The sequence below is a fragment of the Sorangium sp. So ce394 genome, assembly GCF_051474665.1.
Lineage (GTDB): Bacteria > Myxococcota_A > Polyangia > Polyangiales > Polyangiaceae > Sorangium > Sorangium cellulosum_D.
This window is the reverse complement of sequence record NZ_CP150339.1, coordinates 12643302-12700972: the sequence shown is the minus strand read 5'-3', so window position 1 is coordinate 12700972 and position 57671 is coordinate 12643302. Positions and strand designations below refer to the sequence as shown.

The window sequence follows — 57671 nt, the reverse complement described above, 5'->3', positions numbered from 1 at the left end:
CGCTGGTTCGGCGAGGATCGCGTCTCCCTCGCCGGCCGGCACGTGCGCGAGGTGATCGGCGACTCCGCCTACGCCGCCGTGAAGCCGCGCATCGACGCGGTGCTCGGCGGGCAACCGCAAGACTTCGAGTCGCGGCTCGTGTACCGCAGGAGCGGCAGGCGCCACGTCCGCATCCAGTACATTCCTCATTTCGGCGCGAGCGGCGAGGTGGCCGGATTCTTCACGCTCGTCGCGGACATCAGCGAGCAGAAGCGCGCCGAGGAGGCGCGCCGCTTCCTGGCCGACGCGACCGCCCTGCTCGATCCGGTGCTCGACCGCGACACGAGCTACCGGCGCGTCGCGGAGCTCGCGGTCACCTCCGTGGCGGACTGGTGCTCCGTCCACACGATCGAGCCGGACGGCGCCCTGCGCGCCCGGGTCATCGCGCACGCGGACCCGGCCAAGGCAGAGCTCGTGTCCAGGCTGGCCGAGCGCAGCCGGATCCCGCCGGAGGCCGAGACGCCGCTGCACGAGGTGCTCCACGGCGGCCCCGGCCGGCTCCTGTCCGAGATCCCCGACAGCGTGTTCGCCGGCGTGGCGCGCGACGCCGAGCACTTCGCCGCCCTGCGCGCGCTCGGCTGCCGCTCGGCGGTGATCGTGCCGATCCGCGGCGAGGAGTGCGTCCTCGCGGCGCTCACGCTCGCCTCCGCCGAGTCGGGCCGCACCTACACCGCGGCCGATCTCGCCTTCGCCGAGGAGCTCGCGCAGTGCATCCAGGTGGCCCTGCAGCGCATGCGCCTCTACGACATGGCCCGCGACGCCGAGGCCGAGGCGCGGCGGCGCTTCCTGGCCGAGCAGGAGGCGCGCCGGGCCGCCGAGCGCGCCGCGCAGCGCATGGCCGGCCTCCAGCGCATCACCGCGGCGCTCGCCGACGCGCTCACCTGCGAGGCGGTCGCGGAGGTCGCCGTCGACCAGGGCGCCGCCGCCGCGGGCGCGTACGCCGGGTCGATCGTCATCACGGCGGGCGACGCGATCGAGTGCCTCAAGGCGGTCGGCTACCAGCCCGAGATCGTCGAGCGCTTCCGGAGGATGGCCGCCTCCGACGGCCTCCCCCTCGTCGACCCCCTGCGGACCGGCGCGCCCGTCTGGCTGCGCACGCGCAAGGAGTGCGCCGCCCGGTACCCGGACTTCGCCGCCACCGCGCTGACCTCCACGACCTCCTCGCTCTGCTGTCTCCCGCTCCTCGTCCAGGAGCGGCCGATCGGCGCGCTCGGGCTGAGCTTCGCGGAGCCCCGCCCGTTCGATCACGAGGAGCAGGAGTTCCTGCTCGCGCTGTCGCGCCAGTGCGCGCAGGCCCTCGAGCGCGCCCGCCTGCACGAGGAGCGCGCCGCCATCATCGAGCGCGAGCGGCGCGTCGCCCTCGAGAACGCCCGGCTGTACCGCGAGGCCCACGAGGCGGACCGGCGCAAGGACGAGTTCATCGCGATGCTCTCGCACGAGCTCCGCAACCCGCTCGCGCCCATCACCACCGGCCTCGAGCTCCTGCGCATGAGCACCGGCGACCGCGGCGACCGCGGCGACCGCGACGACAGCCAGATCCTCGCGACCCTCGAGCGGCAGGTGAAGACGATCGTGCGGCTCGTCGACGACCTGCTCGACGTCTCCCGGATCACGCGCGGCAAGATCGAGCTGAAGCGGGAGCGGTTCGACGTCGGCGCCGTGGTCGAGACCGCGGTCGAGTCGGTGCGCACGCTCCTCGCGCAGCGCCGGCACGAGCTCGCCCTGTCGGTCGAGCCGGGCGTGCTCGTGCACGGCGACCGGGTGCGGATCGAGCAGATCGTCGTGAACCTGCTCACCAACGCCATCAAGTACACGAACCCGGGCGGCCGCGTGTCGCTCTCCTGCGCGGCGAGCGGCGGCGACGCGTGGATCCGGGTGACGGACACCGGCGTCGGCATCTCCGCCGAGCTCTTGCCGCGCGTCTTCGAGCCGTTCATGCAGGCGCGGCGCACGCTGGATCGCTCGCAGGGGGGCCTCGGGGTCGGGCTCACGCTCGTGAAGCGGCTGGCCGAGCTGCACGGCGGGCGCGTCGAGGCCATGAGCGCCGGCCCCGGCGAGGGCACCGCCATCAGCGTCTGGCTCCCGCTCGCGGGCGCGTCGGCGGACAGCGCCGCGGCGCCTTCGACCGAGATCCCGCGCTCCGGCGCGGGCGCCCTCCGCGTCCTCCTCGTCGACGACAACGTCGACGCCGCCGAGGGCCTGCGGCGCATCCTCCAGCTCCACGGCCACACCGTCGCGATGGCGCACGACGGCCCGGCGGCGCTCGAGGCCGCGCGCGCGTCGAAGCCCGAGCTCGTCCTGCTCGACATCGGCCTGCCCGGGATGGACGGCTACGAGGTCGTCCGGCGCCTGCGCGCCGAGCCCGAGCTCCGGGGCTCCTACATCGCCGCCGTCTCCGGCTACGGGCAGGATCAGGACCGCCGCCGCTCGCGCGAGGCCGGCTTCGACGCGCACCTGACCAAGCCGGTGGCCACGGCGCAGCTGCTCGCCCTCGTCGCCGAGGCCGCCCCGCGCGGGTGACCGGCCCGCCGCCGCCTTTCAGAGCTGCAATGCAGTCGCCCCGGCGGCGCGACACACGCACGAAACAAACTCCTCCCGATCCGCGATAATCGCGCATTTCCTTTCACCGACGCTGTCGAGATCGCCCTCGCGCGCAGCCTCGTTGCGCTCGCCGGGCGCCGCGAAACACGCAGGAAACAGAGGGGATGTCCGCGCTCGAGCGCGCCATCGGACACACAATTTATTCCAGCGAAACAGTTGTGAAACAGAGCCCACAGTAGACAAGATCCTGTCCGAGACTACGGCCTGCGCCGCGCTCGGACGGCAGTACGGCAGTGACGGTGAGGGTGACTCACCGGGTCCAAAGGTGGGTTTGCATGAGCAAGAAGAAGGACCTCCTCGTCATCGGCAACGGCATGGTCGGGCACAAGCTCATCGAGAACATGGTCCTCGGTGGCTCCCTGCGCGAATGGAACATCACGACCTTCTGCGAGGAGCCTCGGCTCGCCTATGACCGGGTGAACCTGTCCGCCTTCTTCAGCGGGAAATCGGCCGACGACCTCTCGATGGTGAAGCCCGGCCTCTACGAGGAGGCGGGGATTCAGGTCCACCTGGGCGACAAGGCCGTATCGATCGACCGCCGCAAGAAGGCCGTGACCTCCGCGAAGGGGAAGACGGTCTATTACGACAAGCTCATCCTCGCCACGGGCTCGTACCCGTTCGTGCCGCCCATCAAGGGCAAGGACACGAAGGGCTGCTTCGTCTACCGCACGATCGAGGACCTCGAGGCCATGGCGGCCCACGCGAAGGGCGCGAAGGTCGGCACGGTCATCGGCGGCGGCCTGCTCGGGCTGGAGGCGGCCAACGCGCTCAAGAACATGGGGCTCGAGGTCCACGTCGTGGAGTTCGCCCCGCGCCTGATGGCCCTCCAGGTCGACGACGCCGGCGGGGCGATCCTCCGCCGGAAGATCGAGTCGCTCGGCGTCCACGTGCACACGAACACCTCGACCACGGAGATCGTCGCGGAGCACGGCCGCGTGGCGCGGATGCTCTTCGCCGACCAGACCGACCTCGCGACCGACATGATCGTCTTCTCCGCCGGCATCCGGCCGCGGGACGAGCTCGCCAGGGCGTGCGACCTCGCGATCGGCAGCCGCGGCGGCGTGGTCATCAACGAGCGCTGTCAGACGTCCGATCCGGACATCTACGCGATCGGCGAGTGCGCGAGCTATCAAGGCCAGCTCTACGGCCTGGTGGCGCCCGGCTACCACATGGCCAAGGTCGCGGCCGACGCCCTCACCGGAGGGAAGGAGACCTTCGCCGGCTTCGACATGAGCACCAAGCTCAAGCTGATGGGCGTGGACGTCGCGAGCTTCGGCGACGCGTTCGCGGCGCAGGCGGGCGCGCGCGTGGTCAGCTTCATGAACGCGACGTCGAACGTCTACAAGAAGCTCGTCGTCAGCTCGGACGGCAAGCACCTGCTCGGCGGCATCCTGGTCGGCGACGCCTCGAACTACGGGCAGCTGCTCCAGCTCGTGCAGAACAAGATCGTCCTGCCGCCGAACCCCGAGGACCTCATCGTCACGGCGCGCGAGGGCGCGAAGCCGGCGGGCTTCGGGGTCGAGGCGCTGCCCGACACCGCGACGATCTGCTCGTGCCTCAACGTCACGAAGAAGGCCATCTGCTCGGCCATCTGCGACGACAAGCAGGTCACGCTCGCCGCCATCAAGGGGCACACCAAGGCGGGCACCGGCTGCGGCTCGTGCACCACGCTGATCACCGACATCCTGAAGAAGGAGCTCAAGAAGGCCGGCGTCGCGGTCACCAACTACATCTGCGAGCACTTCAACTACTCGCGGCAGGAGCTCTATCACCTCGTCCGGGTCCACGCGATCAAGACCTTCGACGACCTCATCGAGCGCCACGGCAAGGGCAAGGGGTGCGAGATCTGCAAGCCGGCGGTGGCCTCGATCCTCGCCTCGACGTGGAACGAGCACATCCTGAACAAGAAGCACCTCCCGCTCCAGGACACGAACGATCGCTACATGGCCAACGTCCAGCGGGACGGCACCTACTCGGTGGTGCCGCGCGTGGCGGCCGGCGAGATCACGCCCGATCAGCTCATCGCCCTCGGGCAGGTCGCGAAGAAGTACAACCTGTACTCGAAGATCACGGGCGGCCAGCGCGTCGACCTGTTCGGGGCGCGGCTGGAGCAGCTGCCCGACATCTGGAGCGAGCTCATCGCGGCCGGCTTCGAGTCGGGGCACGCCTACGGCAAGGCGCTCCGCACCGTGAAGTCGTGCGTGGGCAGCACCTGGTGCCGCTACGGCGTGCAGGACTCGGTGGGCTTCGCGGTCGCGGTCGAGAACCGCTACAAGGGGCTGCGCAGCCCGCACAAGCTGAAGTCCGCGGTGTCCGGCTGCGCGCGCGAGTGCGCCGAGGCGCAGAGCAAGGACTTCGGGATCATCGCGACGGAGAAGGGCTACAACCTCTACCTCTGCGGCAACGGCGGGATGAAGCCGCAGCACGCGCAGCTCTTCGCCGCGGATCTCGACGAGGCGACGCTCATCAAGTACCTCGACCGGTTCTTGATGTTCTACATCCGCACGGCGGACCGGCTCCAGCGCACGGCCACGTGGTTCAACAACCTCGAGGGCGGCATGGATTACCTCCGCCAGGTGATCATCGAGGACTCGCTCGGGATCTGCGAGGAGCTCGAGAAGGAGATGGCCCACCTCATCGCGACCTACGAGTGCGAGTGGAAGGCCGCGGTCTCCGATCCCGAGAAGCTCAAGCAGTTCCGCCCGTTCGTGAACGCCGGCGAGCCCGACCGGAGCATCGTCTTCGTCAGCGAGCGGGCGCAGCACCGCCCCGCGGCCTGGAAGGAAAAGTCGACGCTCGTCGAGGAGATGATCTGACCGCGGGCCGAGGGGCCTCTTCCGAGGGAAATCGCCATGAACGAGCTGCACATGTCGGAATCGCCGAGAAGCGAGGGCGCGGGCCAGGGCTGGGTCGAGGTCTGCGGGGTCGAGGACATCATCCCGAACACGGGGGTCTGCGCGCTCGTGGGGAAGCGCCAGGTCGCCGTCGTCCGGGTCGGCGAGGGCGAGGAGATCTACGCCATCAGCAACTTCGACCCGTTCAGCAAGGCGTTCGTCCTCTCCCGCGGGATCGTCGGCGACAAGGGGGGCGTCCCCAAGATCGCGTCGCCCATCTACAAGCAGAGCTTCGACCTGCGCACGGGCCAGTGCCTCGACGACCCGACCGTGCGCGTCCCCGTGTATCCCACCCGGATCCGGGGCGGGCGCGTCGAGGTCCTGGACGCGGCGCAGCCGCGCGGCGTGGCGAGCTGACCCGATGGGCTTCTTGGGCAGCGCCGCGCTCCGCTTCGCGACGGGCACGCCGCCGCTGTCTCTGTGTCTCTTGGAATTCTCCGGGCTGGGCTTCCGCGCCGGGTAGACAGGGAATCTCGATGAGCGTTGCAAAGGTGTCGGACACTCACTTTCGTTTGCCCATCGTCAACTCGCCGCCGAAGATCCAGGACAGCAACAAGAACCTGCTCCAGGCGCTGCTCGCCGACCAGCAGAAGCTCACGGCGGTCGAGCGGTTCTCCAAGCTGCACGAGGAGCACGCGCTCCCGGCCCAGTCGAAGTACTACCGCGACCTCATCCCGTTCGAGAAGCCGAAGCCCGGGCAGCAGTACGCCTTCGAGGTCGATCTGGACGCCTGCACCGCGTGCAAGGCGTGCGTCACCGCCTGCCACAGCCTGAACGGCCTCGACGAGGACGAGGTGTGGCGCTCGGTCGGGCTCCTCCACGGCGGCACGCCCCAGGCGCCGGCGCAGCAGAGCGTGACCACGGCGTGCCACCACTGCCTGGACCCGGCGTGCATGTCGGGGTGTCCGGTCAAGGCCTACGAGAAGGACCCGATCACCGGCATCGTCAAGCACCTCGATGATCAGTGCATCGGCTGCCAGTACTGCATCCTGATGTGCCCCTACGACGCTCCGAAGTTCAACGCGGAGCGGGGGATCGTGCGCAAGTGCGACATGTGCAGCGACCGGCTGGCCAACGACGAGGCCCCGGCGTGCGTGCAGTCGTGCCCGAACGGCGCCATCCGCATCACGGTGGTCGATCAGGCGCAGGCCGTGCAGGAGAGCCAGACCAACGTCTTCCTGCCGGGGGCGGCGGCGCCGGAGATCACGATCCCGACGACCAGCTACAAGACGAAGAAGTCGCTCCCGCGCAACATGCTCCCCGCGGACTTCTACCAGGTGAGCCGGGAGCACTCCCACCCTCCGCTCGTCGCGATGCTCGTGCTCACGCAGCTCTCGGTCGGCGCGTTCTGCGTGAGCCTCGCCCTGAACGAGCTCCTCGGCGCGCGGGCGACGCGGGGCTTCGGCGGCCACAGCGCCACCTTCGCGCTCGTCTTCGGGCTCGCCGCGCTGGGCGCGAGCCTCCTCCACCTGGGCCGGCCGCAGTTCGCGTTCCGGGCGTTCCTCGGGCTCAAGACGTCGTGGCTCAGCCGGGAGATCCTCGGCTTCTCGCTCTTCGCCGGCGCCGGGACGCTCTACGCCGCCTCGTTCTGGGTGCCCTCGATCCCGGCGCTCGCGCCGCTCTCGCCGCTCGGCCAGCTGCAGACGCCGCTGTCCTACGCGGTCGCGCTGAGCGGGATGCTCGGCGTGTTCTGCTCGGTGATGGTCTACGCGGCGACCCAGCGCGACCACTGGAGCGGCGGCCTCACGGGGTTCAAGTTCGCGAGCACGGCGGCCGTGCTCGGGAGCTCGACGGTCCTGATGGTGGCGCTGCTCCTCAGCGACGAGCACGCGGCGCTGCTCCTGACCGGCGGCTTCCGCGCGCTGAGCGGGTTCCTGTGCGTGGCGATGGGGCTCAAGCTGCTCGTGGAGCTCTCGATGTTCCGGCACCTCCGCAAGCGGAGCCACTCGACGCTCAAGCGGAGCGCGATCCTGATGACGGGGGAGCTGAAGGGCGCGACGGGCTGGCGGTTCGCCTGCGGCGCGCTCGGCGGCATCGTCCTGCCGGCGCTCAGCCTCTTCTCGGCGCCGAACAGCGGCGTCAGCTCCGAGGTCCTGATGGCCATGGCGGTCGTGGCCTTCCTGTTCTGCCTCGCGGGCGAGTTCCTCGAGCGGTACCTCTTCTTCGCCGCCGCGCCCGCGTCCAAGATGCCCGGAGGGCTCTCCTGATGACCACCCCCGACGCCAAGAAGACGGAAGCGGAGCCCAAGAAGGCGGACAACCTCCTCCTCCAGCGGAACGGGCCGCTCACGCGCGAGCTCTTGCTCACCCCCGGCGAGTTCGGCCTCGGGCGGGTGCCCGCGCGGCTGAAGCCCGATCAGACGACCACGGTCGTGTGCGGCTTCTGCTCGACCGGGTGCGGGCTGAACGTCCACCTCAAGGACGGCGAGGCGATCAACCTCTCTCCGAACACCGACTATCCGGTCAACCTCGGGATGGCGTGCCCGAAGGGCTGGGAGGCGCTCACGCCGCTCCGGGCGAGCGACCGCGCCACCGCGCCGCTCCTCAGGAACGCCCGCGGGAAGCTGGAGCGGGTGGAGTGGGACGTCGCGCTGCGCACGTTCGTCGACCGGTTCAAGGCGATCCAGGAGGCGCACGGCAAGGAGTCGGTCGCCTTCATCAGCACGGGGCAGATCGTCACCGAGGAGATGGCCTTCCTCGGGGCGCTGGCGAAGTTCGGGATGGGCATGCTGCACGGGGACGGCAACACCCGGCAGTGCATGGCGACGGCGGTGGTCGCCTACAAGGAGTCGTTCGGGTTCGACGCGCCGCCCTACACGTACCGCGATTTCGAGGAGTCCGACGTCGTGGTGCTCGTCGGCTCGAACCTCTGCATCGCCCACCCGATCATGTGGGAGCGGCTGTGCAAGAACAAGAACCGTCCGGCGATCCTCGTCGTGGATCCGCGCAAGACCGAGACGGCGATGGCGGCGACGGCGCATTATGCGCTGAAGCCGAAGTCGGATCTGACGCTGTTCTACGGCATCGCGCACATCCTCATCCAGCGCGGGTGGATCGACCGGGAGTTCATCGACGCGCACACGGTCGAGTTCGAGCAGTTCAAGGCGCACGTCGAGGAGTTCACGCCGGCGCGGGTCGCCGCGGCGACGGGGATCGGCGAGGAGCAGCTCGCGACGTTCGCGGAGACGATCCATAGCGGGAAGCGGGTGTCGTTCTGGTGGACCATGGGCGTCAACCAGAGCCACGAGGGCGTGCGGGTCGCGCAGTCGCTCATCAACCTCGCGCTGATGACGGGGAACATCGGGCGGCCCGGGACCGGGGCGAACTCCATCACGGGCCAGTGCAACGCGATGGGCTCGCGGATGTTCAGCAACACGACGGGCCTGTTCGCCGGCCACGACTTCACGAAGGAGGAGCACCGGAAGAAGATCGCCGGGATCCTCGGCGTCCCGGAGGAGGTCATCCCGACCCGGAACAGCCTGGCGTACGATCAGATCATCGAAGGCATCCTGAAGGGGAAGATCAAGGGCCTCTGGATCATCGCGACGAACCCGGCCCACTCGTGGATCAACCAGGAGGACCTGCACGAGCTGCTCGGCCGCCTGGAGTTCCTCGTGGTGCAGGACATGTACGCCACGACCGAGACGGCGGAGCGCGCCCACCTCGTGCTGCCGGCGGCCTCGTGGGCCGAGAAGGAGGGCACGTTCATCAACTCGGAGCGGCGCATCGGCCTCGTGAAGAAGGTCGCGCGGGCGCCGGGGCAGGCGCTGGCCGACTTCCACATCTTCCAGCTCGTCGCGCAGTACTGGGGGTGCGGCGATCTGTTCAAGGAGTGGAAGAGCCCGGAGGCGGTCTTCCAGATCCTGAAGCGGCTCTCGAAGGGGCAGCCGTGCGACATCACGGGGATCGAGGATTACGCGATGATCGACGAGCGGGGCGGCATCCAGTGGCCGTACCCCGAGGGGGCGTCGTTCGAGGCGAACGAGCGGCGGCTGTTCGAGGACGGCGCGTTCTACCGGCCGGACCAGAGGGCGAAGTTCGCGTTCCAGGCGCCGCGGCAGCTGCCGGAGCCGACCGACGAGCAGTATCCGTTCACGCTGCTCACCGGGCGAGGGAGCTCCAGCCAGTGGCACACGCAGACGCGGACGAAGAAGTCGGCGGTGCTGCAGCGGCTCTATCCGAAGGAGATCTACGCCGAGGTGAGCCCGGTCGACGCGAAGAAGCTCGGCGTCGAGATGAACGAGTGGGTGGTCATCGCGTCGCGCCGCGCCGAGATCAAGGCACGGGCGTTCGTCACGAACTCGGTGCAGCCGGGGGAGATCTTCATCCCGATGCACTACGAGATCACGAACAAGCTGACGTTTCCGGCGTTCGACCAGTACTCGAGGCAGCCGTCGTACAAGGCGTGCGCGGTGAAGGTGCGTCGCGAGGAGGATCGCGGGTAAGGGGAGTCGAGACGGCCCGCGGTCGCCGCCCGGGCGGGCGCGGGTCGTCGGCCGGGGCTGCCGAGGACCCGCGGCGCCGCCTCCACCGCCTAGCGGCGGCATGCTCCTCGCGGCCGCCCAAGGCGCTCGCCATTGCTGGGAATCCGGAGCGCGAGAGCCCGGAGGCTTCGCCTCGTCCGAGCGTGAGCGACCACGCCGTAGCCGGCCGCCGTGCCGCGCTCTCGACCCGGGGAGCCAGCCCGCCGGCGAGCCGCCTGGCGTAGCGAGTAACGTCCAAGCCGCAAGCCCGGCACACCGGCGAGCTGGTGGAGAAACGGCTTGACGGGCACGGCGATCGTTGCGTCTCCTGGTGTCCCTCACCAGGGCGTTCGAGCGCCCGTCCGATGCGCCCTTGATGGGAGCACCGGGCTTCGTCAAAGGCAGCAAAGCGGGAGATGGATGATGCGTATGTTCGCGCAGCAGCCGAATCAAAATCGGACATCCGTCCCCGCCAGCCTCGCGCGGACGCATACGGCGCTGCCGGGCTGGGGGCTCCAGCGAAAGCCGATCTGCGCCTGCGGCGCCACATGCGCGCGTTGCACCGCGAAAGCTGGATCCGCCGAACGGGCGGCGCGGCCGCCGCAGGATCCCTGGGCCGAGCCGCTCATCCCCGGCTTGCAGGCCGATCTCATGATCGGCGAGAGCGACGACCCGCTGGAGAAGGAGGCCGATCGGGTCGCGGATCAGGTACTGGCAGCGCCGGCCCATCTCGCCGCCGGCCGCGCGGCGCCGAGCATCCAGCGCCACGCGCAGCGTTTCGGTCACGACTTCTCGCGCATCCGCGTGCATTCCGGGCCCGCCGCAGAGCGACCGGCGCGAGACGCGAACGACGATGCGCATACGGTCGGACGCGACACGATCACCGCGCCGCCCAGCGTGCAGAGCGTGCTCGCAGGCGCTGGAAGGCCGCTCAACCCGGCATTACGACAGGACATGGAGCAGCGTTTTGGTCACGACTTCTCGCGCGTTCGCGTGCATTCCGGGCCCGCCGCCGAGCAATCGGCGCGAGACGTCAATGCCAACGCCTATACGGTCGGACGCCACATCGTTTTCGGCGCGAGCCAGTTCGCCCCGGGGACGCACGAGGGCCGGCGCCTGCTCGCCCACGAGCTGACGCACGTGGTGCAACAGTCGGGCTCGAGCGAGCTCGACCTCGCGCGAGGTGGCGGGAGCTCGGCCGCGCGCCTCCAGCGGCAGACCAAGAGCACCAAGTGCACGGACGAGGTCGTGACGGCCCTCCACACCAAGATGCACAGCTATTGCGACAAGCAACGAAGCTGTACCATGCAAGGCGACAGCTGCGCCACGGCGACCTCCAAGGTCGCGGCGGGGTACGGCTGTGTGGACGAGAGGACCAAGCTGCAGCAGAAGTGCTTCTCGCGCCGCGACCCGGGCTACCACGAGCACATGCAGCAGATCGCCGAGGCCAACGCCGCCCTGCGGAACTGCATCGCTGTAATGATGGCCAGATGCGCCGCCCAGACGGGCGCGATCGTCGCGCTCAGCGCGGCGGCGGCCGCGGCGGCTGCTGCGAAGAAGCGCCTGAAGAGCGCAGCCGGCAGGGCCGTGATCCACGCCCAGGTCGCCGCCGCCGTGATCCTGCTGATCTCCGGCAAGGCCGAGGCCAAGATCTCGCTGGAAGGCGACAGCCCGCTCGAGGCTCTCTTCAAGGCCATGGAGCAGGATGGAGTCGCCGTGCCCGAGGAGATGAAGAAGCTGATCGACAGCGACCCCGAGCTGAAGAAGATGCTGGAGGAGTCGGCGAAGAAGGGCGGAACCCTGAGCGACGTGCAAAAGCAGGTCGCTCAGGAGTACGCCGAATATGTCTCTAAGCACATGGACGAGTTCAGCAAGGAAGAGCTGCAGACGATCCTGGCGAGCACCGACCAGGTGGCGGACAAGGTGCCCGCCACCATGAAGGTGGAGGACATCAAGAGGGCGTTGAAAGAAAGGGTGGCCCGGGAGGCCGGTCAAGCCCAGAAGGACGGCGAGGGCACGGGGACGAGCGCACCGAAGCCGCCCGTGGCCGACGGCGCCGCCAACGCCGGCGGCAAGGATGAGCCGGCGCAAACCACGGGCACGCCGGTCGGCGCTACCGGCACGCAGTCAACCAAGCTCAAGGACCTGAGCGTGGAGAACAAGAAGAGGATCAAGGGCGCGCCGCCCCCCGTCTCGAGGCTGTTCCAGGAGTTCGCGGCAGGCCAGAAGGAAGACATCGGGCTCGACGACGCCGCCGTCAAGGAGTTCTTCGAGATCGTGCCCACCGACCTGACGGACAAGCAAGCCGAAGCATTGGTCAGCCGCCTCGCGTCCTCGCAAGGAAAGACCACTGGCGCCGTCCTGAAAGCGCTGAAGCAAGGGGTGGCAGAGGTCAGCAAGGACGCGACGCCGACCGGCGACACCACCACGAACGGCGCGGCGAGCGATCGGCCCGGCAAATCGCAGCAGCAGGTGGTCGAGGAGCTGATGGAGATGGCGAAGAAGGCCGACTTCAGCAAGGTGCCCGAGGGCAAATACGTCATCCGAAATCTCTCGGACACGATCGTGAAGGGCGAGATATCGGCTCATTTTTATGGCAAGCTGAACGGCGTCGGCGTAGTGGGGCGCATCCGCGGGACCGTCCCCGCCGATCTCGATGTCGCCAAGCTCAAGGCTGGGAGCACCTTCGTCGTTACGATCACCTCGAATTCTCCGTTCGTGGACAAGGACGGCAACATCCGCAAGATCCAGCTTGGCAACACGGTGACTGTCAAAAAGTGACGCCATGGAGACGATCCGGACAGCGCGGGACGCGGTGAAGGGAAAGATCCTCGAAGGATTCAGCGCCACGCCCTATCCAGGCGACGAGCACCTCGTGGCCGTACAGGACGGCACCGATCCCGAATGTCGGGAGATCGAGGGCGCCTTCAAAGGCAAGGACTGGAGGGACGTTTCCGTCGAGATGGTGCGCGATCACAAGGATGCCTTGCCCCTCTTCACGCCCGCCGCTTTTCGCTATTACCTGCCAGCCTACATGACGGGCTGTGTGGAGTCGCCCCGCGAGGTGGACGTCGCGCTCGACTCCGTGCTATTCAACCTGACTCCGCCGAAGAAGCGCAGCGGGGCGCAATGGGACCTCTTCTGGGCGAGGGCACAACGGTTCGACGAGCGCGAGAGGAAGGCCATCCGGTCGTTCCTCGAGCTCATGGAGCAGGACGAGATCGAAGACTGGGCGAGCGCAGGGATGAAGCCGCCGAAGAGCAGGGTGAAATCGGCGCTCGCGTACTGGAAAGGGCTGTAGTCGACGGGTCGGCTCGCGGCGCTCCTCGACGTGCCGGCGAGCCCGGCGCTCGCACGCTGCCTCTACCCGCGATCCTCCTCGCGACGCACCTTCACCGCGCACGCCTTGTACGACGGCTGCCTCGAGTGCTGGTCGAACGCCGGGAACGTCAGCTTTCCCCCGATCCGTCCTTGTCGATCAGGGTCGGGCGATCCTGCCGATGCCCGCAGGATTGCCTCACCGCTGAGCTCAGCACCCTCGAGCCCAACGGCACCGTCGAGCTCACCTGGGACAGGCGGGTCTTCGAGCGGCGCGATCTGCCCGCCGAGTGCCGGGGAGGCCCCGACTCGCCCGCGTCGTGCGACCAGCTCGTCGCGATCGAGGAAGGCACGCTGACCGTGCACCTCCGATTCTGGAACGGACAGGATTGCTCCGATGTCGATTGCATCCCGACCGGTGAGGAGACCAAGGAGGAGACATTCTCCTCCCCCGTCGCGGGGCCGGGCGACATCACCATCGACTGATCCGTCGTCTCGAGTCCAGGGGCCGGGATATCCTCCCGGCGCTCCCGACGCGAGACCGTATCAGCGCGGCGTCAACCGCGGTCCAGGAAGTCCATCAGCCACTGCATGGCCGGACGCAGCCTGCCGTCCGGGTGCTGGAGGCCGGTGTTGTCCCGCCAGGTGGCGCCGACGATGTAGCCCCACAGGGTGATGCCCGGGACCGAGGGGTGATTCCAGAACATCGTGAACTGCTCCTCCATCACCCGCTTCTGCTGGTTGTCGTCCCCGAGGCCGATGTCGTACTCGGTGATGTACACGGGCTTGCCCAGAGAGGCCATCTTGTCGATGTAGCCCTTCACCGTGTTGGTGTTGATCTTGTACGCGTCGTGGGCCTGCGCGCCGAGCGCGTCGACCGGGGCGCCAGCGCCGATGACGGCCCTCGCGATCCGCATGAAGTTGTTGTGGTCGTTCTCGTATTCGATGTTGTTGTAGTCGTTGAGGATCAGGACCGCGTCCGGACAGAACTCGCGCGCCCACTTGAAGGAGTTCACGATCCAGTCCCAGCCGCTGGCGCCGTCGCCGCCGATGCCGTTCTTGTACGAGGGCGTGGTGTGGGGCGGCGGCTCGTTGACGACGTCGATGTACTTCGTCTTGGGGTAGCGCTCGCAGAACGCCTTCATCCAGTCCCGCACGGCCGCCTGCTGCTCCCCCCCGGAGAGGCGACCCACCCAGTCGGGCTGCTGGGCGCCCCACACGAAGACGTGGTGCTTGAAGATGATGTTGTTGTCCTGGGCGTACTTGTAGATCCGATCGAGCGCGCTCCAGTCCCTGTTCCCGCGGGACCTCTCGACGGAGCCCCACTTGCCCTCGTTCTCGGGCGTGATCTGGTTCCAGTACTTGGCGAAGCCGTCGCGCACGTTGCCGTTGGTCGTGATGTTGCCGACGAACTTCCCCATGGGCTCGGGGACGCCCGTCCCGGTGGACGTGGTGCTCGAGGCGTCCGAACCGCCGCCGCCCTCGTTCGACCCGCCGGTGCCGGCGCTGGTCGTGCTGGCGCTGGTCGTGCTCGCGCCGGAGGTCGTGCTCGCGCTGGTCGTGCTCGCGCCGGAGGTCGTGCTCGCGCTGGTGGTGGTGCCGGTGCTGCCCGCCGCCCCCGCGCCGCCGCCGCCGCCGTCGCCCCCGTCGCCTCCATCACCGCAGGCGGCGAGCGCCGCGATGCCGAGCGCGATCCAGGCCGAGTTGCAAAGCCATCGAGAAGAGCGGTTCTTGTTCACGTTGGACTTCCCCTTCAGTGATTGGGTAAGTTTTTGATAGGCGCAGTATTTCAGGGCAGTCGGATTGGAACCGTGCCAGTGCGCGTGCCAATCGCACCAGCGCTCGTGTGCCCGGCGCGGGTAGGGCCTGACCGCTGCGTCGGCGAGCGAGGTGTCGCGCGTCCGCGGCGGCCGAACGAACGGAGTCGACGCCGCGACCGATCCAGAAAATTCCCGGTTCGCATAACGGCCCTGCTGAGAAAGCCTTAAGGACGATTTGAGATGTTAACGATCACAAAGGCTAAGTCAACACTATTTACTTAGTCGGTGCGCTCGGACACCGACGGCTGGCGGGGCTCCTCCGGAGCGGCGCGTCACGAGGGGGCTGCTCGGGGGGCGCGTTCGAGCCGCGCGAGAGCGGCGCGGGTCAGCGGGTCATCCGAGCGCGGCGGCGCCCTCGGCGCGGCCGATCCATTTTGGTTGACATCAGCCATGTTAACGTTCACAACGGTTTCTGGTATCCTTTCGCTTCGCGCTGGGTAGACTCGCGTGCGCCCGGGCCCTTCGGCCCCGAGGGCTGCATCGACAGCGATGCATCGGCGCCCGCGCTGGGCCGGCCATCGAACCGCGTCCGAAGGGACAGCAGGAAGGGAGAATAGCATGCACCGCCAGAACCACGTGTCACGGAGGGCGCTCCTGGCCATCTTGGGCGCACTCTCCATCGGCGCCGGCTGCTCCCGCGGGGAGAGCGAGGCCGACAGCGCCGCGCCGAAGCCGGCATCCGGCACCGAGCCCGCGGGAAAGAAGCCGAAGAAGCTGTCCGAGATCGTCGTCGGCTTCTCGCAGACCGGCGCCGAGAGCTCGTGGAGGATCGCGCACAGCAAGTCGATCCAGGAGGAAGCCGAGAAGCGCGGCGTGCAGCTCCTCTTCGCCGACGGCCAGAACGTGCACAACAACCAGGTCAACGCCGTCAACGGGTTCATCACCAAGGGCGTCGACGTCATCGTCATCGCGCCGCAAGAGTCCGTGGGCTGGAAGCCGACGCTGAAGGAGGCCAAGCGCGCCGGGATCCCGGTGGTGCTCACGAGCCGGGGCGTGGACGCCGAAGAAGATCTGTACGCGACGGTGATGGTCGCGGACTTCGTCTGGGAGGGGCGCCAGGCGGGCGAGTGGCTGGCGAAGCAGACGAACGGCAAGGCGCGCATCATCGAGCTCGTCGGCACGCCGGCGGCGGACGTGGCGGTGATGCGCAAATCCGGCTTCGCCGAGGCCATCGCGAAGCACCCGGACATGAAGATCATCGCGAGCCAGAGCGGCGACTTCACGCGCACCAAGGGCAAAGCCGTGATGGAGACGCTGCTCTCGGCCCACAAGGGGGAGATCAACGCCGTCTACGCCCACAACGACGACATGGCGCTCGGCGCGATCCAGGCGATCCAGGCGGCGGGGTTGAAGCCCGGGCAGGACATCGTGGTGGTCTCGGTCGACGCCGTGAAGCCGGCCTTCGAGGCCATGATGGAGGGGAAGCTGAACGCGACGGTCGAGTGCAACCCGCTGCACGGCCCCCTGCTCTTCGACACCATCGAGAAGATCGTGCGCGGCGAGGCGGTGCCGAAGCGCACGGTCGTCCCTGGCCAGGTCTTCGAGCGCGAGCAGGCGGCGGCGACCATCGGCTCGCGGGCCTACTGAACCCACGGAAGAGGAGCCGGCGCCGGCGCCCTGAGGCGGCGGCGCGAGCACCCCCACGCACGTGAGCCCTCTGGTCGAGCGGCCCTCACCCACGGAGTAGCAGCCGCATGCCTGGTTCGAAAGCGTTGCTCTCCGTCGAGGGCCTCAGCAAATCCTTCCCCGGCGTTCGCGCGCTGCACGACGTTCACCTCGAGGCGCACGCGGGCGAGATCCAGGCGCTGATGGGGGAGAACGGCGCCGGCAAGTCGACGCTGATCAAGCTGCTCACCGGGGTGTATCTCCCGGACGCGGGGGCCTTGCGGCTCGACGGGACGTCGATCCGGCCGACCTCCCCCCGCCACGCAGAGTCGCTGGGGATCAGCGCGGTGCACCAGGAGATCAGCCTCATCCCGCACCTCTCCATCGCGGACAACATCATGCTGGGCCGGCAGCCCCGGCGCTTCGGCCTCATCGACCAGCGCGCCGTCCGCGCGAAGGCGCGTCAGGCCCTCGCGCGCCTCTCGCTGGACCTCGACGTGTCGCGATCGGTCGCGTCGCTCTCCACCGCGCTGCAGCAGATGGTCGCGATCGCCCGCGCGCTCGCCGTCGACGCCCGGCTCCTGATCCTCGATGAGCCCACCTCCAGCCTGGACGAAGCGGAGACGCAGCGGCTCTTCGACGTCATGCAGAGGCTGAAGGCGCAGGGGCTGGCGGTGCTCTTCGTGACCCACTTCCTGGATCAGGTCTACGCCGTCAGCGACACGATCACGGTGCTCCGGAACGGCTGCCTGGTCGGGCAATACGCGAGCAGCGCGCTGCCGCGCCTCTCGCTCGTCCAGGCGATGCTCGGCGTGGAGCTCGGCGACGAGGAGAAGCCCGCGAAGGGCAGCCCCGCCGGCGATGGAGAGGACGCGAGCGCCGCGGAGCCGGTGCTCGCCGCGCGCGGCCTCGAGCGGAAGGGGGTCGTCGGGCCGATCGATCTCGCGCTGCGGCCCGGCGAGGTGGTGGGGCTGGCGGGGCTGCTCGGCTCGGGCCGGAGCGAGACCGCGAGGATGCTCTTCGGCATCGAGCCGGCCGATCGCGGCGAGCTCGCGGTGGACCGCCGCGGGATCGAGATCAAGACGCCGCGGCGCGCGATCCGGGCGGGGCTCGCGTACTGCCCGGAAGACCGGAAGGTGGAGGGCATCGTCCCGAACCTCTCCGTGCGAGAGAACCTCGTGCTGGCCTTGCAGGCCTCCCGCGGGGCGCTGCGGGTGCTCCCGCGGAGCGAGCAGGATCGCCTGGTCCAGCACTACATCAAGGCGCTGAGCATCAAGACGCCGTCCCCGGAGACGCCCGTCAAGCTGCTCTCGGGCGGCAATCAGCAGAAGGTGCTGCTCGCGCGCTGGATGGCCATGCAGCCACGGGTCATGCTGCTCGACGAGCCCACGCGCGGCGTGGACATCGGCGCCAAGCTGGAGATCGAGGCGCTGGTGAGGTCGCTCGGCGAGAAGGGGGTCGCCACGCTCTTGATCTCGTCGGAGCTCGAGGAGATCGCGCGCAACTGCTCCAGGGTGGTGGTCCTGAGGGACCGCAAGCAGCAGGGCGAGCTCGCGGGAGCGTCGGTGACCCCTTCGTCGATCATCCAGGCCATTGCCCAGCACAAGGAGGCGCCGAGCGATGCTCGAGAAGATCGCTGAAGCCGCGCGCACGAACGCGAGCCCCACGGGCGTCGGGATCATCCTCTTCACCGCCGCCGCCGGCGCCCTGCTGCTCAGGCGCGGGCGCCGCGAAGCCTGGCCCTTGCTCGGCCTCCTGGCGCTCCTCCTGTTCAATTTCTTCCTGTCCAAGAACTTCTTCTCCATCGTCGAGCGGGACGGGGCGTATTACGGGACACCCATCAACCTGCTCAACCAGGGCGCGGAGGTGATGCTCCTCGCCATCGGCCTGACCTTGGTGATCGCCGTCCGGGGCATCGACCTGTCGGTCGGCTCGGTCATGGCGCTCTCCGGCGCCACCTGCGTCATCCTGATGAAGGACGCCGGCCACGGGCCGCTCGTCGCGGCGCTCTTGTCCCTGCTGGTCGCCGGCGGCGTCGGCTTGTTCAACGGCGCGCTGGTGACGTCGCTGAACATCCAGCCCATCGTCGTGACCTTGATCAGCATGGTCGGCGTTCGCGGCGTCGCCATGCTCATCACCCGCGCCGAGCCCGTGACGCACGTGGACGCGACGTTCGCGTTCATCGGCAACGGTCACGTCGGCGGCTTGCCGTTCTCCATGCTGCTGGTAGCGGCCGTGTTCGTCGTCGCCGCGCTGCTCTGCCGGAAGACGGCGCTCGGCCTGTTCATGGAGGCGATCGGCGACGGCGAGCGCGCGAGCCGGCTCGCGGGTGTCAGCGACCGCCGCATCAAGCTCTGGCTGTACGGGTTCTCCGGCCTGTGCGCCGGCATCGCCGGGCTCGTGGCCGCCTCGTACATCTCCACGGCCGACCCCGACCGCGTGGGGCGCCTGCGGGAGCTCGACGCCATCTTCGCCGCGGTGATCGGCGGTACGGCGCTCACCGGCGGGCGCTTCTACCTGGGCGGCACGCTGATCGGAGCATTGCTCATCCAGACGCTCTCCACCACGATGTACATCCAGCACGTCCCCTCGGAGATCGAGCCGATGCCCAAGGCCGGCGTGATGCTGGTGAGCTGCCTGCTCGTCTCGGAGGAGTCGCGCCGGCGGCTCATGGCGCTGCTCGGCCTCAAGCGGGGGCAATAGCGATGCGGAGCTTGGATCGGCGAGATGTGCCGCTCGTGGCGACTGCGGTCCTCCTGGTCGCGCTCTACGCGGGGGTGCTGGTCGGTTACGAGTCGGCGCGCAGCCTGCGCTTCCTGGTCGACCTGATCAAGGGGAACGCGGCGATGGGCATCTGCGCGGTGGGCATGACGTTCGTCATCCTGTCGGGGGGCATCGATCTCTCGGTCGGGTCCGTCGTCGCGCTGACGACGGTCGTCGTGGGCACGCTGATAACAGGCGGTTGTCATCCGCTGCTCGCGTTCTGTGTCGGCCTCGCGGTGGCGGTCTCGCTCGGCGCGGCCACGGGGTACCTGATCCACGAGTTCTCGTTGCCCCCATTCCTGGTGACGCTCGCGGGCATGTTCTTCGCGCGCGGCGCGGCGTTCCTCGTCAGCATGCAGCCCATCGCCGTCGATCATCCCGCGCTCGACTGGATCGTCGATGAGCTCGGCTTCACGGCGATGATCCCGGGCCTCGGCCGGACCTGGGTCCCGGCGACGGCGCTCCTGTTCTTGATCGTCCTCGCGCTCGGCGTTGTCCTTCACCGCAGCACGAGCTTCGGCCGGAACGTCCTGGCCATGGGCGGGGACAGGCAGGCCGCGCTGCTCATGGGGGTGCCGCTGGGCGCCACGACGGTGGCCCTGTACGCGCTCAGCGGTCTGTGCGCGGGCCTCGGCGGGGTCACCACGGCGCTGATCGACAGCGCGGGGAAGCCGAACATCGGCGCCGGGCTGGAGCTCGAGGCCATCGCCTCGGTGGTGATCGGCGGGACGCTGCTGACCGGGGGTGCTGGCAGCGTCGTCGGCACCGCGATGGGCGTGATGATCACGGGCATCGTGCGGGCGGTGATCAACCTGGATGGGCGGCTGCCGTCGCCGTGGCACCACATCAGCATCGGGCTGCTGCTGCTCGGCTTCATCGTCATGCAGCAGCTCCTGATCCGCTCGGCCCCCGCGGCCAGGGGTGGCGAAGCGCGGTCTCATCGATGATGCAGGAGAGCGAGGAGCGATAGAATGGGCGAGACGAAGCGAATCCTTGTCGCCGGGGCGACGGGCAAGGTCGGCCAGACGTTCATCCGCAGGTTCCTGTCCGACCCCGGGTTCGAGGGATGGAAGGTCCGCGCGCTGTGCCATAACCGCATGCTGCAGCCGACGGCGCGCATGGAGGTGGTGCGCGGGTCGATCGAGAGCAGGGCCGTGGTCGACGAGGCCGTGGAGGGCGTGACCCACGTGCTGCACCTGGCGACCTGCAAGGAGACCCCCGAGAGCATCATGGACGTGGCCATCAAGGGCATGTTCTGGCTGCTCGAGGCGTGCCGCGTCAGCCCCACGTTCGAGCAGTTCATCCTGATCGGGGGCGACGCCGGGATGGGCCACTTCTTTTACCCGCACCCCGTCCCGGTCACGGAGGCGCAGAAGCACAGCGCCTACCCGGGCTGTTACGCCCTGTCCAAGGTGCTCGAGGAGGTCATGCTCGAGCAGTATTACATCCAGTATGGTCTGAACGGATGCTGCCTGCGCGCGCCGTGGATCATGGAGAAGGACGACTTCAAGGCGCAGCTCTCCTTCGGTGACGACGTGTTCGGAGGGCCGAGGTGGCGCGATCTGGTCGGCGCCCAGGCGGCAGACGGCTACGTCCGCTCGGGCGCCGTCCCCGTGATGCTCGACCCCGACGGCGCGCCGGTGAAGCGCAACTTCGTGCATGTGGAGGATCTGGTCGCCGCGATCCTCAAGGCCATCGGCCACGAGAAGGCTCGCCAGCAGACCTTCAACATCTGCATGGATGAGCCGGTGGATTACGGTGAGCTGGCGCGTTACCTGGAGGCCACGCGGGGCCTGCCGAGCGTGAGGGTGAAGACGCCGTACCGCTCGACCTGGCTGGACAACACGAAGGCGAAGTTCCTGCTCGGCTGGCGGCCGCAGTACGACCTGGCGCGGCTCACGGACGCCGCCTTCGACCACGTGCGCGCGCCCGACGACCCGCGGATCACCTGGTATCCCGGTTGACGAGCCCCGCGGCCGGGCCGAGGCTTGGCGCCGTGGATTCGCCAGCGGCCGCGGCGCCGTAGCGCGCTGTCACGAGGCGGGCCCTCCCACCAGCACCGTCGCCTGGCGCCCCGGCGTGCGCGCGTAGGCCTCGACGACCGCCCGGCCCACCTGTGCCGCGCAGCCGCGCTTCACCAGGGCCACGATCGAGCCGCCGAAGCCGCCGCCGGTCAGCCGGGCGCCGAAGACGTCCGGCTGCGCCCGCGCGCTCTCCACCAGCGCGTCGACCGCCGGCACCGACACCTCGAAGTCGTCGCGCATCGACCGGTGCGACGCGTCGAAGAGCTCGCCCAAACGGCCGAGGTCCCCGGCGCGGAGCGCGGCCACGGCGGCGAGCACCCGGGCGTTCTCGGTGACGACGTGGCGCGCGCGCCGGTCGAGCGGCGCCGGCAGCGACGCGATGCGCTGCTCGGCGGCCGCGTCGACGTCCCGGAGCTGCGGCACGCCGAGCAGGGCCGCGGCGCGCTCGCACTCCGCGCGCCGCGTCTTGTAGTCGCCGCTCGCGTGCTGGTGCGCCACCCCCGAGTTCACGACGAGCAGCTCGGCCTCGGCGGGCAGCGGGATGCGCTCGAACGCGAGCGTCCTCGTGTCGATGAACAGCGCCGTGTGCTCGTCGGCGAGGCTCGCGGCCATCTGATCCATGTTCCCGACGGGCGCGCCCACGAAGTCGTGCTCCGCCGCGTGCGCGATGCGGGCGATCTCCACGTCGTCGATGGAGAGGTCGAGCATCTGCCGCAGGGCGCGGGCGAGCGCGACGAGCAGCGAGGCGCTCGACGACAGGCCGCTGCCGAGCGGCACCGACGACTCAATCCTCGCGTCGAAGCCCGAGATCGACACCCCCCGGCCGCGGAGGACGGCGGTGATGCCCTGCACGTAGTCGAGCCACAGGCCGCCGCGCGACTCCTCGCCGACGCGGAACCAGCGCTGGCCGCCGCGGTTCACGCTCGTGGTGGCGACCTGGACGAGCCCGTCGCCCCGCGGCGCCATCTCGATACGCGTCTTCTGCGGGATCGCCGTCGGCAGCACGTACCCGCCGCTGTAATCGGTGTGCTCGCCGATGAGGTTCACGCGCCCCGGCGCCTCGGCCACGACCTTCGCCGGGCGGCCGAAGGCGGCCTCGAAGCTTTGCTCCTTCATCGTCATCGCGGCGCTCCCGTGTTCACGTGGAGAAGGAAACCCAAACGTATCCGGGACGTCAAGCTTCGACCGCCAGACGTGCCCGGATCGATAGAACATTCTTATTCTACGCGATCTACCGATCTCCAGGCCCCCGCGGCCGCATTCGTGTGCTGACACCACCCTCGTGGGCTCACCTCATCGCTCATCGCCAGGGAGCCGCCCAGGCTTGTCGGGCGGACGAACGGATCGATGTTGACATCTTGAATGTTAACGTTAACATATAGCTCTCGTACTTCGGCTTTACCCTGAGGGGATTGTCATGCGTACCGGCATCATCGCCGTCGGGATCGGGTCCGCCGCCGGCTCCGAAAGGCTCCACCTGAGCGCGCTCACGAGCATCAGGACCACCGTCGCCAGGTTGTGCCTGATGACGGTGCTCTCGCCGCTCGCGGCGTGCGCGTCGTCCTCCTCGACCACCGCCCCGCCGCCCGAGAGCGCGGACGACACGAGCAAAGCGGCGGCCCCGCTCACCGCGCCGGCGCAGCAGCGCGGCCCGATCCTCGACACGCACATCCATCTCTACCAGGTCACGCGGCCAGGCGGCGTCGTTTGGCCGGAAGCCAAGCAGAAGCCGATCTACCGCGACGTGCTGCCCGACGAATACCAGGCCATCGCGATGCAGAACGGCATCGTCGGCACCGGCGTCGTCGAGGCCAGCCCCGTCGTCGAGGACAACTTCAAGGTCCTCGAGATGACGAAGGGCAACGGCTTCTTCAAGTTCCTCGTCGCGCAGCTCGAGATCGGCTCGCCGACCTTCAGCGCCGATCTGGCGCGCCTCGCCGCGGACCCGCGCGTGGTCGGCATTCGCGGCTTCCTCTGGAGCCCGAAGCTGACGCTCGACGAGAAGCAGCTCGCCTCGCTGGAGGAGCTCGCGGCCAAGGGCATGACGCTCGACATCATCAGCCGCGGCGCCTTGAACCCGAAGGAGAAGGTCGAGGCGCTCGCGACCGCGGTGCCCAAGCTCCGCATCATCATCGACCACCTGGCGGGCGCGAAGGGGGCGACGCCGGATCCGGCCTGGGTCGACGCGATGCAGCGGCTGGCCAAGCACCCGAACATCTACATCAAATTCTCGTCGTTCTTCGACATGTACAATCCGGCCGCCACCGAGGACGATCCCTGGAGCGCGCCGACCGACCTCGCGGCGTACAAGGCGCACTTCGACGTGCTGATGAACGCCTTCGGCGAAGACCGGCTGATCTGGGGCAGCAACTGGCCCGTGGTCGACATGGGCGGCAGCCTGGCCTCGGAGATCGCGATCGCCGAGGTGTACCTCAAGGAGCGCGGTCAGGGAGTGCGCGACAAGGTCATGTACACGAACGCGCAGAAGTTCTATGCGCGCCGGCCCTGAACGGCGGCGTCCCGAGCGCCACGCCGGAGGCGGCGGCCGCCGCCACCGTCACGGGTCGTAAAGCGACGCCGCGTCGCTGCGGATCCGGCCGTTCGACGCGGCCATGTACTTTTCTCGCCGAACGAAGCGGCCCGGCGTCGGAGCGCGCCGTGAGAGCCGCGGGTCAACGAGGTCGCTCCGCGAGGTGATGACAGCATGAAAGCCCTGACGATCACCGGCCCGTCGGTCGCACAGGTGACCCAGATCAGCGAGCCCAGGCCGGCGCACGATCAAGTGTTGGTCCGCGTGCAGCGGGTCGGCCTGTGCGGCTCCGACCTGAACACGTTCCTGGGCAAGAACCCGATGGTCACGTATCCCCGGGTGCTGGGTCACGAGGTGGCCGGCACGATCGTGGAGCTCGGCTCCGGCGTCGAGGCGGACTGGCGCGTGGGCGCCGACGTCACGTTCACGCCGTACACGGCGTGCGGCGTGTGTCCCTCGTGCTCCGCGGGGCGGCGCAACGCCTGCCGGAACAACAAGACCATGGGCGTTCAGCGCGACGGCGCGCTCACCGAGCTCGTGGCCGTGCCGTACCAGAAGCTGTTCACGTCACGGAGGCTGAGCCTCACCGAGCTCGCGCTCGTCGAGCCGTTCTCCGTCGGCTTTCACGCGGCGGCGCGGGGGCGGGTCGAGGCCGAGGAGACCGTCCTCGTGATGGGCTGCGGCGGCGTGGGGCTCGGCGCCATCGCCGGCGCGGTGAGCCGCGGCGCGCGCGTGATCGCGTTCGACACGCAGGAGGAGAAGCTCAGGCTCGCCAGGGCGCTCGGCGCGCGCGAGGCGGTGCAGGCGAACGCCGACGCGCGCGAGCGCGTCATGGACCTGACGAACGGCGACGGCCCGGACGTCGTGATCGAGGCCGTGGGCGCGGTCGCGACGTACCGCGACGCCGTGGAGTGGGTGAAGTTCTGCGGTCGCGTCGTGTACATCGGGTACGGCAAAGAGCCGGTGAGCTACGAGACCAAGCTGTTCGTGATGAAGGAGCTCGACATCCTCGGGTCGCGCAACTGCATGGGCGAGTTCTCGGACGTGATCGCCTTCTTCGAGCGGCGCACGTTCGACCCGAACCTGCTGATCTCGAAGACGATCCCCATCGAAGGCGTGCCCGAGGCGCTCGCCGACTGGGCTGCCTACCCCGGTCGAACGGCCAAGATCATGGTCGGCCTGTCGTGAGCGCGCGCGGCTCGGCGCGTTCCCCGAGCGGATTGCGGACGACGACGATCCGAACGCCTCCGCTCGAGGACGAGCAGCGACTTCCAACATCCCCTCATCGTGAGCCGCCGGAGGGCTGACATGGGCAATCCGATCCTTCAATTCGGCACGAGCCGGTTCCTCCAGGCTCACGCGGACCTCTTCATCTCGGAGGCGCTCGGCGCCGGCGACGCGCTCGGGACGGTCACCGTGGTGCAGACCACGTCGAACCCCGAGAGCCGCGCGCGCGTCGACGCGCTGCGCGCGCGGGCGCGCTACCCCGTGCGGATCCGCGGGCTGCGCCGCGATGAGGTCGTCGATACGACGATCGAGTGCAGCTCGATCACGGAGGCGCTCGACGCGAACACCGACTGGCCGCTCGTGCTCGAGCGCTTCGCGCGCGACGCGCGCGTCGTGCTCTCGAACACGAGCGACAGCGGATACGCCTGTTTCCACGAGGACACGGAGGCGTCGCTCGCGCCCGGCGCGCGCGCGCCGCGCGGGTTCGCCGCGAAGCTCGTCGTCCTGCTGCGCGCGCGCTTCGAGGCGGGCGCCGCGCCGCTCACGCTGCTGCCTTGCGAGCTCGTGTCGAACAACGGCGACACGCTGCGCGCGCTGGTCGTCGGCGTCGCGCGCCGGTGGGGCGCCGACGCCGCCTTCCTGCGCTATATCAAGCACACGTGCGTCTGGGTGAACTCGCTCGTCGACCGGATCGTCTCCGAGCCGATCCGCCCCGTCGGCGCGATCGCCGAGCCCTACGCGCTCTGGGCGATCGAGCGGCGCGAGGGCATGGTGCTGCCGTGCCGGCATGAGGCGATGATCGTGACGGACGACCTGCCCCATTACGAACGCCTGAAGCTTCTGCTCTTGAACCTCGGGCACACCTACCTCGCCGAGCGCTGGCAGACGGACGGGCGCCCCGCCGACGAGAACACGCGCAGCGCGATGCGCGATCGGGCCCTGCGCGCCGACCTCGAGGCGCTGTGGCGCGACGAGGTGGTGCCCGTCTTCGACGCGCTCGGCAAGGGCGCCGCCGCGCGCGCCTACCTCGACGAGGTGCGCGATCGCTTCGAGAACCCGTTCCTCGATCACCGGCTGTCCGAGATCTCGAAGAGCCACGGCGAGAAGAAGCGGCGGCGCTTCGCCCCCGTGGTCGAGCTCGCGCGCGAGCTCGACTTGAAGATCGAGCAGCCCAGGCTGCGCGCGTCGCTTCGCGCGACCGCGCCCGCATGAGCGCGTGAGGCCGCCGCGGGCGGCTGCGCGTCGTCAGCCGACCGCGCGCAGCCGCCGCAATCGAACCACCGATAAGCCCACGAGCCCGATGCCGTTGCCGTAGCGCCGCGCGCGCCCGACGTAACGCAAGTCAGCTCCGCCCGGCCGCAATCGCACGAGAGCTGCCGATCGCACGAACAGACACGCCGGCCAAGGAGACATTCAGATGAGAAAGATGCGTTGGGTCGTGCTTTTGCTGTGCTTTCTCGCCGTCGCCCTCAACTACATCGATCGCGCCAACCTGGCGGTCGCGGCGCCCGAGATCGAGAAGGCGCTCGGCGTCGGCCCTGCCCAGATGGGGCTCATCATGAGCGGCTTCTTCTGGACCTACGCGCTCATGCAGATGCCGTTCGGCTGGTTCATCGACCGTGTGGGGGCGCGCATGGCGCTGCCGTTCGCCGTCGGCTGGTGGTCGCTCTTCACCGCGGCGACGGCGGGCGCGTCGAGCGTCGCGGGGATGTTCGGCTGCCGATTGCTGCTCGGCGTCGGCGAGGCCGGCGCCTACCCGGCCTGCGCGAAGCTCGTGAGCCAGTGGTTCAAGCCGCGCGAGCGCGCCCTCGCGACGGGCATCTTCGACAGCGGCGCGCGCGTCGGCTCGGCGCTGTCGATTCCCCTCGTCGCCCTCATCGTCGACACGCTCGGATGGAAGGCGGCCTTCATCATCACGGGCTTGCTCGGCGCGGTGTGGATCCTCGGCTGGGTCGTCATCTACCGCGGCCCCGCGCACGGCGACATGACGGGCGAGACCGACGTCGTCCACGCGGCGCCCGCCAAGGACGCGCCAGGCGGCGTGACGTGGGCGTCGCTCTTCCGCCACCGCACGCTCTGGGGCATGATGCTCGGCTTCTTCTGCCTCAACTTCACCAACTACTTCTTCATCACGTGGTTCCCGAGCTACCTCGTGCAGACGCGCGGCTTCTCGCTCAAGGCGCTCGGCACGCTCGGCATGATCCCCGCGCTGATGGCGATTCCGGGCGGCTGGATCGGCGGCTTCGTCTCCGACGCGCTCTATCGCCGCGGCTTCAGCCTCACCGCCGCGCGCAAGACCTGCATGGTCGGCGGCATGCTGATGTCGTCGGCGATCACGCTGTCGGCGCTGACGTCCGACATCACGCTGATGCTCGTCCTCTTCGGCGTCTCGTACGCGAGCCTCGCGTTCGCCGGCGCCAGCATCTGGTCGCTCCCTGGCGACGTCGCGCCCACGCCGCGCCACGTGGCGACCATCGGCGGCATCCAGAACTTCGCGTCGAACCTGGCCGGCATCGTCATCACGACGTTCACCGGCGTGATGGTCTCGCTGACCCAGGGCTCGTTCACGATCCCGCTCGTCGTGGCGGGCGGCTTCTGCCTGCTCGGCGCGTTCAGCTACCTCGTCATCGTCGGCAAGATCGAGCCGCTCCGGCTCGACGTCGAGCGCCGCGAGGCGGCCTAGCCTCAGAGGGTGACGCCCCGCTTCCAGAGCGCGATCTCGCGCTCTTCGTTCTCCTCGGCGCGGGTACTCCGGCCCGAGGCGGTGGCCAGCACCAGGTCCATCAGCGCGCCGGCGGCCGCGTCCATCGATTCTCCCGAGGCGACGCGGCCGGCGTCGAAGTCGATCCAGCGCTGCTTGCGCTGGGCGAGGCTGGAGTTCGTGGCGAGCTTGAGGGTCGGCACGGGAAACCCGAGCGGCGTGCCCCGGCCGGTGGTGAAGAGGATCACCGTCGCGCCCGCGGCGGCGAGCGCCGTGGACGAGACAGCGTCATTGCCGGGGGCCTCCAGCAGCGCCACGCCCGGCGCCCCGCGGATCTGGCCGCCGTAGCGGACCACCTCGGACACCCGCGCGCGGCCGGCCTTCTGCACCGCGCCGAGAGACTTCTCCTCCAGCGTGGTGATGCCGCCGGCGACGTTGCCGGGCGAGGGGTTCTCCGACACCGGCTCGCCGTGAGCAATGAAGTAGCGCTTGAAGTCGTTCACCACGCCGACGACGTCGGCATAGACCCCCTCGCTCTCGGCGCGGGCCATGAGCAGGCGCTCGGCGCCGAAGATCTCGGGGATCTCGGTGAGGATGGCCGAGCCGCCGGCGGCGCACACCTTGTCGGCGATGCGGCCCACGAGCGGGTTGGCGGTCAGCCCCGAGAAGCCGTCCGAGCCGCCGCATTTGAGGCCGATCACCAGGTCGGAGACGGGGCAGGGCTCGCGGCGGTCCCGCTCGGCGACCCTGACCAGCGCTTCGACGGCCTCGAGGCCCGCTTCGAGCTCATCCTCGGCCGCCTGGGCGTCGAAGGACCGCAGGCGCTCGCGATCGAGCTGCGGGGCGCTCTCGAGGAGCACGCCGAGCTGGTTGTTCTCGCAGCCCAGGCCGATGATCAGCGCGCCGCCCGCGTTGGGGTGGCCAGCCAGGGCCGCGGTCATCCGGCGGGTCGCGTCGAGGTCGCCCCCGAGCTGCGAGCAGCCGTAAGGATGGGTCAAGGCGTAGACCCCGTCCACGCGGCCCTTGAAGCGCTTGTCCGCCGCGGCGGCCACCTTCTGCGCGGTGCGCGCGACGCAGCCCACCGTCGACAGGATCCAGATCTCGTTTCGGGTGCCCACCCGCCCGTTCTTCCGCCGGTAACCCAGGAAGGTGCGGTCTTCGGTCGCGGAGAGGGGCTCCGGGCTCGTGGGCTCGTAGGTGTAGGTGTCGAGGCCGGAGAGCGCGGTGGCCAGGTTGTGCGTGTGCACGTGGTCGCCCGGCTGGATATCCGCGGTCGCCCGCCCGATCGGCCAGCCGTACTTCCGCACCGGCTCGCCGGCGGCCACCGCGCGCAGCGCCACCTTGTGCCCGGCCGGGATGTCGGCGCGGGCGGTGATCGCCTCGGCCACCGGATCGCCGGCGGCCAGGCCGCGCACGGCGACGGCCACATCGTCTCGGGGATCGATCCGCAACAGGGAGGCTGCCAAGCTCATATCACCCCTGGTCATCGGTGTGTCATCGGCGCGCCAAGCCCGCGCGGCGCCGCACGCGCGAGCGCCGAGAGGGACGATGTGAAATCCGCGCTCAGAGACCCAGGACGCCGATCATCTTCTCGGCGTAGCGGGTGCCCAGGGTGACCAGCGCGTCGTGGCCGAAGTGGAGATTCCACGTGTCGGCAGGATCGATGGCGAGCCCTTCCGCCGAGACGACGTGGGCGTTGGCGACCAGCCCTGGGAGCTGGCCGACGAGCGAGTTGTGCCTCGCGCACGACCCCGAGTAGAGGAGCTCCCCCGCGAGGAACGGCACGTCGCCGAGGCCGAGGTCCGCGCGCAGGTCCGAGACGAGCGTCTTCACCTTGCCGGGCCACGCGGGGTCGCCGCAGTTCGACTCGCCTTGATGGAACAGAATGCCCTCGATCACGCCCCCGGCCTCCTGCGCCGCCTTCGCGCGCGACAGGATCCAGTTGTACTTGCTCCCCCCCGCCTTCATGAACGTCTCCACCTTCTCCCCGCTGAGGGCGGACGGGACGAGGCCAATGCTGTCCTGAGCGGGGTAGCGGTCGAGGATGGTCTTGGCGAAGTAGTCGCCGGGCCCGATCGCTCCGTTCCAGCACTCGTGGAGCGGCGGGGCAGCGATGTCCCACTCGCCTTCGACGCGCCCGGTCGCGGCGCAGTCGTCGAAGCCGAGGACCTTGATGCGGGGATTCTCCATCTTGTCCGCGTTCGAGGCCTTCGGGTACCCGGCCATGTTCGATTGCCCGAGGAGGAGGAAGACGTGAAACACGGGCTCGGCCGGCCCCGCGCTGCTGCTCGCGCCGCCCGCGCCGCCCGCGCCGCCAGTCCCGGAGGCCTCTCCGCCTCCCCCGCCTCCCCCGCCGCCCGCGGACGCCGAGGACGCGGCCTCGGAAGGCGCGCCGCCCGACCCTGTGCCCGCCGCCGAGGTGGACCCGGAGCCAGCGCCGACAGAGGCGCCGCTCGTCGCGCCAGCCCCGCCGGTGCCCGCGGCTCCGGTCGCTCCGGCCGAGACGTCCGCTTCATTGCAGGCAAGGGCCCCGATCAGCGAGAACGCGACGCACGAGGGGACGAGCCCGGGCGAACATCGAAGCATGCTTTTCATAAGAGAATTTTCCCGGCAGACCCGCGTCCTGGGCGAAGCCGAAGCAGCGGCCCGGCGTGTTATGTTAACGTTAACAATAACGATGTCAATTCCAAACGGCGCACCGGCGTCGAGCGGGCGCCTGGCCGCGCTGGAGGCGCTCCTCGGCGAGCCGAGATGCCCGCCGCGCGAGGGCGCTACCCCCCGAGCGCCCGCGCGAGCGCGCCTCTCAACACCGACGCTGCGTCCTGCTCTTCGCCCCGCGCCCGCCACGCCACCACGCCATCGGGTCGCACCAGCAGCGCCCCGCGCCGCCCGATCCCCGCGAGCCGCTGCCAGCGGTCGCGCTCGTCCTCGAAATCGATCCCCGCGCGCAGCACGCCGACGGTCGCCCCGATCGCGCGCGCCGCTTCGCCCCACGCCGCGGCCTCGCGCCCGGCGACCAGCGTGAAGCGCCCGTCGATCAGGTCCAGCGTCGACTCCCGCTCTCCGTCGCGCGCGATCCACGCGTGCGGCATTCGCGTGCCCGGGCGGCCGTCGAGCCGGAAGCGCGCCGCGCGCCCATCCGCCGTGATCGCCGCGGATCCATATCGATACCCGACGCCGAGGAGCTTGTGCCAGCGCCCCGGGCTCGGCGGCGTCCGGCCGGTCAGGCGCCCCCAGATCGAGCGGCGATCGAGGCCCAGCGTCTTCGAGAACGCGGCGCGCGCCATGAGGCCCTGCTCGTCGGCGTTGTTCGCCGAGTCCTCCGCCGCCACGACGGCGACGGGCCGGCGCTCCGCTTCGTACGTGTCGAGCAGGGCGGGGCGCGCCTCGCCGCGGAGCACGAACGCGAGCTTCCACGCGAGATCGTGAGCGTCGGCGACCCCGGTGTTCGCGCCCATGCCGCCCCACGGAGGCATGAGGTGCGCGGCGTCGCCCGCGAGGAAGACGCGCCCGACCCGGTAACGATCGGCGACGCGGGACGCCGACTCCCACGGCAAAACGCTCTCGATCCGGATCGGCACCTCGCCCACGCCGAGCGCCTTCTGCACGAGCGAGGCGCAGCGCTCGGGCGGGTAGTCCTTCGGCGACTCGCGCGCCGGGTCGTACACGAGGTGGAACACCCAGCGCGCGCGGTTGTCGATGGCGGCGAAGAGGCCGCGCACCTCGGGGTGGTGGACGATCGCGAGGCTGAACTCCCGATCTCGGACGAAGTCGGCGAGATCGGCCTCGAAGAGGACGTTGAGCAGATGGCCCAGCGATCCGCGGCCGCTCGTGGAGACGCCGAGCGCCTGCCGCACCGGGCTCCTCGCGCCGTCCGCCGCCACGAGGTAGCTCGCGCAGACGCGCCGCGTGGCCCCGGTCGCCCGATCGCGCAGCACGGCGCGCACGCGAGCGTCGTCCTGCTCGAACGAGACGAGCTCGGTCGAGAACGACAGGCGCGCGCCGCGCTCGCGGGCGGCGGCCGCGAGCACCGGCTCGAGCAGATCCTGCGTGATCCGGCAGGCGCGCGTGGGGCTCGCCGATCCGAGCCCGATCTCGCGCCCGAGCAGCGCGCGGAAGAGCCGGCGCAAGAGCTTGCCGACCGGCGCGTCGATCGCCTGCGCGAGCGTCTCGCCGAAGAGGAAGCCCAGGTGGATCGGTGTTTTGGCGCCCGCCTCGCGGATGGCCGGCTCGAGGCCGAGCTCGCGATAGAGCTCCATCGTGCGGGCGTTCACGCCGCGCGCGCGCGGGTGGATGGACGTGCCCGCGTGGCGCTCGACGAGCGTCACGTCGACGCCGTGACGGCGCAGGAACAACGCGGCAGAGAGGCCGACGACGCCTCCGCCGACGATCAGGACGGGGACCGGCGGCTCGCTCTCGGTAGGATCGTGATCCATGCCTTCACCTCGCTCGCAGGGTGGCGGTGCGCAGCGCGAGCCCGGGCCGGCGCGCGCGCTTTTCGGGTGAGCGCGCGGCGGCGATGGTCTACGGTTGGACTCGGCAGTCCAACAGATTGGACTGGTGAGTCCAAATGTCAACCCGGAAGCGGCTCGACCCCAGGCCTGCGCGCGAGGGCGCCTCGGCTCCCCCCGCCGCGGGCTCGCCCGTGAAGCACGCCGCCATCGTGGAGGCGGCGAAGCGCGTGTTCCTGCGCGAGGGCGTCTCGCGCGCGAGCGTCGACACCATCGCCGCCGAGGCGGGCGTGTCGAAGCAGACGATCTACAACCACTTCGGCGACAAGGAGCGCCTGTTCTTCGCGGTGATCGAGCGCGTGCAGGGCGCGGCGTCGGCCGAGCAGGAGCGGGCGTTCGACGAGCTCTTCGCCACCGACGCCGAGCCGGCGGTCGCGCTCGGCCAGCTCGGGCGGCGCCTGCTGGCGTGGGTGTTCCGCGAGGATCTCTCCGCGTTCCGGCGGCTCGTGGTGTCCGAGGTCGCGCGCTATCCGCAGCTCCGCCTCGCGTGGGCGCAAGGTGGACCGCTGCGGTTCATGATCCGCCTCGTCGGCTACCTCGCGCGCGAGACCGAGCGCGGCCGGCTCGACGTGGCGAAGCCGGAGCGCGCCGCGCGCCAGTTCATCGCGCTCCTCTCGGCGGAGGCGCAGGACGTCTCGGTCTACGGCACGCTCCCGCTCGCGCCGTCGCAGATCGACGCCATCGTCGACGAGAACCTGGAGATGTTCCTCCGCGCGTACGGGCCGCGGCCGAAGCCTCCGGCGAGGCCGCGGGCGGCCCGGAGAGGGAAGAAGAAGCAGGCCGGCGCGTGACGGCCCGGCGGGGTCGCCGCGTTCAGCGGCCGCCACGCGGCTCAGACCCCGCGCGGGAAGTCGCCCTGCGGCGGGATGCGGGGGTCCTGGGTGGGGTCGGGCGAGGGCGGCTCGGGTTGCTCCGGCCCCGGGTCACCCGGGTTGGGCGGCAGCGGGACCTCCTCGTCGCCGCCGGGTACGTCCGTCTTTGCGAGCTCATGCGTGCGGTTCTTCATGACCCTCCTCCAGCAACCGGTCAGTGCAACCGTCGAGCCACCGCGAAGCTGCAATCTTTAAGCCGCGGCGTACGAGCGGCGCCCGGCTTGACGCCCCGCCCCGGCATCCGTGATCTGCGGCCGGCGTGCTCTCGATCCGCCACGACCCGTTCCCGCTGGAGGCCGCCCGCGACCTGCTCGGCATCGTGCGCGCGCTCTACGCCGCGGCGCGCGCGCGGGGGGCGAGCGTGGCAGATCTCCACGCCATCGCGGCGGTGGGCGACGATCTGCGGCAGGCGATCGCCCTCGCCGCGGCCCACCCGCCGGGCACGCTCGGCTTCTCGTCGGCGTGGACCCGCGCCGAGCGCGCCGCGGCCCGCGTCGGCGAGCTCGCGGACGCGCTCACGCCCGCGGCGCCGATCGTCCACGCCGCCCTGGCGCGCGTCGGCGGCGGCAAGGCCACGCCCGGCGGGTGAACGCCGTCGCGCCCCGCCGAGGGGCGCGTCACCCCCGGCCCAGGAGCGCCGTCACCCGCGCCGGGGAGCGCGTCACCCGCGGCGGGCGAGCGCCCCCGCGATGGGGTGGTCCGGCGGGATGGGCCAGGCGAGGGCGCGCGAGGCGACCGCGCAGTACGCGGCGAGGCGCTCGCGCGGCACCGGGGCGCGCGCGCCGAGGCGACCGAGGTTGTCGAGGAGCAGCTCGAGGCAGCTGTTGCCCACCCGCTCCCCGACGCCGAGCGCCGTGGCGTGGACCCGCTCGACCCCGCACGCCGCCGCCCAGAGCGCGGCGGAGAGGCCGAGCCCGCGGTCGTTGTGGCCGTGCCAGTCGAGCTCGATCCCGGGCGCGCCCAGGGCGGCGAGCTCGCGCCGGGCGAACGCGACGAGCGCCGCCACCCCGGGCGGGGTGACGTGGCCGGTCGTGTCGCACAGGCAGAGGCGCGCGGCGCCGGCGTCCACCGCGGCGCGGAAGAGCGTGTGGAGCATGCCGGGGGGCGCGCGGGTCGCGTCCTCGGCGACGAGGCAGAAGGGCAGGCCGGCCGCGGCGGCGGCCCGCCCGGCGGCCTCGACGCTGCGGGCCAGGAAATCGGGGCCCCACCCCTCGACGAAATGCCGGATCGGCGAGCTGCCGATGAACGCGTAGACCACCATCGGCGCCCCGGCGCGCTCGGCCACGCGGGCGACCTCCTCGACGTCCGCGGCGGTCGTGCGCGCGGCGGCGGTCAGGGCGAGCGGCAGCCGGGACGAGACGATCTCGCGGGCGAGCAGGCAGGCGTCCTCGAACTGGCGCGGCCCGGCCGCGGGGATGCCGAGGTTCACCGCGTCGACGCCGACGCTCGCCATCGCCTGGAGCAGCTCGATCTTCTGCGCGCTCGGCGGGTTCACCGTGGAGACGCCCTGGATGCCGTCGCGCAGCGTCTCGTCGAGCACCTCGACCGGCCGGGCCGCGCGCTCGAAGGGCAGCCACGCCTCGTCCTCGGCGCGGGCAGCGGCCCAGGCCTCGGCGGGCACGCCGCCCGGCGGGAGCCGGCGCTCCGCCGGCGCGGGCTCCGCGCGATTCCAGTCGAACAGGGCCGCGGCGCCGGGATCCCGGCCGTCGGTGCTCATGCGCTGCATGTCAGGTCGCGGGGGATCTCGGCGTGGCGCATGCACAGCGCGCCGCGTCGACCGGCGCGGGGGGAAGGTTACTTCATGTCGGCCGTCGGAGCAGGTCCCGATCTCCTCCGGCGGACGCCGCCCGAGCCTCGATCTGCGCGCGGTGCTCGCCGCGCGTCCCGGCGCGCCGCGCGCCCCGGCTCACCGCGCGCCCGGTTTGCCGGGATCGTCGCTCCAGACGTTGGCGTTGCCGTGCGCCTCGAGCGGGCCGCGCTGCGGGCGGACGACGCAGAACCGCTGGCCCGTCGGCGCCTCCATCACCCACCAGCGCTTGATGAACTCCACGCGCCGCGCCCCGAGCGCCTCGAGCCGCCGCACCTCGGCGTCGAGGTCGTCCGTCTCGATGTCGAGGTGCGTCCGGCTCGGGTGCTCGACCTGCTGCACGAGGACGATGAGCTCATCGTCCCGGGTCTCGAGCTCGCGGTAGCCGCCCGCGTCCGGAGCGGCCTTCTTGACGGGCTTGCCGAGGGCGCGGCCCCAGAAGTCCGCCGCGGCGTCGACGTCATCCACCTTGCAGTCAATCACGAGAGCACAAAGGCGACTCCGGTGCATGCGATCTCCCTCCTGCCGGATGGCGCAGCGACCTTACGCGGCGCCGCCAGAGGCGTCTCCCCCAAACCAGCGCGCCGACGCTCCGGCGCGGCGCGATCCAACGCCGGCGGGCGTCCGGATCTTGCCGAAGAGACGCGCTTTGCGCGCGGGCAGCGGCAGCGTAAAAAGCTGTTCCAGGAGCAACCTGCTGCTCCGGGACACCTGCCGCTTCAGGAGCTTCGATGACGTACATGCCTCGCTTGCTGACGAACTCGCTGGCGCTCTTCACGCTCGCGCTCTGCGCCGGCTGCTCGCCCTCCGAGCGGAACTTCGCGACGGGCACAGGCGGTCAAGGCGGCGACGCCGGCCACGGCGGCGCGGGCGGCGCGGGCGCCGGAGGCGGCACGGGCGGCACGGGCGACGCGTGCGCCTCGCCGACCGACTGCCCCGCCGCGGAGAACCAGACGCCGACGTGCGAGGCGGGCGTCTGCGGCGTCGTCTGCGACGCCGGCTTCCTGGACTGCGACACCGCGGCCCCGGGCTGCGAGACGAGCGCGAGCGCCCACGAGCACTGCGGCGCCTGCGGCAACCGCTGCGCGACGGAGTGCGTCAAGGGCGACGAGGGCGCCTTCTGCAACGACCCGGTCGAGATCTCGGCCGGGTTCGCCCACACGTGCGTGCTCCGGCGGGACGGCAGCGTGTGGTGCTGGGGCAGGAACGCGTTCTCCGAGTCGGGGAAGCCGGACAGCGAGCCGGTCGTCCCCGTGCCGGCGCAGGTCGCCCTCCCCGGCAAGGCCATCCATGTGGCGGCGGGCGGCGGGTTCGCGCGCGACGACGACCAGTTCCCTGCCCACTCGTGCGCGATCCTGGAGGACACGACGGTCACCTGCTGGGGGCGCGGCACGCTGGGACAGCTCGGCAACGGCTCGTTCTACGCGGCGAGCGAGCCGGCGCGGGTGCCGAGCCTGATCAACGTCGTGCAGCTCTCGCTCGGCGCGGCGCACTCGTGCGCGGTGAAGACGGGCGACGAGCTCTACTGCTGGGGCGCCGACGACGAGGGCCAGCTCGGCAACGGGGAGTCGCCGCAGACCGGCACCCCGGACTTCATCCAGAGCGACATCCGGCAGGTCTCCGCCGGCCAGGATCACACCTGCGCCATCAAGGCCTCCGACCGAGGCCTCCTCTGCTGGGGCCGGAACTTCGACGGACAGCTCGGCTTCGCCGGGGCCCGCGAGAACGCCACCTCTGCGGTGGAGGTCGCGGCGCCGCTCACCGCGGGGGTCGACGAGGTGGCCGCGGGCGACCGGCACACCTGCGCGCGCAAGGGCGTGGAGGTCTACTGCTTCGGCAACGACTACAACGGCGCGGTGGGCGCCGACCGCTACGGGCCCGTGCCAGAGCCCACGCTCGTCGCCGTGCCTCAGGCCGCGACCATCGACGTCGGCCGCGAGCGGAGCGGCGCGGTGTCCGGCGCCGCGCGGGGCCTCAAGATGTGGGGCGTCGGCGCCCTCGGCCACGGGAAGCCAGGGCTGTCGTCGCAGCCGGTCGACGTGCCCATCGACGGCGTGGCGCAGCTCGCGGCCGGCTATCACCACACGTGCGCGCTGCGGACGACCGGCGAGGTGCTCTGCTGGGGCGAGAACGCCGACGGGCAGCTCGGCGTGGGCCTCGACGTCGTCGAGGAGCAGCTGTCGCCGGTCGCGGTCAGGCTCGCGCCGCCCTGAGCGTGAGCGCCCGGCGGCCGCCGCCCCGCTCCGCCGGAGAGCGCGGGGCGCTCCTCGCGACAAGGGCCCTGTCCGGCGGTAGAGTTGCCGCCCTTTCCACCCAGGATGAGACGATGAAGACAACCTCGCTCCGTTTCGCGCTCGCGCTGGGCGCCCTGCTCCTCTCCGCCGTCGGGTGCGAGGAGAAGAAGACGACGACCGCGGCCGAGGGGAGCGCGGAGGGCCGGGTCGCGAAGCTCTCGGTCGCGTCCTACGACCCCACCCGCGAGCTCTACCAGGAGCTCAATCCCGCGTTCGAGCGGTGGTACAAGCAGAAGACCGGCAGGGACGTCGACGTGGAGACCGATCACGGCCCGTCGGGCAAGCAGGCGCGCGACATCGCCGCCGGCAAGGAGACGGACGTGGCCGCCCTGTCGGTCGACTTCGACGTCGACACGATCGCCAAGGCGGGCCTTTTGCCCGCCTCCTGGCGCGATCGGCTGCCGAACGGCTCGGTGCCGTACACGTCGGCCGTCATCTTCCTGGTCCGCAAGGGCAACCCCAAGCAGGTGAAGGCCTGGGAGGACCTCGCGCGGCCCGAGGTGGTGTCGCTGTGCCCGGATCCGAAGACCGGCGGCGGGGCGCGGTGGATCTACCTGTCGACCTGGGCGCACGCCGCGCGCAAGGCGAAGGCCGAGGGCCGGAACGACGCGGAGGCGGAGGCCGCGGCGCGCGAGTTCACGGCCAAGGTCTACGACGACGCCATCCTCGACCCGGCCATGCGCGGCTCGTCGACCCGCTTCATCGTGCAGCGCACGGGCGACGTCCTCTTCGGCTGGGAGAACGAGATCCTCCAGATCGCCGCCGATCCGGCGACGGCCGACCAGTTCGAGGTCGTCGTCCCCTCGGACTCGATCACGATCGAGGTCCCCCTCGCGGTCGTCGACAAGGTCGCCGAGCGGCACGGCGTCAAGGACATCGCCGAGGCGTACGTGGAGTTCCACTTCTCCGACGAGGGCCAGGAGCTCATCGCGAAGCGCTACAACCGCCCGTACAGCGAGGCGATCGCGAAGAAGCACGCGGACCGGCTGAAGCCCCTCGCGCTGTTCCGGTTCAAGGACCATTTCGCCGACTGGCCGACGGTGATGAGCGTCCATTTCGGCCAGGGGGCCGAGCTCGACAAGATGCGGAAGAAGTGATGTCGCGCGGCGCGCGCGTGCTCCCCGGGTTCTCGCTCTCCCTGGGCGTCGCGGTGCTCTACCTGAGCCTCGTCGTCCTCCTGCCGCTCTCCGCCCTGTTCCTGAAGACGGCGGAGCTCGGGTGGGGTCGCTTCTTCGCGGTGATCACGAGCGGCTGGGTCGCCGCGGCCGTCCGGTTCACGCTGGGCGCCTCGATCGCCGCGGCGCTCCTCAACGTCGTCGTGGGCCTGCTCATCGCGTGGGTGCTCGGCCGGTACACCTTCCCGTTCGCGCGCGTCATCGACGCGGTGATCGACCTGCCGTTCGCGCTCCCCACGGCCGTGGCCGGGATCGCGCTCTCCACGCTGTACGCCGAGGGCGGTTTGCTCGGCGGGGCGCTCTCCAGCGTGGGTTTCCGGTACCCGTGGCCCGTCTGGCGCGGGTTCGCGGCCGGGTGGCGCGAATCGCCGATCGCGTGGACGGTGTACGACCGGATCTCCCTGGCGCCGCTCGGCGTGGTGATCGCGATGGCCTTCGTCGGCCTGCCGTTCGTCGTGCGCACGGTGCAGCCGGTGATCGAGGACCTGAGCCGCGATGTCGAGGAGGCGGCGGCGACGCTCGGCGCCAGCCGATTCCAGATCTTCCGCGCCGTCGTCCTGCCGGAGCTCGCGCCGGCGCTCCTCACCGGGTTCGCGCTGGCGCTCGCGCGCGGCCTCGGCGAGTACGGGTCGGTGATCTTCATCTCGGGCAACCGGCCGGACACCGAGATCGCGTCCCAGGTGATCATCAAGATGATCGAGGTGAACGAGACGGGCACCTACGCCGACGCGACGGCGGTCGCGGTCCTCCTGCTCGCGGCGTCGTTCGCGCTCCTCCTCGCGATCAACCTGCTCCAGCGCGCCGCCTCGCGCGGCCACGCGGGCAGGGCGGCGGGCTGACGCCCGCGGCCGGTGGACTCGAGTCGCGCGATGCTCGCCCCCCGCCCCCAGACAGGCCGCGAGGACACCGCCGGTGGCCGCGGAGCGCGCCGGCTGCTGATCGGCCTGTGCGCGCTGCTCGTCGGCGTGTTCCTGGTCCTGCCGCTCGGGGTGGTGTTCTGGCACGCCTTCAGCGAGGGCCTGAGCGCCTATGGACAGGCGGTCTTCGACCGCGCGACGTTCCGCGCGGCGGCGCTCACGCTCCTCACCACAGCCGTCGCGGTGCCGCTCAACACGCTGTTCGGCGTCGCGGCGGCGTGGGCCATCACCAAGTTCGAGTTCCGGGGCAGGAGCCTGCTCGTCACCCTGATCGATCTGCCGTTCTCGATCTCGCCGGTGGTCGCTGGGCTGTGCTTCGTCCTGCTCTTCGGGGCCAACGGGTTCTTCGGGGCGTTCGTGAACCGGACCTACACGGTGAGCCTCGGGTTCGCGAGCCTCGACGTCTCCACCCGGGTCATCTTCGCCTTGCCCGGCATCGTGCTCGCCACGGTGTTCATCACCTTCCCGTTCGTCGCGCGCGAGCTCATCCCGCTGATGCAGGCCCAGGGGAGCGAGGAGGAGCAGGTGGCCCGCGTCCTCGGCGCGAACGGGTGGCAGATCTTCTGGCGCGTCACGCTGCCCAACATCCGGTGGGGCCTCCTGTATGGCGTCATCCTCTGCACCGCCCGGGCGATGGGCGAGTTCGGCGCCGTGTACGTGGTCTCCGCGGGCTCGTCGGATCAGGTGACGCTGCCGCTCCACGTCGAGCGCGTCTATTACGCCAACATGGTCCGCGTCATGCCCGCGTTCGCCGTCGCCAGCCTCCTCGCCGGCGTTTCGGTGATCACGCTGGCCGTCAAGGCGGCGGTGGAGTGGCGGTTCAAGGGCGAGCTGAAGAAGAAGGACGGCGGATAGATCGGAGTTGCCGAGGCGCGGAGTCGCCCTCAGCAGCGGGCGAGGTCCTCGAGCATCTCGACGGCTTCGGGGGAGAGCTCCACGCCGTCGAGGCCGCTGACGAACTCGCTCCACGCGGCGGCGTCGCCCTGCGTCAGCGCGAAGGCGACGCACACCACCCATCCATCGAACGGCGTCGTCGACGCCGTGCGCAGCTGCTGGCTCAGGGCGGCCAGGGCCTCCGCGTTCTCCGCCGCGGTGGGCGCCATCGTGCGGCTCAGCCCTGTGAGCGCCTCGGAGAGGAGATCGGGCACCTCCGTGGACGCGACGATCTCGGAGAAGAATGCGCGGAAGGCGGGGAAATCCTCCGGCGGAGCGCGATCGGCCTCGGTGCGGATCCGGGTCGTGGCGAGCGAGCGCGCGCGCAGCGAGCTGGACTGCCTGGCGACGTTCCCCCAGGACGACAGCACCGTTTCGAGCGGCAGGTCGAAGTTGTACAGGAACCGCAGGTGCGCGTCGGAGAGATCGCCGGCCGGGGGCCCCGCCGCGAGCGCCGACCACTCGTCCGCGTAGAGCGCCAGCACATCGACGACCTCACCGCACGCCCCGTACTCCAGCCATGGCGTGAACTCGGTCCACCGCGCGTAGGGAGGCCCCGCGAGCAGCGGCGCGAGCGCGCTCGACCACGCCGCCCGCAGCGCTGGATCCAGCGCCGGATCCGCGGCCCGAATGCACGCCACCCAGACCGCCATGGCCTTGGCGTCCTCAGCGTCGAGGCCGTCGAGGAAGGCCGCGAACGCGTCCGGGGTCACGGGCTCCGGCAAGCCGGCGCCGAGGACGGCCGTCTGGTGGACGCCCCCGGCCTCGAGGAGGCGCGCGACCTGCGAGGGGCTCGTGGGAACGCGAAACGAGGAGAGGCGCGCCGGGAGGTCGTCCGGTTGCAGGCTGAAATCGACCAGGTGGTGCCAGGAGACGTGGCGGTCGAGCGGGTCGAGGATCAGCAGCTCGCCCTCCCGCTGCGGGGCGACGTCCACGCCCTGGTCGACTTCGAGCACCTGCGAGCGCGTCGTGCCGTCGTCCGCGATCCAGAGGAGATCGATCGGCGCAACCAGCGCCCCATCCGGATCGCGCAACGTCACGAGCACGCCGCCGGAGGGCGACCGCCCGAGATCGAGGTGCGGGAGCGCGCTGGCCCGGACCGCCCGCCGCGCGCGGGCGGCCGCGTCGGGGCCGAGGGGCCCCGCGAAGGCGTCGAGGAACTCGTCCGTACCGATGGCGCCGAAGCGGTGGTCGTCGAGGACGTCGCGCAGCGTGCCCCAGAAAGCCTCCTCCCCGACGAGGCTCCGGATCTGGGTGAGCAGCCACGCAGCGCGGCCGTAGGGCCCGGACGTGTACTTATCGGCGGGAGCGCGGTCCGGATCCACGATGGGGTTGTGCGACCCGGCCGAGAAGGAGTCGCCGTTCAGCGTTCCCTCGCCGCTCTCATCCAGGTAGACGCGCGCGCCCTCGCTGGCGAGCAGCGTCGCCATGCCCTCCTTGATCCACAGGTCGTCCCAGCTCTTGACCGTCACGAGGTCGCCGAACCACTGGTGGCCGATCTCGTGGATCGTGAGCTTCAGGTCTTCGTAGATCGTCGGAGCGGTGCTCCCGATCTCCCCCTGGAAGCTGATGCCGAGGTTCTCGATGCCCCCGCCGAACTCCGGCACGAGCACCACCGCGTACTTCTCGAAGGGATAGGGCACGAGCAGCTCCTCGAAGAGGCCGATCGAGCGGACCACCTCGTCGAGCAGGCGGCCGTAGTCGCCCGGGACGCCGCGCCGGTGCCAGACCGAGACGGGGAGGCTCCCCTTCATCGTGCCCTCCACCTCGAAATCGCCGATGGCGAAGGCCATGAGGTAGGTCGGCACCGTGTAGTCCGTCGCGTACTTCATGCGACGGCCGGACGCGCCCTGCTCGTCGGAGACGAGCGCGCCGTTCGCGATCATCGTCTCGTGCGCGTCCATCGCGAGGTCGATGGAAAAGACGGCGCGGTCCTCGGGCGTGTTGTGGCACGGCAGCCAGAGCGCGGCGTTGAGCGGCTCCGAGATGGTGTAGACCACGCGCGACGCGGCGGGGTCCCCCCAGCGGGCGGGGATCGCGCGGAGCGCCTCGCTCTCGGCGGCCTCGTAGTCGATCTCGAGCGTGATCGCCTGGTCCGCCGCGATGCCGGGCACGCGCGAGACGTCGATGCGGAGCGCCCCGGGCTCGGCGTCGACCGCGTAGGGCAGGTCGGCGCCGCCGGCCAGCCGGACCGCCTTGACCTCGGCCACCGCGCTGTCGAGGCGCAGAGAGCGCAGGCCGTCGTCGCCTGGCAGGAGCGTCATCGCGACCGTCGCGACCAGCCGCCCCCGGCTCCAGTCGAACTCTCCCGTCACCGCGTAGCGCTGGACGTCGATCGCCGCGCCCGCCGGCGGCTCGGGCTCGGGCGGCGGCCCGGTGTCGGTCGGCGGCTGCTGCGTGCCGTCGGGCGGCGATTGGCCTGGAGCGACGGGATCGGCGCCGGAGCACGCGGCCGCGAACGACGCCAGGAGGACGGCGGCGAGCCGCGCCCCCGGGCGGACAAAGGATCTGGCAAGGTCCATTCGAACACCTCGATGGAGGAAGAAGAAGCCGTGGCCCTCCGTCGATTGGCTCCCCTCCCCGCCGGTTTCGTGCTCCTCGCCGGGAGAGGGCCGATGTAGGGCGCGACGCACCGCGTTTGGAGGCTCGTGGACCCCGGCTCGACGCGCTGACTCGAGGAGACGTGCAAGGACCGAGCAACGCATGTAGAAGAGAATGACCGTGAGAAAGTCATTTTCGCCCTCCTGGAGCTGGCCCGGTCCGCTCGCGATGTCGATTGCGCTGCTCGTCGCCTGCGGCGACGCCGCGGTGGGTCCCCGGCCGGACGGCAGCAGCGCGGTCAGCGCAGGCGCAGGCGCGGGCGGCTCCGGCGGCGACGCAGGGGCCGCGGGCGCCGGCGGGCTCGGCGGCGCGGGCGGTGGGACCGGCGGCGCGGGCGGCGCCGGCGGGGAGGAGCCGCCGCCGCCCGACCCGGCAGCGCCGCTCTTCGCCGGAACGAGCATCCCGCGGTTCGAGATCGAGCTGTCGCAGGTGTCGATCGATCGGCTCGACGCCGCGCCCGAGGACTACGTCCCCGGGGAGCTCACGGTGACCCTGGACGGCGAGGTGATCGAGCTCGCCGACATCGGCGTGCGGCTCAAGGGCGTCCACGGCTCGTTCCGGACCCTGGACCAGAAGGCCGCATTCCTGCTGAAATTCGACGAGTTCACCGACGATCAGACGCTGCTCGGGGTGGAGAAGCTCGCGCTCAACAACATGGTCCAGGACCCGAGCATGATCCACGAGCGCCTCGCCTACGCGCTGTTCCGCGCGGTGGACGTGCCCGCGCCGCGCTCGGCCCACGCGACGGTCTGGGTGAACGGCTCGCTCTACGGCCTGTATGCCACCGTCGAGACGGCGGATAACCCTCGCTTTCTCGATCGATGGTTCGGCGGCCACAAGAGCAGCCTGTACGAGGGGGCTTACGGGAGCGATCTCGAGCGCTCGAGCGTCGCGACCTTCGACCAGGACAACGGCGACGACGTCGGGTTCGCCGATCTCGTGGAGCTCGTGGAGGCGCTCGACGAGATGGAGAGCCCGGACACGTTCCTCGCCGAGGCGTCGCGGCGCATCGACATGGAGCGCTACCTCGCGTTCGCGGCCGCGGAGACCTTCATCGGCCACTGGGACGGTTATGCCTGGTATCGCAACAACTACTTCATCGCGCGACGCCCGGACGACGGCCGCTGGACCTTCTTGCCGTGGGGCGTCGACCAGACCTTCTCGGACCCGCTTTATCCCTTCGGCGGCGAGGCCCGACTCCAGCGGATGTGCACCGCCTCGCCGCCGTGCCTGCAGGCGCTCGCCGCGGCGTTCGAGCGCGTCCTCGAGCGCGCGTCGGCGCTCGACCTCGTGAGCGACGCCGAGGCGGCGCGCGACCTCATCTGGGACGACGTGCTCGCGGATCCGCGCCGGGAGGTGAGCTCCGACGTCGTCGCCGCGCAGATCGACGCCACCATCGCCTTCCTGAACGCCCGTCCTGCCGACGTGCGGGCGTCGCTCGCCTGCGCGGACCCCTCGGGCCTCGACGCGGACGGCGACCTCTCGTCCGGCTGCGGGGAAGACTGCGACGACGGCGATGCCTCGGTGCACCCGGGCGCCCCCGAGCTGTGCGACCTGATCGACAACAACTGCGATGGGCGCGTGGACGACGACCCGTCGTGCCCGCCTTGCGGCGTGCTGGCGCTCCCGGAGGGCGGCTCCCTGGCGCTCTGCTTCGCGCCCGCGACATGGGAGGACGCGGAGCTCGACTGCGTCGCGCAGGGCGGGCACCTCGTGTCCATCCACGACGCGGAGACGCAGGATCTCGTGGTCTCCATCGCCGACGCGATCCAGCCGGGCGACTACTGGATCGGGCTCACCGACGCGGAGTCCGAGGGAGACTTCGCGTGGACCGACGGCACACCGTACGACGACGAGCGCTGGGCCGGCGGCGAGCCGAACAACGCCGGCGACGGAGAGAACTGCGTGGAGCTGGCGAGCTGGGCCAGCGGGCTGTGGAACGACATGCCCTGCGACGCCGAGCTGCCCTACGTGTGCAGGCTGCCTTGACGGGGTACCCCGGCTGAATCCGCCGAATTTTTGCCGGGATCGAGGCCGATCCGAGGCGCTCTCCGGCCCTGCGCTCCGCGTTGGCGCCGCATTTCGAGCGACCGCCTGCGCGTGAGGTGCGGATAGCATGGAGGGATGAGGCACCCTCTGAGATTCGCGCTGACGATCTCCCTGATCCTCGCCGGCTGCGACGGCCCGCCGAACGCCGCCAGCGATGCAGGCTCATCGGCGGACGCATCCCCGCCGCCGGCGGACGGCGGCAGCGAGGACGGCGGCGAGACCGGCGAGGACGCATCGGCGCCGCCGCCCGGCGACACGCTGAGCGCGCGCTATCCGGACGACGTGGGGATCGGGGGCGACCCGGCCGTGCTCTTCCACGACGACTTCGAGGCAGGGTGGGGGCGCTGGGACGGGCCCACCGCCGACACGCGCACCCTGCACATCGAGGCCGACCCGGCCACGGCTCATGGTGGACGGGGCTATCTCCGCTCGACCGTGACGACCGCCGATCTCGAGGAGGACACGTACGTCTCCTCGTCCACGTGGGTCACCCACGAGCGCGCCGAAGCGATCTACTGGCGGTTCCACGTGCGATTCCCCGAGCTCGCCCCGAACCCGCACCACTGGGTGCGCATGGCGGCGGGCGTCGAGGGGTGGGACGCGAGCGGCCTCGCGAACACGGTGCCGCCCGGAGACGAGGGGTTCTGGTTCGACTTCGACACGAACACCGACGACGTCTTCAACTTCTACGTCTACTGGCACAAGATGCGCTCAGGCCGCTGCAACGACGGGACCGCCGCGCCCGGCTGCGCGGGCGATCAAGGCAGCACGTACTATTACGGCAACGTCTTCCAGCCGCCGGGTCAGGCGCCGTTCCCGCGCGACCGCTGGTTCTGCGTCGAGATGCACGCGCGCGCGAACACGGTCGGCGAGAGCGACGGCGCGCTCGCGTTCTGGATCGACGACGTAGCGGTCGGCGACTATCGCCCTGGCCACCCCGAGGGCACCTGGCTCCGCGCCGAGTTCCACACGGGGGGGTGCGATTTCAGCGCGTGCACGCCGCCCGGCCCGTTCGAGGGCTTCGAGTTCCGCTCGAGCAGCGACGTGCGCTTCAAGAGCTTCATGCTCGACGCGTACTACGAGCGCGACTCCGACGCGCGCCGGCGGGCGGAGATGGAGGAGCGCGGGCTGACGGTCTCCGACGCGCGCACCATCCTGTACGACGACGTCGTCGTCGCGACCGAGCGCATCGGCTGCCGTCGCTGAGGCGCGCTCCGGCCCCCGGCGCTCTGCGCGATCTCCCCCGGTCGTCCCGCGGTGCTCGTAGACATCACGAGCAGCGCCACCGAGGGCAGGAGTGGCAGTGAGCCTACGATACCTTGCGCCGCGCCACAGCTTCCGCATGTGTCCTGCGCCGTCCGGGCATTCTCTCTCTCACCTGGTCCGTGGGTGCGCCGGGGGCGCATGCCCGGTGCCCGTTGCGCGCCCCGCGCGGGTGCTAGGGTGGCGCCCATGTCGAACGCGCTCCGAGCGGCGCTCCTGAGCCTCGTCGGCAGCCTCGCCCTCGGCTGCGCCTCGCCGGGCCCGCCCGCCCCGGGCCCGCCCGCCAGGGCGGCGGCGCCAGGGGCGCCCGCCGATCTCGTGATCACCGCCGGCGTCGTCCGGACCCTGGACCCCAGGAGCCCGCTCGCCGAGGCGGTCGCCGTGCGCGGCGAGCGGATCGTCTTCGTGGGCAGCGCGGCCGACGCGAGGGCCTTCGTCGGACCGGCGACGCGCGTCGTGGAGCTGCCGGGGCGCGCGGTCGTGCCCGGGCTCGTCGACGGGCACGCGCACCTCTACGGGCTCGGCGTCGCGCTGGAGACGCCGAGCGTGCGCGGCGCGAGGAGCGCGGAGGCGGCGGCGGCGGTCGTCGCCGAGGCGGCGAAGGCCCGCCCGAGGGGCGAGTGGATCACCGGGCGCGGCTGGGACCAGAACCTCTGGCCGGGCGCGGCGTTCCCCACGCACGCCCCGCTCGACGCCGCGGCGCCGGAGCACCCGGTGGCGTTGCGCCGCGTCGACGGGCACGCGCTCTGGGCCAACGCGGCGGCGATGCGCGCCGCCGGGGTCGGCAGGGGCGCGCAGGATCCGCCGGGCGGGCGCATCCTGCGCGACGCGGCGGGCGAGCCGACGGGCGTCTTCATCGACAGCGCGATGGACCTCGTCGAGGCCAAGATCCCGGCCGATCCGCCCGCCGTGCGCGAGCGGCGCATCCTGCGCGCCGCCGAGGAGGCGCTCTCGTCCGGGCTCACGGGCGTGCACGAGATGGGCATCGACGACGAGACCGTGGCGGTCTACCGCGCGCTCGCCGCCGCCGGGCGGCTGCCGATCCGCGTCTATGCATACCTCGCGGGCGCGGGGCGGCTCGAGGGGCTGAGGGGGCGCGCGCCCGACGCGGACGCGGCGGGCACGGCGATGTTCGTGCTGCGCGGGGTCAAGCTCTTCGCCGACGGCGCGCTCGGCTCGCGCGGCGCGGCGCTCCTGGAGCCGTACGCGGACGAGCCCTCGACGAGCGGCCTCCTGCTGATGGATCGCGAGGCGCTCGCGCGCGCGGCGCGGCTCGTCGCCGACGCGGGCTTCCAGCTCGCGGTGCACGCCATCGGCGACCGCGCGAACCGCGCCGTGCTCGACGCGTTCGAGGCGCTCGGCCCGGGGCGGGCGGCGGCGCTCCGGTTCCGGGTGGAGCACGCGCAGATCGTCTCGCCCGACGATCTGCCGCGCTTCGCGGCGCTCGGCGCGATCGCGTCGGTGCAGCCGACGCACGCGACGAGCGACATGCCGTGGGCGCCCGCGCGGCTCGGCGCCCGCCGCCTGAAGGGCGCGTACGCCTTCCGGTCGCTGCTCGCGTCGGGCGCGCGCGTCGTGTTCGGCTCGGATTTCCCGGTGGAGGAGCCCTCGCCGCTGCTCGGCATCTACGCGGCCGTGACCCGGCAGGATCTCTCGGGACAGCCCCCGGGCGGGTGGATGCCCGAGGAGCGGCTCGACCTCGACGAGGCGCTCCTGGCCTTCACCGCGGCGCCCGCGTACGCGGCCTGGGCCGAGGGCCAGCGGGGCCGGATCGCGGAGGGCTTCGTGGCCGATCTGACGGTCCTCGGCCGGGATCTCTCGCCCGATCGCTCGCTCGTCGACACGCCGATCGACATGGTGGTCGTGGGCGGCCGCGTGGCGCGCGCGCCGCGCGATGAGGGTGCGGCGCGCGCGCCATGAGGGCGTGCGCCTCCGCGGAGCACGGCTCCGCCGGCCGGGCGGCCGGGCTCGCCGTTGCGGCCTGCGGCCGCGCTCGCCTACGCTCGCGCGCGAGGGAACCTGCGGGATGATCCACGCCGTCCTCTTCGATCTGGACAACTGCCTGAGCGCGGCGGACGAGGTGGGGAGAGAGCTCCTCGATCCGGTGTTCGCGGCCATCCGGCAGGCGAACCGGGGCGAGCTCTCCGAGGAGGCGCTCGAGCGGGCATTCTCGGACTGCTGGCGCCACGCGCTCGATTACGTCGCCCGGGAGCACGGCTTCTCCGCGGAGATGCTCGCGGCCGGCTGGGCGGCGTGCGCCCGGCTGGAGGTGAGGGCGCCGATGCGCGGCTACCCCGACCTCGGCGCGCTCGCCGAGCTGCCTGCCCTGCTCTTCCTGGTGACGTCCGGCTTTCGACGGCTCCAGGAGAGCAAGATCAGGGCGCTCGGCATCGAACGGCTCTTCGCGGGGATCCACGTCGACGCGATCGATGAGCCGGGCAGGAAGGGGAAGCAGGGGATCTTCGAGGAGATCTTGCGCGCTCGCCGCCTCGACCCCAGGGAGGTGCTCGTGGTCGGCGACAACCTGGAGTCGGAGATCGAGGCCGGAAACCGGCTCGGGATCAGGACGGTGCAGATCCTGCGGCCGGGCGTGCCACGGGGCGAGGGCGCGACGTACACCGTCCGCGGCCTGGATGAGCTGAAGGCGCTCGTGACGCGCGAGAACGGAGGGCGAGCTCCGTGAAGCGCGAGCGGGCCGCCGAGCGCGTGCGAGCGTAGGATCGGGCGCATGATCGCACGCTACCAGATCGTCCGCGGGCGCCGTCGCGACGGCGATCCGCTGCCAGAAGGCAAGCGGTACGATACGCGCAAACACACGCAGCACGTCCTGAGGCCCACCCCGGAGATCGTCGAAGCGTTCCTGTCCGACCCGTCGCAAGCGGGCTTCGAGCGGTTCCGCGCCGCCTACATCGCGGTGCTCGATCAGCGGTTTGCGGAGCAAGCGTCGCGCTTCGACGCGCTGGCGCAGGAGGCCCGGCAGGGCGACGTCTTCCTCGGCTGCAACTGCCCCACGGCGCGCCAACCCGACGTTCGGCGCTGTCACACGTCGCTGGCGCTGGAGTACCTCGCCCGCAAGTACCCGGACCTGGACGTGAGGTTCGCAGCGCGGTGAGGGGTCATCCGGCGCGGCTCAGCGCAGCCGAGAGCAGCAGTCGTCGGCGTCGGGGGCCGCGGGCGCGGGCCGCGCGCCGCTCGAGTCGGACAGATCCTCCTGCTCGTCGGGGTAGCGGATGCGCTCGTCGCCGGCCTTGGCGCCCTGCCCGGCGCTCCGCCCCTTGGGCTCTTCCCAGTCCTCCTGGCGCCCGAGCGCGGTCAGGTCGAGGAAGTAATACGAGCCGCCCGTCGACTCCGTGCCGCGCCCGTAGGTCGAGTAGGTGTGGTACACGCGCTCGCCGTCGCGCAGGAAGCAGCTCAGCCCGTGCAGGTCGAAGGGCTGCTTGCCGCCCAGATAATAAGCGGAGCCCGCCTGCTCGTGCTCGGCGGGGGTACGGTAGTTGTACTCCACCGGCGCGACCGACTCGTCGAGCGTGACGTGGTAGTCGTAGTTGAAGCGGCTGCCTTCCGACGAGTACCAGGGTACCGGCCAGCCCATGCGCGCCTTGAACGGCGCGATCTTCTCCCACGGAGCGCGCGAGATGAACGCGAACGTGGTGTCGACATGGTGCCAGTGCCGCAGGTGGCCCTTCGAGATCTGATCGGCGAAGCCCGAGCAGCTCGGGCAGCCGCGGTCCTTGGGTTTGCCGTCCTCGAACAGCCACATGAAGTGATAAACGATGAGCTGCTGCCGGCCCTCGAACAGGTCGAGCAGGCGCAGCCTGCCGTGCTGCCCCGAGAACTCGTACGGCTCGGTCACCTCGACCATCGGCAGGCGCCGGCGATCCGCGTTGAGCTGGTCGCGCGCTCGCGTCAGCTCCTTCTCACGGGTAAGCAGCGCCTTGCGCTCCTCCAGCCACTCGGCGCGCGAGACGACGCGCGGTAGTTCGATCCGGGTCATGGGTACGTCTCCAGGGTCATCGGGAATGGGCCTCGCCCGGTGCGGGCGCTGCCCGGGGACGGGCTCGGAGCATGGACCGCCGGAGCGCGCGGATCTCATCGGCGCGTGGGTCGAAAAAGCGACGATGAATCGCCCGTCACGCATATGGCACGCCGATTGCGTGGTGCGCCGGCGCGAGCCGTTCTGGTGAAAATCCGGGCTAGCTCGCGGCGCCTGATCTGGGCTAGGGTGCGAGGCATGGAGCTCGCCCGCGAGCCGACCTTACCTCTATCCGGGGTGTTCGTCGTGCTCGCGCTGAGCGCGCCGCCCAGCGACCTGGGCCCGTGACAGCGGCCCTTGGAGTCTCGATCATGAACGAACTCTCCGACAACCAAAGCGCGAGGCGCCATCCGCGCCCTCGCTCCTGGCCCGGCGCCCATCGCGTGTCGCGGCGCCCCGCGGGCCTCGGGCCTCGGCTCGCCCTTGCCTTGCTCGTGGGCGTGGGCCTCGGCTCGGCGGCCTGCGGCGGCGTCACCGCGTTCGAAGGGGGGCGGGCGTTCGCCATCGCGGGCACGCCCCCGCCGCCCCCGCCCCCGCCCCCGCCCGAGAAGAAGCGCGTGGAGGTGACGGAGAAGCAGATCGTCATCAACGAGAAGATCCTCTTCGAGCACGACAAGGCGGTGATCCGGACGGAGTCGCACAGCCTGCTCAACGAGGTCGTCGACACGATCAAGAAGCACCCGCACATCAAGAAGATCGCCATCGAGGGGCACGCGAGCTCCGATGGCGCGGACGAGCACAACCTGAAGCTCTCGGATCGCCGCGCGAAGGCGGTGATGGAGTACCTCGTCCAGCACGGGATCCCTCAGGGCATGCTCACCGCCAAGGGCTTCGGCGAGACCAAGCCCATCGCGGACAACGAGTCGGAGGAGGGGCGTGAGAAGAACCGCCGGGTCGAGTTCAACATCGTCGAGCAGGACACCGCGAAGCCCGCGGCGGAGGGGCAGTAGATGCTGATCCGGGGTCGATCCACGAACGCTGCTCCCGGCAAGGAGGCGCGCATGAAGCATTGGCTCTTGGGTGTTGTCGTTCTGGCCTCGTCGGGCGCGTCCACGGGGTGCTCCTTCGCGCTGCGGAGCCCGGAGATGTACCGGGACGACACGGCCGCGCTGCTCGCGACGAGAGAGGAGCAGATCCGCGCGTGCTACGACGCGGAGCTCGCCCGGAATCCCGGCGCGGAGGGCAAGGTCACCGTCAGCTTTCTCGTGCTCGAGGACAGCGGCCGCCTCGTGGACATCGTCGTCGAGCCGGAGGGCACCACCGCCTCGAAGGAGGTGGCGAGCTGCGTCGTCGACTCGATCGAGGGGCTCGTCCTGACGCCGGCGGATGAGAACAAGGGCAAGGGGAAGTTCGTCTGGGAGTTCACGCCGCCCCGGACGCCGAAAGCGTAGCGCGGGTTTCGGCGGGGACTGGGGCACCGCCCTCGGTCGCTCGCCGCTTCCATCCGCCCTCCGCCCGCTCTCATCCGTCTTCCGTCTTCCCTCTTCCGTCTTCCCTCTTCCGTCTTCCCTCTTCCGTCTTCCCTCTTCCGTGCGCGTGCGCGTGCGCGATTCGGCCGGAGTCAGCGCGCACGCGCACGCGCACGAAGGACGAGCACGGAAGAGGGGAGACGGGAGATGGGAGACGGGAGACGGGAGACGAGAGACGAGCCACGAGAGACGAGCCACGGACGACGTCTCCATGACGCCCGAGCCAAAACCGCTCTAGCCCCCAGCGGCGGGGTCACACCGCACCACGGCGGGGCGCCGCGGAACGGGTCCGCGACAGTGTCACTCGGCCGCGACGCGAGCTGTCACGCGCGCGCGACAGCGCCGCCGGGTCCCCCTCGTGACAAGCCGGGCCGCTCGACGCCGCGGGCCTGACGCTCAAGGCCAGATCGCCGTCGATCAACGCACCTCGCGACGCCGGACAGGAGGCTTGCCCAGCGCGGGTCTCGCCGTGCGGCGCTCGCGGCATGCGCGTTGCAGTCGCCCTTCTGCGATCACACAACGATCGCTGTCAACGTCGGAATCGAGGAAGGGGACTGATCATGAAAAGCAAGGCTCTGCTCGTGGGCTCGCTCGTCGCCGGCATCATGAGCGCAGGTTGCGGTGAAGCTCACGATGGGACCGAGGAGGGCGAGGTGGACTCCGCCCAGCAGGCGCTCATCTCTCGCACCTGGGCGTATGCCTGGGCGCAGCAGGCGACGGGCTCGTTCACCGCGAGCTCGAGCTACTCGCGGAGCTCCTCCGGAGACCTCTTCGGGCAGGGCGTGGACAACACCGTCACGCAGCTCGGCACCGGGCGGTATCGCGCGCGGTTTCCAGGCATCGGCGCGGATGCCGGCGGCAACGTCCAGGTCACGGCCTACGGTCCGGGCTCCGAGCGCTGCAAGGTCGAGGGCTGGAACGCAAGCGGCGATGCCGTCGACGTTCGCGTCAATTGCTTCACCGCCGGCGGCGCGCCGGTCGACACCCTCTTCAGCATCGCGTATGTCCGCAAGTCGGGCACAGGGCCCTCGCACGAGGCGTACGTCTGGGCGGACAACCCGACGGCGCCGGCGTACACGCCGAACCTGACGTACCAGTTCAACTCGAGCGGCGAGAGCAACACGATCGAGCGCCAGGGCGTGGGCCGCTACGCCGTCACCCTGCCGTCGCAGACCGCGGTCGGCGGGACGGTGGAGGTCACGGCCTACGGCCCGGGAAGCGAGCACTGCAAGGTCAGCAGCTGGGCGCAGTCCGGAGACGACGCCGTGGTCTACGTGCGATGCTTCGATAGCTCGGGCGCCCCGTCGGACGGGCGTTTCACCCTGAACTTCGGCCGATCGACGCAGGTCAACGGCGCGCTGTCGTACAGCTACGCCTGGGCGCACGACGCCACGGCCGCGGCGTACACGCCGAGCCTCTCCTATCAGAAAGGCTACATCGCGGGCGACGTGGGTGACGTCACAACCGACATCACCGCCGGGCGCACGTCCGCAGGCCGCTATGTCGTCAACCTCCCCGGCATGGCGGCGACCGGCTCGAACGTGCAGGTCACGGCCTACGGCGCCGGCTCGGAGCACTGCAAGGTCGTCAGCTGGTCCGGTGACGCCGCGGAGACGCAGGCCTACGTCGCCTGCTTCGACGCCAGCGGCGCCGCGGCGGACGCGCGCTTCGTCATCGTGTTCACGGACACCAAGACCCTCTTCTTGTGAGGATGTCAAGGGCGGGCGAGCGCGCCCGGTGAGCGAAACGTCGACTGCATCCGTCGACCCCGAGCCGAGATCGCCACGCGGGACCACAGGCATCGCTCGGGCGGGCGCGAGGGGCTGGAGGCGACGCCGGACATGGTCTAGCCTTTCGGGTTGTCGCTCGACCAACCGCCGCACCACCGCGGCGCCGAGGGCCGCCCCAGCGCCCCATACGGCCGCCCGCGAAGAGGTCCTCCCATGCGCGTCGCCCTGATATCCGACATTCACGGCAATGAAGTGGCGCTCAGGGCCGTGCTGGCCAGCATCCAGGCGGCCGGCGTCGATCAGGTGATCTGCCTCGGGGACGTCGCGACGCTGGGGCCGCGGCCCCGGGCCATCCTGGACATGCTGCGGGAGCTCGGGTGTCCGTGCATCCTCGGCAACCACGATGAGTTCATGCTGGATCCGGGGCTGATCCGCACCTACACCGAGGCGCCCATCGTGATCGACGCGGTGGACTGGTGCCGTGATCAGCTGTCCGCGGACGACCTCGACTTCCTGCGCACGTTCCAGGCGCGCCTCACGATCCCGCTCGACGACCGCGCGACGCTCCTCCTGTTTCACGGCTCGCCCCGGTCTCACATGGAGGATCTCCTCTCGAGCACGCCGGCCGAGGAGCTGGATCGCCGGCTCGACGGCCACGCGGCGACGGTGATGGCCGGCGGGCACACGCACCTCCAGATGCTCCGTCAGCACCGCGGCGCGCTCCTCGTGAACCCGGGGAGCGTCGGGCTCCCGTTCAAGGAGTACGCGAACGGCGGGCCGCCGACGCTGCTGCACCACGCCGAGTACGCGATCGTGGAGGCGCGCGGCAACGCCGTGAGCGTCAGCCTGCACCGGGTGCCGGTCGACCGGGACGCCGTCCGCGCGGCCGTGAGCGCGTGGGACAACCCGATGCGCGGCGCGCTGCTGCAGCAATATGCCTGAGGGCGCGCGGCCCGCAGTCGTGGTCAAATTTGAACATGAAGGCGGGAAGGCGGGAAGAAAACCTTGATGATCTCCCCACCTTCCCGCCTTCATGTGGACTCTCTCTGGGCAAAGTTGACCACTACCCGGCCCGCGGCGAGAGAGCGCCTCGAGACCGGGCTCGGCCAGCATCACTTTGCACTCGTTGGAGGGTGTCTGGCACGATTTGAACTCCGGCTCTATCACCGACGTGAAGCTCCACGGCGGCGACATCCGGCTCATCTATCGCGACCAGACCACCCTGACGGGTCGCGGAATAGGACATCAAGCATCGGCGACGCGCTGTTGGGCCGGTTTCGCTGGATGAAGAACCCCGCGATGAGGGGCTTTCGGTCGGAGGCGATCTCCACGCCGGCCGCTCGATGCAGCCGACGCGCTCGCCCGCACGTCGCGCTGGAGCAGCCCGGCGGCCTCGAGCAGGGAGCGGTGCGCAACCCGGCGGGTGAGGCGTGGGCGAACCGCCGGCGCTGTCCCCGCGGGCGTGGAGCCGCCGCCGAGGTGGACGGGGAGCGAGCTCCGGCGCCGCCCCGGGCGCGCCGCGCCTCGATGACCGCCGAGCGCCGCGAGCGGCGCCCGCGGATCCTGCGGCGCCGACGGGGCCGACAGCCCCGATCTGCGTGCGGCGGGGCGCGGCGTTCTGGTAGCCTCGAGGGGGCGCGCCGGCGTGCGATGGAGTCCCGATGACGAAATACGAGCAGATCAAGCTGTCCTATGAGGCGTCGAAGGCGGCGATCGGCCAGGTCGCGGAGGAGCTCCTGCACTGGATATACGAGCTGCGGGACCACATGGCCTGGCCGCGGGACAAGTGGGCGCTCAACCGGATCGCCGGCGATGTCCACGCCAACGGGCTGCTGCAGCGGTTCGTCGTCGAGAATCACCCCGGCGTCGGCGAGGTGTTGAAGTGCCAGCTGTCGCTCACCGTCGAGGAAGAGCTGCCGTTCACCGTCGACTTCTTCGCGGTGGGCAGGACCGACCGGGGCCTCCTCGTCGTCCTCGTCGGCGGCGAGCAGATCACCGTCAGCAAGGCCGCCCCCGAGCCGTTCTTCGAGAAGGCCGTGGAGCACATCCGGCAGCAGGCGAGGCGCGTGGCAAAGACGCGCCGCGTGGGGGCCGTCGCCGGCACGCCCCACCGCCCGGCCTAGCCCCCGGCGCGAGGCGCCCAGGCGAGCGCCGCCGTCGCAGAGCACGAAGGCAGCGCCGCCGCCATCCAGAGGCTCCGTGGCGGCGCCACCGGGGAGCAGCTTCGAGCGAGCGAGCGCGGCCAGACTTCACCGGCGAAACCCGCCCCGGCCAAAACGAAAGCCGAAGCCCCAAGGCGCGTGCGCAAACGCACGATATCTCGTCGGGACACCCCTGGCCCAGCTCCTGCTTCTACGGGACGGCGAGCGCCTGAGGGACGGTTTTCCCCCCCCAACCGTCGGACAGGCGCTCTTTTTTTTGTGCGCGTTGTGGCCTCGGTGCCGCCGCGCGCGGGTGCTGCGCCGGAGCGCCGCGTCCCGCGGCGGTCACGGCGAGACGCAGGGCACGGCCGGCGCGGCGTCCGGCGAGAGCAGCGGCGGCAACCACCGCCGCAGCACCAGGGGCACCATGGCGTCGTGCGGCATGGGCTCCGTCGGCTGGAGCTGCTCCAGCTCGCGGAGCACGCCGGGCGCGGCGGGGCGCGCCTCGACGCCGCGCTGGAAGGCGCGGCGGAAGTCGGCGATGGGGCGCTTCGCCCAGCTCATCGTCTGCCACGACACGACGACGTGCGTGGCCGGAGGCGACTGCGAAAGCGGGAGCGCGATGTCGACGTCCATGCACGTGTCGATCACGAGCGCCGCGTGCACGGGAATGGACGCGCGCACGGCGGTCGCGACGCCGCCCTCCCGGTTGCAGCCGCCGCCGGAGTGGCCCGCGACGATGACGCGCGTGCGGTCGATCGTGGCGACGCCGCGCAGCCGGGCGGCGGTGGCGTCGAGGAACGCGTCCAGGTCGAAGGCAGGCCAGCTCGTCCGCGCCACGGCCACGGCCGCCGGGAGCACGGCGCTCGGCGCCGCGACAAGGAGCGGCGGGATCTGGCCCGCCTCCATGAGCTGCGCCGCGATCCGGCGGACGTCGCCCTCCTGGCCGCCCCCCATCCACCGGTACTTGATCTGCGCCGCGTTGGTGCCGTGCAGGAACACGAGGATCGGCAGCGGCCGCGCGGGCTCGGCGGCCGCCAGGCGGTGCACGAACGCGCGGCCCAGCCAGCGCTGCTCCGGCGGCACCGCGCCCGCGGGAGCCCCGGCCTGCGCCGCGCCCTGCTCGACCGCGCCGCTCGCCGGCGGGCGCTCGTAGTCGTAGGTCGCGCCGTCGAGCGGCCCCGCGCGCAGCCCGGGCGCCGCCTTCGCGGCGGCCACCGGCGCGGGCCTCGGCTGCGCGCCCGCGCGCACCGGGGCGGCCGCGGCCGCGAGCCCGGCCGCGAGCGCGAGCGCCGCCCGCGGCGCTCGCGCTCGCCCGCGGCGCCCGGCGGCCGTCACGGCTGCTCCTGCGCCGGCGCGTCGCGGCCCGCGTCGAGCGCCGGCCCCTGCCCTGCCGCGGGCGAGGCGCTCGCGTCCCGCGGGATCGTGCGCTTCCGCTCGAAGGCGTGCGTCGGGTCGACCACCTTCACGTCGCCGAAGCGGCTCAGCATCGGGCCGATCACCTGCGCGTCGCCCACCGCGACGACCACGGCGCGCGCCGGCCGCACGTGGTCGGCCGCGACCTTGCCGGCGAGGGCCGGCGTGATGTCCCGGAGCTCCTTGCGGTAGCCGTCGTGGTGGTCGTCCGGCAGATCGAGCACCGAGAGCCGCGCGATCTCGTCCGCGAGCCCCGCGGCCGTCTCGACGCCGAGCCCGAGGCCGCCCGCGAGCCGCCGCGCCGCCGCGTCGACCTCCTCCTGCGACGGCGCCGTGGTCGCGAGCCGCTCGACGTGCTCGAGCATCGCCTGCGCGGCGGCGCCCGTGCGCGCCGCCGGGACGCTCGCGTGGGCCAGGAGCGGGACCGGGCCGTGCGCGACGTCGAGCGTCGTCGCGGACGCCGCGCGCGCCGCGCC

The 57671-nt window shown here is 71.0% G+C and carries 46 protein-coding genes and 1 pseudogene (2 of these 47 cut by a window edge); 35 read left to right on the top strand and 12 right to left on the bottom strand.

The window, feature by feature from the left end:
• From WMF33_RS46915 to WMF33_RS46880, 8 genes are all read left to right on the top strand, one after another.
• Window positions 1-2559, top strand: partial view of an ATP-binding protein gene (locus tag WMF33_RS46915; RefSeq protein WP_437334651.1) — the 3' portion only. Its footprint begins 177 nt before the window's first position; 2559 of the gene's 2736 nt are visible here — the last part of the coding sequence; the start codon falls outside the window, past its left edge; its stop codon occupies window positions 2557-2559.
• 356 nt (window positions 2560-2915) lie between these two features.
• Window positions 2916-5456, top strand: coding sequence for a nitrite reductase large subunit NirB (gene nirB / locus WMF33_RS46910; RefSeq protein WP_437334650.1), 2541 nt, complete (start codon window positions 2916-2918; stop codon window positions 5454-5456).
• Between the two features lie 36 nt (window positions 5457-5492).
• Window positions 5493-5891, top strand: a complete 399-nt coding sequence (gene nirD, locus WMF33_RS46905) for a nitrite reductase small subunit NirD (RefSeq protein WP_207217677.1) — start codon at window positions 5493-5495, stop codon at window positions 5889-5891.
• 119 nt (window positions 5892-6010) lie between these two features.
• On the top strand, window positions 6011-7741 hold the full coding sequence (locus WMF33_RS46900) for a DmsC/YnfH family molybdoenzyme membrane anchor subunit (RefSeq protein ID WP_437334649.1): 1731 nt from the start codon (window positions 6011-6013) through the stop codon (window positions 7739-7741).
• Window positions 7741-9978, top strand: coding sequence for a molybdopterin oxidoreductase family protein (locus WMF33_RS46895; protein ID WP_437334648.1), 2238 nt, complete (start codon window positions 7741-7743; stop codon window positions 9976-9978). Before WMF33_RS46900 ends, WMF33_RS46895 begins: the two co-directional genes overlap by 1 nt.
• 447 nt (window positions 9979-10425) lie before the next feature.
• Window positions 10426-12777, top strand: a complete 2352-nt coding sequence (locus WMF33_RS46890; protein WP_437334647.1) for an eCIS core domain-containing protein — start codon at window positions 10426-10428, stop codon at window positions 12775-12777.
• A 4-nt stretch (window positions 12778-12781) separates the two neighbouring features.
• Window positions 12782-13297, top strand: coding sequence for a DUF6714 family protein (locus tag WMF33_RS46885; RefSeq protein ID WP_437334646.1), 516 nt, complete (start codon window positions 12782-12784; stop codon window positions 13295-13297).
• Between the two features lie 125 nt (window positions 13298-13422).
• Window positions 13423-13800 (top strand): hypothetical protein, encoded by a 378-nt coding sequence (locus WMF33_RS46880; RefSeq protein WP_437334645.1) that lies wholly within the window; start codon window positions 13423-13425, stop codon window positions 13798-13800.
• Between the two features lie 71 nt (window positions 13801-13871).
• Here WMF33_RS46880 and WMF33_RS46875 read toward each other — a convergent pair whose 3' ends face one another.
• On the bottom strand, window positions 13872-14735 hold the full coding sequence (locus WMF33_RS46875; RefSeq protein WP_437334644.1) for an endo-1,4-beta-xylanase: 864 nt from the start codon (window positions 14733-14735) through the stop codon (window positions 13872-13874).
• Here WMF33_RS46875 and WMF33_RS46870 point away from each other — a divergent pair.
• From WMF33_RS46870 to WMF33_RS46845, 6 genes are all read left to right on the top strand, one after another.
• On the top strand, window positions 14734-15090 hold the full coding sequence (locus WMF33_RS46870; protein ID WP_437334643.1) for a hypothetical protein: 357 nt from the start codon (window positions 14734-14736) through the stop codon (window positions 15088-15090). The two genes, WMF33_RS46875 and WMF33_RS46870, sit on opposite strands and share 2 nt — an antisense overlap.
• Before the next feature lie 602 nt (window positions 15091-15692).
• A complete protein-coding gene (locus WMF33_RS46865) occupies window positions 15693-16721 on the top strand; it encodes an ABC transporter substrate-binding protein (protein WP_437334642.1) in 1029 nt (342 codons plus the stop codon).
• Between the two features lie 107 nt (window positions 16722-16828).
• A complete protein-coding gene (locus WMF33_RS46860; RefSeq protein ID WP_437334641.1) occupies window positions 16829-18379 on the top strand; it encodes a sugar ABC transporter ATP-binding protein in 1551 nt (516 codons plus the stop codon).
• The gene (locus WMF33_RS46855; protein WP_437334640.1) at window positions 18360-19442 is read left to right on the top strand and encodes an ABC transporter permease; all 1083 of its coding nucleotides are present in this window, start codon (window positions 18360-18362) and stop codon (window positions 19440-19442) included. The genes WMF33_RS46860 and WMF33_RS46855 overlap by 20 nt, the downstream gene beginning before the upstream one ends.
• Window positions 19443-19477: 35 nt before the next feature.
• On the top strand, window positions 19478-20449 hold the full coding sequence (locus WMF33_RS46850) for an ABC transporter permease subunit (RefSeq protein WP_437334639.1): 972 nt from the start codon (window positions 19478-19480) through the stop codon (window positions 20447-20449).
• 24 nt (window positions 20450-20473) lie between these two features.
• Entirely contained in the window at window positions 20474-21466 is a 993-nt protein-coding gene (locus WMF33_RS46845) for an NAD-dependent epimerase/dehydratase family protein (protein WP_437334638.1), read from the top strand.
• Between the two features lie 69 nt (window positions 21467-21535).
• On the opposite strand, the gene galK is transcribed toward WMF33_RS46845, so the two are convergent.
• On the bottom strand, window positions 21536-22648 hold the full coding sequence (gene galK / locus WMF33_RS46840) for a galactokinase (protein WP_437334637.1): 1113 nt from the start codon (window positions 22646-22648) through the stop codon (window positions 21536-21538).
• A 295-nt stretch (window positions 22649-22943) separates the two neighbouring features.
• Here galK and WMF33_RS46835 point away from each other — a divergent pair, with 295 nt between their 5' ends.
• From WMF33_RS46835 to WMF33_RS46820, 4 genes are all read left to right on the top strand, one after another.
• On the top strand, window positions 22944-24035 hold the full coding sequence (locus WMF33_RS46835; RefSeq protein ID WP_437334636.1) for an amidohydrolase family protein: 1092 nt from the start codon (window positions 22944-22946) through the stop codon (window positions 24033-24035).
• Window positions 24036-24230: 195 nt separating this feature from the next.
• Window positions 24231-25244: a zinc-binding alcohol dehydrogenase family protein gene (locus WMF33_RS46830; RefSeq protein ID WP_437334635.1), complete on the top strand. Its 1014-nt coding sequence runs from the start codon at window positions 24231-24233 to the stop codon at window positions 25242-25244.
• A gap of 120 nt (window positions 25245-25364) precedes the next feature.
• Window positions 25365-26495 carry a mannitol dehydrogenase family protein gene (locus WMF33_RS46825; RefSeq protein ID WP_437334634.1) on the top strand — a complete coding sequence of 377 codons (1131 nt, stop codon included), beginning with the start codon at window positions 25365-25367 and terminating at the stop codon, window positions 26493-26495.
• Between the two features lie 205 nt (window positions 26496-26700).
• Entirely contained in the window at window positions 26701-27966 is a 1266-nt protein-coding gene (locus tag WMF33_RS46820) for an MFS transporter (RefSeq protein WP_437334633.1), read from the top strand.
• 2 nt (window positions 27967-27968) lie between these two features.
• Here WMF33_RS46820 and WMF33_RS46815 read toward each other — a convergent pair whose 3' ends face one another.
• From WMF33_RS46815 to WMF33_RS46805, 3 genes are all read right to left on the bottom strand, one after another.
• The gene (locus WMF33_RS46815; protein WP_437334632.1) at window positions 27969-29471 is read right to left on the bottom strand and encodes a UxaA family hydrolase; all 1503 of its coding nucleotides are present in this window, start codon (window positions 29469-29471) and stop codon (window positions 27969-27971) included.
• 76 nt (window positions 29472-29547) lie between these two features.
• Window positions 29548-30579 carry a sialate O-acetylesterase gene (locus WMF33_RS46810; RefSeq protein WP_437334631.1) on the bottom strand — a complete coding sequence of 344 codons (1032 nt, stop codon included), beginning with the start codon at window positions 30577-30579 and terminating at the stop codon, window positions 29548-29550.
• 176 nt (window positions 30580-30755) lie between these two features.
• Window positions 30756-32420: an FAD-dependent oxidoreductase gene (locus WMF33_RS46805; RefSeq protein ID WP_437334630.1), complete on the bottom strand. Its 1665-nt coding sequence runs from the start codon at window positions 32418-32420 to the stop codon at window positions 30756-30758.
• Between the two features lie 134 nt (window positions 32421-32554).
• Between WMF33_RS46805 and WMF33_RS46800 the strand changes: the two genes are divergently transcribed.
• Window positions 32555-33286 (top strand): TetR/AcrR family transcriptional regulator, encoded by a 732-nt coding sequence (locus WMF33_RS46800; protein WP_437334629.1) that lies wholly within the window; start codon window positions 32555-32557, stop codon window positions 33284-33286.
• Window positions 33287-33327: 41 nt separating this feature from the next.
• Here the strand turns inward: WMF33_RS46800 and WMF33_RS46795 are convergent, their stop codons facing one another.
• On the bottom strand, window positions 33328-33501 hold the full coding sequence (locus WMF33_RS46795) for a hypothetical protein (protein WP_437334628.1): 174 nt from the start codon (window positions 33499-33501) through the stop codon (window positions 33328-33330).
• Between the two features lie 125 nt (window positions 33502-33626).
• On the opposite strand from WMF33_RS46795, the gene WMF33_RS46790 reads away from it, so the two are divergent.
• Window positions 33627-33956 carry a hypothetical protein gene (locus WMF33_RS46790; RefSeq protein WP_437334627.1) on the top strand — a complete coding sequence of 110 codons (330 nt, stop codon included), beginning with the start codon at window positions 33627-33629 and terminating at the stop codon, window positions 33954-33956.
• A gap of 72 nt (window positions 33957-34028) precedes the next feature.
• Here the strand turns inward: WMF33_RS46790 and WMF33_RS46785 are convergent, their stop codons facing one another.
• On the bottom strand, window positions 34029-35084 hold the full coding sequence (locus WMF33_RS46785) for a 2-isopropylmalate synthase (protein WP_437334626.1): 1056 nt from the start codon (window positions 35082-35084) through the stop codon (window positions 34029-34031).
• A gap of 189 nt (window positions 35085-35273) precedes the next feature.
• Window positions 35274-35684, bottom strand: coding sequence for a VOC family protein (locus tag WMF33_RS46780; protein ID WP_437334625.1), 411 nt, complete (start codon window positions 35682-35684; stop codon window positions 35274-35276).
• A gap of 221 nt (window positions 35685-35905) precedes the next feature.
• Here WMF33_RS46780 and WMF33_RS46775 point away from each other — a divergent pair, with 221 nt between their 5' ends.
• The 4 genes from WMF33_RS46775 to cysW all read left to right on the top strand — a co-directional run bounded on the left by WMF33_RS46775 (window position 35906) and on the right by cysW (window position 40415).
• The gene (locus WMF33_RS46775) at window positions 35906-37387 is read left to right on the top strand and encodes a hypothetical protein (protein ID WP_437334624.1); all 1482 of its coding nucleotides are present in this window, start codon (window positions 35906-35908) and stop codon (window positions 37385-37387) included.
• A 113-nt stretch (window positions 37388-37500) separates the two neighbouring features.
• The gene (locus WMF33_RS46770; RefSeq protein ID WP_437334623.1) at window positions 37501-38565 is read left to right on the top strand and encodes a sulfate ABC transporter substrate-binding protein; all 1065 of its coding nucleotides are present in this window, start codon (window positions 37501-37503) and stop codon (window positions 38563-38565) included.
• A complete protein-coding gene (locus tag WMF33_RS46765) occupies window positions 38565-39482 on the top strand; it encodes an ABC transporter permease subunit (RefSeq protein WP_437334622.1) in 918 nt (305 codons plus the stop codon). Before WMF33_RS46770 ends, WMF33_RS46765 begins: the two co-directional genes overlap by 1 nt.
• Before the next feature lie 30 nt (window positions 39483-39512).
• Window positions 39513-40415 (top strand): sulfate ABC transporter permease subunit CysW, encoded by a 903-nt coding sequence (cysW, locus tag WMF33_RS46760; RefSeq protein ID WP_437334621.1) that lies wholly within the window; start codon window positions 39513-39515, stop codon window positions 40413-40415.
• Window positions 40416-40444: 29 nt separating this feature from the next.
• Here cysW and WMF33_RS46755 read toward each other — a convergent pair whose 3' ends face one another.
• The gene (locus WMF33_RS46755; protein WP_437334620.1) at window positions 40445-43015 is read right to left on the bottom strand and encodes a M1 family metallopeptidase; all 2571 of its coding nucleotides are present in this window, start codon (window positions 43013-43015) and stop codon (window positions 40445-40447) included.
• A 199-nt stretch (window positions 43016-43214) separates the two neighbouring features.
• Here WMF33_RS46755 and WMF33_RS46750 point away from each other — a divergent pair, with 199 nt between their 5' ends.
• The 5 genes from WMF33_RS46750 (at window position 43215) to WMF33_RS46730 (ending at window position 49518) form a co-directional block, all read left to right on the top strand.
• Window positions 43215-45083, top strand: a complete 1869-nt coding sequence (locus tag WMF33_RS46750) for a CotH kinase family protein (protein ID WP_437334619.1) — start codon at window positions 43215-43217, stop codon at window positions 45081-45083.
• A 135-nt stretch (window positions 45084-45218) separates the two neighbouring features.
• Complete coding sequence (locus tag WMF33_RS46745) at window positions 45219-46349, top strand: hypothetical protein (RefSeq protein WP_437334618.1); 1131 nt, start codon at window positions 45219-45221, stop codon at window positions 46347-46349.
• 246 nt (window positions 46350-46595) lie between these two features.
• The gene (locus tag WMF33_RS46740) at window positions 46596-48326 is read left to right on the top strand and encodes an amidohydrolase (protein WP_437334617.1); all 1731 of its coding nucleotides are present in this window, start codon (window positions 46596-46598) and stop codon (window positions 48324-48326) included.
• 106 nt (window positions 48327-48432) lie between these two features.
• Window positions 48433-49089: an HAD family hydrolase gene (locus WMF33_RS46735; protein WP_437334616.1), complete on the top strand. Its 657-nt coding sequence runs from the start codon at window positions 48433-48435 to the stop codon at window positions 49087-49089.
• A gap of 45 nt (window positions 49090-49134) precedes the next feature.
• Window positions 49135-49518: a hypothetical protein gene (locus tag WMF33_RS46730; protein ID WP_437334615.1), complete on the top strand. Its 384-nt coding sequence runs from the start codon at window positions 49135-49137 to the stop codon at window positions 49516-49518.
• A gap of 18 nt (window positions 49519-49536) precedes the next feature.
• Here WMF33_RS46730 and WMF33_RS46725 read toward each other — a convergent pair whose 3' ends face one another.
• Window positions 49537-50400, bottom strand: coding sequence for a DUF899 domain-containing protein (locus WMF33_RS46725; protein ID WP_437334614.1), 864 nt, complete (start codon window positions 50398-50400; stop codon window positions 49537-49539).
• 350 nt (window positions 50401-50750) lie between these two features.
• On the opposite strand from WMF33_RS46725, the gene WMF33_RS46720 reads away from it, so the two are divergent.
• From WMF33_RS46720 to WMF33_RS46695, 6 genes and pseudogenes are all read left to right on the top strand, one after another.
• A complete protein-coding gene (locus tag WMF33_RS46720; protein WP_437334613.1) occupies window positions 50751-51389 on the top strand; it encodes an OmpA family protein in 639 nt (212 codons plus the stop codon).
• A 51-nt stretch (window positions 51390-51440) separates the two neighbouring features.
• A complete protein-coding gene (locus tag WMF33_RS46715; RefSeq protein ID WP_044989723.1) occupies window positions 51441-51830 on the top strand; it encodes an AgmX/PglI C-terminal domain-containing protein in 390 nt (129 codons plus the stop codon).
• A gap of 61 nt (window positions 51831-51891) precedes the next feature.
• Window positions 51892-51972: pseudogene (locus WMF33_RS46710) on the top strand (hypothetical protein); the annotation flags it as partial.
• Window positions 51973-52468: 496 nt separating this feature from the next.
• Window positions 52469-53617 (top strand): hypothetical protein, encoded by a 1149-nt coding sequence (locus WMF33_RS46705; protein WP_437334612.1) that lies wholly within the window; start codon window positions 52469-52471, stop codon window positions 53615-53617.
• A 234-nt stretch (window positions 53618-53851) separates the two neighbouring features.
• Window positions 53852-54580, top strand: a complete 729-nt coding sequence (locus WMF33_RS46700; protein ID WP_437334611.1) for a metallophosphoesterase family protein — start codon at window positions 53852-53854, stop codon at window positions 54578-54580.
• Window positions 54581-55299: 719 nt separating this feature from the next.
• Window positions 55300-55761 carry a hypothetical protein gene (locus WMF33_RS46695; RefSeq protein WP_061622719.1) on the top strand — a complete coding sequence of 154 codons (462 nt, stop codon included), beginning with the start codon at window positions 55300-55302 and terminating at the stop codon, window positions 55759-55761.
• Window positions 55762-56124: 363 nt separating this feature from the next.
• Here WMF33_RS46695 and WMF33_RS46690 read toward each other — a convergent pair whose 3' ends face one another.
• Both WMF33_RS46690 and WMF33_RS46685 read right to left on the bottom strand, forming a co-directional pair.
• Complete coding sequence (locus WMF33_RS46690) at window positions 56125-57117, bottom strand: hypothetical protein (RefSeq protein ID WP_437334610.1); 993 nt, start codon at window positions 57115-57117, stop codon at window positions 56125-56127.
• On the bottom strand, window positions 57114-57671 hold the 3' portion of the coding sequence (locus WMF33_RS46685) for a M16 family metallopeptidase (RefSeq protein WP_437334609.1). Its footprint extends 1095 nt past the window's final position; the window shows 558 of its 1653 coding nt (coding positions 1096-1653); its start codon lies beyond the right edge, outside the window; it ends in the stop codon at window positions 57114-57116. Before WMF33_RS46685 ends, WMF33_RS46690 begins: the two co-directional genes overlap by 4 nt.

Bases quoted from the DNA above. Each gene is read 5' to 3' on its own strand.
- nirB (WP_437334650.1), top strand. From the start codon at position 2,916: ATGAGCAAGAAGAAGGACCTCCTCGTCATCGGCAACGGCATGGTCGGG.
- nirD (WP_207217677.1), top strand. From the start codon at position 5,493: ATGAACGAGCTGCACATGTCGGAATCGCCGAGAAGCGAGGGCGCGGGC.
- WMF33_RS46900 (WP_437334649.1), top strand. From the start codon at position 6,011: ATGAGCGTTGCAAAGGTGTCGGACACTCACTTTCGTTTGCCCATCGTC.
- WMF33_RS46895 (WP_437334648.1), top strand. From the start codon at position 7,741: ATGACCACCCCCGACGCCAAGAAGACGGAAGCGGAGCCCAAGAAGGCG.
- WMF33_RS46890 (WP_437334647.1), top strand. From the start codon at position 10,426: ATGTTCGCGCAGCAGCCGAATCAAAATCGGACATCCGTCCCCGCCAGC.
- WMF33_RS46885 (WP_437334646.1), top strand. From the start codon at position 12,782: ATGGAGACGATCCGGACAGCGCGGGACGCGGTGAAGGGAAAGATCCTC.
- WMF33_RS46870 (WP_437334643.1), top strand. From the start codon at position 14,734: ATGGGCTCGGGGACGCCCGTCCCGGTGGACGTGGTGCTCGAGGCGTCC.
- WMF33_RS46875 (WP_437334644.1), bottom strand. From the start codon at position 14,735: ATGGGGAAGTTCGTCGGCAACATCACGACCAACGGCAACGTGCGCGAC.
- WMF33_RS46865 (WP_437334642.1), top strand. From the start codon at position 15,693: ATGCACCGCCAGAACCACGTGTCACGGAGGGCGCTCCTGGCCATCTTG.
- WMF33_RS46860 (WP_437334641.1), top strand. From the start codon at position 16,829: ATGCCTGGTTCGAAAGCGTTGCTCTCCGTCGAGGGCCTCAGCAAATCC.
- WMF33_RS46855 (WP_437334640.1), top strand. From the start codon at position 18,360: ATGCTCGAGAAGATCGCTGAAGCCGCGCGCACGAACGCGAGCCCCACG.
- WMF33_RS46845 (WP_437334638.1), top strand. From the start codon at position 20,474: ATGGGCGAGACGAAGCGAATCCTTGTCGCCGGGGCGACGGGCAAGGTC.
- galK (WP_437334637.1), bottom strand. From the start codon at position 22,648: ATGACGATGAAGGAGCAAAGCTTCGAGGCCGCCTTCGGCCGCCCGGCG.
- WMF33_RS46835 (WP_437334636.1), top strand. From the start codon at position 22,944: ATGCGTACCGGCATCATCGCCGTCGGGATCGGGTCCGCCGCCGGCTCC.
- WMF33_RS46830 (WP_437334635.1), top strand. From the start codon at position 24,231: ATGAAAGCCCTGACGATCACCGGCCCGTCGGTCGCACAGGTGACCCAG.
- WMF33_RS46825 (WP_437334634.1), top strand. From the start codon at position 25,365: ATGGGCAATCCGATCCTTCAATTCGGCACGAGCCGGTTCCTCCAGGCT.
- WMF33_RS46820 (WP_437334633.1), top strand. From the start codon at position 26,701: ATGAGAAAGATGCGTTGGGTCGTGCTTTTGCTGTGCTTTCTCGCCGTC.
- WMF33_RS46815 (WP_437334632.1), bottom strand. From the start codon at position 29,471: ATGACCAGGGGTGATATGAGCTTGGCAGCCTCCCTGTTGCGGATCGAT.
- WMF33_RS46810 (WP_437334631.1), bottom strand. From the start codon at position 30,579: ATGAAAAGCATGCTTCGATGTTCGCCCGGGCTCGTCCCCTCGTGCGTC.
- WMF33_RS46805 (WP_437334630.1), bottom strand. From the start codon at position 32,420: ATGGATCACGATCCTACCGAGAGCGAGCCGCCGGTCCCCGTCCTGATC.
- WMF33_RS46800 (WP_437334629.1), top strand. From the start codon at position 32,555: ATGTCAACCCGGAAGCGGCTCGACCCCAGGCCTGCGCGCGAGGGCGCC.
- WMF33_RS46795 (WP_437334628.1), bottom strand. From the start codon at position 33,501: ATGAAGAACCGCACGCATGAGCTCGCAAAGACGGACGTACCCGGCGGC.
- WMF33_RS46785 (WP_437334626.1), bottom strand. From the start codon at position 35,084: ATGAGCACCGACGGCCGGGATCCCGGCGCCGCGGCCCTGTTCGACTGG.
- WMF33_RS46780 (WP_437334625.1), bottom strand. From the start codon at position 35,684: ATGCACCGGAGTCGCCTTTGTGCTCTCGTGATTGACTGCAAGGTGGAT.
- WMF33_RS46775 (WP_437334624.1), top strand. From the start codon at position 35,906: ATGACGTACATGCCTCGCTTGCTGACGAACTCGCTGGCGCTCTTCACG.
- WMF33_RS46770 (WP_437334623.1), top strand. From the start codon at position 37,501: ATGAAGACAACCTCGCTCCGTTTCGCGCTCGCGCTGGGCGCCCTGCTC.
- WMF33_RS46765 (WP_437334622.1), top strand. From the start codon at position 38,565: ATGTCGCGCGGCGCGCGCGTGCTCCCCGGGTTCTCGCTCTCCCTGGGC.
- cysW (WP_437334621.1), top strand. From the start codon at position 39,513: ATGCTCGCCCCCCGCCCCCAGACAGGCCGCGAGGACACCGCCGGTGGC.
- WMF33_RS46755 (WP_437334620.1), bottom strand. From the start codon at position 43,015: ATGGACCTTGCCAGATCCTTTGTCCGCCCGGGGGCGCGGCTCGCCGCC.
- WMF33_RS46745 (WP_437334618.1), top strand. From the start codon at position 45,219: ATGAGGCACCCTCTGAGATTCGCGCTGACGATCTCCCTGATCCTCGCC.
- WMF33_RS46740 (WP_437334617.1), top strand. From the start codon at position 46,596: ATGTCGAACGCGCTCCGAGCGGCGCTCCTGAGCCTCGTCGGCAGCCTC.
- WMF33_RS46735 (WP_437334616.1), top strand. From the start codon at position 48,433: ATGATCCACGCCGTCCTCTTCGATCTGGACAACTGCCTGAGCGCGGCG.
- WMF33_RS46730 (WP_437334615.1), top strand. From the start codon at position 49,135: ATGATCGCACGCTACCAGATCGTCCGCGGGCGCCGTCGCGACGGCGAT.
- WMF33_RS46725 (WP_437334614.1), bottom strand. From the start codon at position 50,400: ATGACCCGGATCGAACTACCGCGCGTCGTCTCGCGCGCCGAGTGGCTG.
- WMF33_RS46720 (WP_437334613.1), top strand. From the start codon at position 50,751: ATGAACGAACTCTCCGACAACCAAAGCGCGAGGCGCCATCCGCGCCCT.
- WMF33_RS46715 (WP_044989723.1), top strand. From the start codon at position 51,441: ATGAAGCATTGGCTCTTGGGTGTTGTCGTTCTGGCCTCGTCGGGCGCG.
- WMF33_RS46705 (WP_437334612.1), top strand. From the start codon at position 52,469: ATGAAAAGCAAGGCTCTGCTCGTGGGCTCGCTCGTCGCCGGCATCATG.
- WMF33_RS46700 (WP_437334611.1), top strand. From the start codon at position 53,852: ATGCGCGTCGCCCTGATATCCGACATTCACGGCAATGAAGTGGCGCTC.
- WMF33_RS46695 (WP_061622719.1), top strand. From the start codon at position 55,300: ATGACGAAATACGAGCAGATCAAGCTGTCCTATGAGGCGTCGAAGGCG.